General features: G+C 63.6%; 55 protein-coding genes (1 of these 55 cut by a window edge). 34 read left to right on the top strand and 21 right to left on the bottom strand.

Annotation, left to right across the window (positions count from 1 at the left end):
• The 4 genes from AWB75_RS28885 to AWB75_RS28870 form a co-directional block, all read right to left on the bottom strand.
• Window positions 1-719, bottom strand: the 5' portion of a protein-coding gene (locus AWB75_RS28885) for an ABC transporter substrate-binding protein (protein WP_061127432.1). 298 nt of this gene lie to the left of the window's left edge; only the first 719 of its 1,017 coding nucleotides appear in the window; its start codon is at window positions 717-719; its stop codon lies beyond the left edge, outside the window.
• A 150-nt stretch (window positions 720-869) separates the two neighbouring features.
• Entirely contained in the window at window positions 870-3,053 is a 2,184-nt protein-coding gene (locus AWB75_RS28880) for a TonB-dependent siderophore receptor (protein ID WP_061127431.1), read from the bottom strand.
• A 218-nt stretch (window positions 3,054-3,271) separates the two neighbouring features.
• Window positions 3,272-3,640, bottom strand: a complete 369-nt coding sequence (locus AWB75_RS28875; RefSeq protein ID WP_061127430.1) for a DUF1801 domain-containing protein — start codon at window positions 3,638-3,640, stop codon at window positions 3,272-3,274.
• A 43-nt stretch (window positions 3,641-3,683) separates the two neighbouring features.
• Window positions 3,684-4,217, bottom strand: coding sequence for a DUF4142 domain-containing protein (locus AWB75_RS28870; RefSeq protein ID WP_061127429.1), 534 nt, complete (start codon window positions 4,215-4,217; stop codon window positions 3,684-3,686).
• Window positions 4,218-4,443: 226 nt separating this feature from the next.
• Between AWB75_RS28870 and AWB75_RS28865 the strand changes: the two genes are divergently transcribed.
• Entirely contained in the window at window positions 4,444-6,573 is a 2,130-nt protein-coding gene (locus AWB75_RS28865; RefSeq protein ID WP_061127428.1) for an ATP-binding protein, read from the top strand.
• Window positions 6,574-6,576: 3 nt separating this feature from the next.
• Here AWB75_RS28865 and AWB75_RS28860 read toward each other — a convergent pair whose 3' ends face one another.
• On the bottom strand, window positions 6,577-7,485 hold the full coding sequence (locus tag AWB75_RS28860) for a LysR family transcriptional regulator (protein ID WP_061127447.1): 909 nt from the start codon (window positions 7,483-7,485) through the stop codon (window positions 6,577-6,579).
• A 113-nt stretch (window positions 7,486-7,598) separates the two neighbouring features.
• Here AWB75_RS28860 and metE point away from each other — a divergent pair, with 113 nt between their 5' ends.
• The 4 genes from metE (at window position 7,599) to AWB75_RS28840 (ending at window position 10,893) form a co-directional block, all read left to right on the top strand.
• Window positions 7,599-9,908, top strand: coding sequence for a 5-methyltetrahydropteroyltriglutamate--homocysteine S-methyltransferase (metE, locus tag AWB75_RS28855; RefSeq protein WP_061127427.1), 2,310 nt, complete (start codon window positions 7,599-7,601; stop codon window positions 9,906-9,908).
• 264 nt (window positions 9,909-10,172) lie between these two features.
• Window positions 10,173-10,379, top strand: coding sequence for a hypothetical protein (locus tag AWB75_RS28850; protein ID WP_061127426.1), 207 nt, complete (start codon window positions 10,173-10,175; stop codon window positions 10,377-10,379).
• Window positions 10,376-10,654 carry a hypothetical protein gene (locus tag AWB75_RS28845; RefSeq protein WP_061127425.1) on the top strand — a complete coding sequence of 93 codons (279 nt, stop codon included), beginning with the start codon at window positions 10,376-10,378 and terminating at the stop codon, window positions 10,652-10,654. The genes AWB75_RS28850 and AWB75_RS28845 overlap by 4 nt, the downstream gene beginning before the upstream one ends.
• Before the next feature lie 20 nt (window positions 10,655-10,674).
• A complete protein-coding gene (locus tag AWB75_RS28840) occupies window positions 10,675-10,893 on the top strand; it encodes a hypothetical protein (RefSeq protein ID WP_061127424.1) in 219 nt (72 codons plus the stop codon).
• A gap of 11 nt (window positions 10,894-10,904) precedes the next feature.
• Here the strand turns inward: AWB75_RS28840 and AWB75_RS38240 are convergent, their stop codons facing one another.
• From AWB75_RS38240 to AWB75_RS28825, 3 genes are all read right to left on the bottom strand, one after another.
• On the bottom strand, window positions 10,905-11,063 hold the full coding sequence (locus AWB75_RS38240) for a hypothetical protein (protein WP_200823049.1): 159 nt from the start codon (window positions 11,061-11,063) through the stop codon (window positions 10,905-10,907).
• A 60-nt stretch (window positions 11,064-11,123) separates the two neighbouring features.
• Window positions 11,124-12,395, bottom strand: coding sequence for an MFS transporter (locus AWB75_RS28835; protein WP_061127446.1), 1,272 nt, complete (start codon window positions 12,393-12,395; stop codon window positions 11,124-11,126).
• A 714-nt stretch (window positions 12,396-13,109) separates the two neighbouring features.
• Window positions 13,110-13,814 (bottom strand): MgtC/SapB family protein, encoded by a 705-nt coding sequence (locus tag AWB75_RS28825; protein WP_061127422.1) that lies wholly within the window; start codon window positions 13,812-13,814, stop codon window positions 13,110-13,112.
• Window positions 13,815-14,002: 188 nt separating this feature from the next.
• Between AWB75_RS28825 and AWB75_RS28820 the strand changes: the two genes are divergently transcribed.
• Entirely contained in the window at window positions 14,003-15,799 is a 1,797-nt protein-coding gene (locus AWB75_RS28820) for a thiamine pyrophosphate-requiring protein (RefSeq protein WP_061127421.1), read from the top strand.
• Window positions 15,800-15,822: 23 nt separating this feature from the next.
• On the opposite strand, the gene AWB75_RS28815 is transcribed toward AWB75_RS28820, so the two are convergent.
• A complete protein-coding gene (locus tag AWB75_RS28815) occupies window positions 15,823-17,586 on the bottom strand; it encodes a SulP family inorganic anion transporter (RefSeq protein ID WP_061127420.1) in 1,764 nt (587 codons plus the stop codon).
• A gap of 97 nt (window positions 17,587-17,683) precedes the next feature.
• On the opposite strand from AWB75_RS28815, the gene AWB75_RS28810 reads away from it, so the two are divergent.
• On the top strand, window positions 17,684-18,268 hold the full coding sequence (locus AWB75_RS28810) for a ParB-like protein (protein ID WP_061127419.1): 585 nt from the start codon (window positions 17,684-17,686) through the stop codon (window positions 18,266-18,268).
• 5 nt (window positions 18,269-18,273) lie between these two features.
• Here the strand turns inward: AWB75_RS28810 and AWB75_RS28805 are convergent, their stop codons facing one another.
• Window positions 18,274-19,173, bottom strand: coding sequence for a lipopolysaccharide biosynthesis protein (locus AWB75_RS28805; protein WP_235012285.1), 900 nt, complete (start codon window positions 19,171-19,173; stop codon window positions 18,274-18,276).
• Between the two features lie 10 nt (window positions 19,174-19,183).
• On the opposite strand from AWB75_RS28805, the gene AWB75_RS28800 reads away from it, so the two are divergent.
• The 17 genes from AWB75_RS28800 to AWB75_RS28720 all read left to right on the top strand — a co-directional run bounded on the left by AWB75_RS28800 (window position 19,184) and on the right by AWB75_RS28720 (window position 37,395).
• Window positions 19,184-19,528, top strand: a complete 345-nt coding sequence (locus tag AWB75_RS28800; protein ID WP_061127418.1) for a hypothetical protein — start codon at window positions 19,184-19,186, stop codon at window positions 19,526-19,528.
• 515 nt (window positions 19,529-20,043) lie between these two features.
• A complete protein-coding gene (coxB, locus tag AWB75_RS28795; RefSeq protein WP_407642178.1) occupies window positions 20,044-21,081 on the top strand; it encodes a cytochrome c oxidase subunit II in 1,038 nt (345 codons plus the stop codon).
• A complete protein-coding gene (ctaD, locus tag AWB75_RS28790) occupies window positions 21,078-23,063 on the top strand; it encodes a cytochrome c oxidase subunit I (RefSeq protein WP_061127416.1) in 1,986 nt (661 codons plus the stop codon). Before coxB ends, ctaD begins: the two co-directional genes overlap by 4 nt.
• Entirely contained in the window at window positions 23,060-23,674 is a 615-nt protein-coding gene (locus AWB75_RS28785; RefSeq protein WP_061127415.1) for a cytochrome c oxidase subunit 3, read from the top strand. Before ctaD ends, AWB75_RS28785 begins: the two co-directional genes overlap by 4 nt.
• Window positions 23,671-24,093, top strand: a complete 423-nt coding sequence (locus AWB75_RS28780) for a hypothetical protein (RefSeq protein ID WP_061127414.1) — start codon at window positions 23,671-23,673, stop codon at window positions 24,091-24,093. Before AWB75_RS28785 ends, AWB75_RS28780 begins: the two co-directional genes overlap by 4 nt.
• A 56-nt stretch (window positions 24,094-24,149) precedes the next feature.
• On the top strand, window positions 24,150-25,391 hold the full coding sequence (locus AWB75_RS28775; protein WP_235012284.1) for a c-type cytochrome: 1,242 nt from the start codon (window positions 24,150-24,152) through the stop codon (window positions 25,389-25,391).
• A 103-nt stretch (window positions 25,392-25,494) separates the two neighbouring features.
• Window positions 25,495-26,664 carry a zinc-dependent alcohol dehydrogenase gene (locus AWB75_RS28770; protein WP_061127444.1) on the top strand — a complete coding sequence of 390 codons (1,170 nt, stop codon included), beginning with the start codon at window positions 25,495-25,497 and terminating at the stop codon, window positions 26,662-26,664.
• 43 nt (window positions 26,665-26,707) lie between these two features.
• Window positions 26,708-27,436, top strand: coding sequence for a PIG-L deacetylase family protein (locus AWB75_RS28765; protein ID WP_235012283.1), 729 nt, complete (start codon window positions 26,708-26,710; stop codon window positions 27,434-27,436).
• Complete coding sequence (locus AWB75_RS28760) at window positions 27,426-28,376, top strand: glycosyltransferase family 2 protein (protein WP_061127412.1); 951 nt, start codon at window positions 27,426-27,428, stop codon at window positions 28,374-28,376. The genes AWB75_RS28765 and AWB75_RS28760 overlap by 11 nt, the downstream gene beginning before the upstream one ends.
• 185 nt (window positions 28,377-28,561) lie before the next feature.
• Window positions 28,562-29,833, top strand: a complete 1,272-nt coding sequence (locus AWB75_RS28755) for a glycosyltransferase family 4 protein (protein ID WP_061127411.1) — start codon at window positions 28,562-28,564, stop codon at window positions 29,831-29,833.
• Window positions 29,830-30,417, top strand: a complete 588-nt coding sequence (locus tag AWB75_RS28750) for a D-glycero-alpha-D-manno-heptose-1,7-bisphosphate 7-phosphatase (protein ID WP_061127410.1) — start codon at window positions 29,830-29,832, stop codon at window positions 30,415-30,417. Before AWB75_RS28755 ends, AWB75_RS28750 begins: the two co-directional genes overlap by 4 nt.
• Window positions 30,414-31,586, top strand: coding sequence for a glycosyltransferase family 9 protein (locus AWB75_RS28745; RefSeq protein ID WP_087086966.1), 1,173 nt, complete (start codon window positions 30,414-30,416; stop codon window positions 31,584-31,586). The genes AWB75_RS28750 and AWB75_RS28745 overlap by 4 nt, the downstream gene beginning before the upstream one ends.
• 2 nt (window positions 31,587-31,588) lie before the next feature.
• Window positions 31,589-33,334 carry a carbamoyltransferase family protein gene (locus AWB75_RS28740; RefSeq protein WP_061127409.1) on the top strand — a complete coding sequence of 582 codons (1,746 nt, stop codon included), beginning with the start codon at window positions 31,589-31,591 and terminating at the stop codon, window positions 33,332-33,334.
• 32 nt (window positions 33,335-33,366) lie between these two features.
• Window positions 33,367-34,383 carry a glycosyltransferase gene (locus AWB75_RS28735; RefSeq protein WP_235012286.1) on the top strand — a complete coding sequence of 339 codons (1,017 nt, stop codon included), beginning with the start codon at window positions 33,367-33,369 and terminating at the stop codon, window positions 34,381-34,383.
• Window positions 34,380-35,441, top strand: a complete 1,062-nt coding sequence (locus tag AWB75_RS28730) for a glycosyltransferase family 9 protein (RefSeq protein ID WP_061127407.1) — start codon at window positions 34,380-34,382, stop codon at window positions 35,439-35,441. Before AWB75_RS28735 ends, AWB75_RS28730 begins: the two co-directional genes overlap by 4 nt.
• The gene (locus tag AWB75_RS28725; RefSeq protein WP_061127406.1) at window positions 35,428-36,387 is read left to right on the top strand and encodes a glycosyltransferase family 4 protein; all 960 of its coding nucleotides are present in this window, start codon (window positions 35,428-35,430) and stop codon (window positions 36,385-36,387) included. The genes AWB75_RS28730 and AWB75_RS28725 overlap by 14 nt, the downstream gene beginning before the upstream one ends.
• Window positions 36,388-36,414: 27 nt before the next feature.
• Window positions 36,415-37,395 (top strand): UDP-glucuronic acid decarboxylase family protein, encoded by a 981-nt coding sequence (locus AWB75_RS28720; protein ID WP_061127405.1) that lies wholly within the window; start codon window positions 36,415-36,417, stop codon window positions 37,393-37,395.
• Here the strand turns inward: AWB75_RS28720 and AWB75_RS28715 are convergent.
• The gene (locus AWB75_RS28715; protein WP_061127441.1) at window positions 37,392-39,992 is read right to left on the bottom strand and encodes an ATP-binding cassette domain-containing protein; all 2,601 of its coding nucleotides are present in this window, start codon (window positions 39,990-39,992) and stop codon (window positions 37,392-37,394) included. The two genes, AWB75_RS28720 and AWB75_RS28715, sit on opposite strands and share 4 nt — an antisense overlap.
• 274 nt (window positions 39,993-40,266) lie before the next feature.
• On the opposite strand from AWB75_RS28715, the gene AWB75_RS28710 reads away from it, so the two are divergent.
• The 3 genes from AWB75_RS28710 (at window position 40,267) to AWB75_RS28700 (ending at window position 41,859) form a co-directional block, all read left to right on the top strand.
• Window positions 40,267-40,512 carry a hypothetical protein gene (locus AWB75_RS28710; protein WP_061127404.1) on the top strand — a complete coding sequence of 82 codons (246 nt, stop codon included), beginning with the start codon at window positions 40,267-40,269 and terminating at the stop codon, window positions 40,510-40,512.
• A gap of 76 nt (window positions 40,513-40,588) precedes the next feature.
• A complete protein-coding gene (locus tag AWB75_RS28705; RefSeq protein ID WP_061127440.1) occupies window positions 40,589-40,846 on the top strand; it encodes a hypothetical protein in 258 nt (85 codons plus the stop codon).
• A gap of 143 nt (window positions 40,847-40,989) precedes the next feature.
• Entirely contained in the window at window positions 40,990-41,859 is an 870-nt protein-coding gene (locus AWB75_RS28700) for a glucose 1-dehydrogenase (RefSeq protein WP_061127403.1), read from the top strand.
• A gap of 105 nt (window positions 41,860-41,964) precedes the next feature.
• Here AWB75_RS28700 and AWB75_RS28695 read toward each other — a convergent pair whose 3' ends face one another.
• From AWB75_RS28695 to AWB75_RS28670, 6 genes are all read right to left on the bottom strand, one after another.
• The gene (locus AWB75_RS28695; protein WP_061127402.1) at window positions 41,965-42,207 is read right to left on the bottom strand and encodes a hypothetical protein; all 243 of its coding nucleotides are present in this window, start codon (window positions 42,205-42,207) and stop codon (window positions 41,965-41,967) included.
• A 26-nt stretch (window positions 42,208-42,233) separates the two neighbouring features.
• Window positions 42,234-43,238, bottom strand: a complete 1,005-nt coding sequence (locus AWB75_RS28690; protein WP_061127401.1) for a chemotaxis protein CheB — start codon at window positions 43,236-43,238, stop codon at window positions 42,234-42,236.
• 50 nt (window positions 43,239-43,288) lie between these two features.
• Entirely contained in the window at window positions 43,289-47,458 is a 4,170-nt protein-coding gene (locus tag AWB75_RS28685) for a CheR family methyltransferase (RefSeq protein WP_061127400.1), read from the bottom strand.
• A 304-nt stretch (window positions 47,459-47,762) separates the two neighbouring features.
• Window positions 47,763-48,413 carry a recombinase family protein gene (locus tag AWB75_RS28680; RefSeq protein WP_061127399.1) on the bottom strand — a complete coding sequence of 217 codons (651 nt, stop codon included), beginning with the start codon at window positions 48,411-48,413 and terminating at the stop codon, window positions 47,763-47,765.
• Between the two features lie 148 nt (window positions 48,414-48,561).
• Window positions 48,562-48,789, bottom strand: a complete 228-nt coding sequence (locus tag AWB75_RS28675; protein ID WP_061127398.1) for a hypothetical protein — start codon at window positions 48,787-48,789, stop codon at window positions 48,562-48,564.
• Window positions 48,790-48,944: 155 nt separating this feature from the next.
• Window positions 48,945-49,241 carry a DUF6723 family protein gene (locus AWB75_RS28670; protein ID WP_235012282.1) on the bottom strand — a complete coding sequence of 99 codons (297 nt, stop codon included), beginning with the start codon at window positions 49,239-49,241 and terminating at the stop codon, window positions 48,945-48,947.
• Window positions 49,242-49,558: 317 nt separating this feature from the next.
• On the opposite strand from AWB75_RS28670, the gene AWB75_RS37795 reads away from it, so the two are divergent.
• Window positions 49,559-49,720: a hypothetical protein gene (locus AWB75_RS37795; RefSeq protein WP_159462817.1), complete on the top strand. Its 162-nt coding sequence runs from the start codon at window positions 49,559-49,561 to the stop codon at window positions 49,718-49,720.
• Window positions 49,721-49,723: 3 nt separating this feature from the next.
• Here the strand turns inward: AWB75_RS37795 and AWB75_RS28665 are convergent, their stop codons facing one another.
• From AWB75_RS28665 to AWB75_RS28655, 3 genes are all read right to left on the bottom strand, one after another.
• Complete coding sequence (locus AWB75_RS28665) at window positions 49,724-50,356, bottom strand: LysE family translocator (protein WP_061127397.1); 633 nt, start codon at window positions 50,354-50,356, stop codon at window positions 49,724-49,726.
• 91 nt (window positions 50,357-50,447) lie between these two features.
• A complete protein-coding gene (locus tag AWB75_RS28660; protein WP_061127396.1) occupies window positions 50,448-51,143 on the bottom strand; it encodes a nitroreductase in 696 nt (231 codons plus the stop codon).
• Between the two features lie 124 nt (window positions 51,144-51,267).
• Window positions 51,268-52,014 carry a glucose 1-dehydrogenase gene (locus tag AWB75_RS28655; protein WP_061127395.1) on the bottom strand — a complete coding sequence of 249 codons (747 nt, stop codon included), beginning with the start codon at window positions 52,012-52,014 and terminating at the stop codon, window positions 51,268-51,270.
• Between the two features lie 137 nt (window positions 52,015-52,151).
• Between AWB75_RS28655 and AWB75_RS38830 the strand changes: the two genes are divergently transcribed.
• Both AWB75_RS38830 and AWB75_RS28650 read left to right on the top strand, forming a co-directional pair.
• Complete coding sequence (locus tag AWB75_RS38830) at window positions 52,152-52,337, top strand: hypothetical protein (RefSeq protein WP_235012281.1); 186 nt, start codon at window positions 52,152-52,154, stop codon at window positions 52,335-52,337.
• 51 nt (window positions 52,338-52,388) lie between these two features.
• Window positions 52,389-53,288: an IclR family transcriptional regulator gene (locus AWB75_RS28650; RefSeq protein ID WP_061127394.1), complete on the top strand. Its 900-nt coding sequence runs from the start codon at window positions 52,389-52,391 to the stop codon at window positions 53,286-53,288.
• Window positions 53,289-53,531: 243 nt separating this feature from the next.
• Here the strand turns inward: AWB75_RS28650 and AWB75_RS37350 are convergent, their stop codons facing one another.
• Complete coding sequence (locus AWB75_RS37350) at window positions 53,532-53,756, bottom strand: hypothetical protein (protein WP_143746523.1); 225 nt, start codon at window positions 53,754-53,756, stop codon at window positions 53,532-53,534.
• A gap of 463 nt (window positions 53,757-54,219) precedes the next feature.
• On the opposite strand from AWB75_RS37350, the gene AWB75_RS28645 reads away from it, so the two are divergent.
• The 4 genes from AWB75_RS28645 to AWB75_RS28630 form a co-directional block, all read left to right on the top strand.
• Window positions 54,220-54,585: a PAAR domain-containing protein gene (locus AWB75_RS28645; protein WP_087086964.1), complete on the top strand. Its 366-nt coding sequence runs from the start codon at window positions 54,220-54,222 to the stop codon at window positions 54,583-54,585.
• Window positions 54,578-55,096: a PAAR domain-containing protein gene (locus tag AWB75_RS28640; RefSeq protein WP_087086962.1), complete on the top strand. Its 519-nt coding sequence runs from the start codon at window positions 54,578-54,580 to the stop codon at window positions 55,094-55,096. The genes AWB75_RS28645 and AWB75_RS28640 overlap by 8 nt, the downstream gene beginning before the upstream one ends.
• A gap of 4 nt (window positions 55,097-55,100) precedes the next feature.
• The gene (locus AWB75_RS28635) at window positions 55,101-55,781 is read left to right on the top strand and encodes a M35 family metallo-endopeptidase (RefSeq protein WP_087086961.1); all 681 of its coding nucleotides are present in this window, start codon (window positions 55,101-55,103) and stop codon (window positions 55,779-55,781) included.
• A 9-nt stretch (window positions 55,782-55,790) separates the two neighbouring features.
• Window positions 55,791-56,530: IS30 family transposase (locus AWB75_RS28630; protein WP_061127437.1), on the top strand; the 740-nt coding region annotated here is incomplete at its 3' end.

The following is a 56,530-nucleotide window of genomic DNA, read 5'->3' as shown; positions in this document are numbered from 1 at the left end:
CATTTGTCCGAAGTCACGACGACGCTGCCCGTCGACGGCCCGCCGAGAATCTCGGTCGAACTCGTCACCTTGCGGATCTTCGGGTTCTCGAGTTCCTGATACTGATAAGGCGCATTCGAGAAGTGCAGATTGATGACCGAGTTGCCGGACAGCATCGCAGTGGTCGCATCCGCGTGCGGCATGTTGACTTCGAAGCGGTCGAGACGCGCATAGTCGGCATCGCCGTAAGCTTGCGCGGAAGCCATCTGCAACAGCCGCCCCTGCTGCGACACGGCCACCGACACTACCGCGATGCGATCCTTTTCGCCGATATCCTTCACGCTGCGAATGCGCGGATCGTTCGTCACGAGATACACGGGCACCGCGCTTTGCGCCGCGATCGCGCGAAAGTCCTGATGCCCGCGCGTGCGGTCCCAGATCGTCATCAACGGCCCGATGCCGATGGTCGCGATATCCGCCGCGCCCGACAGCAACGACTCGTTCACGGCCGCGCCGCCCGAGAGCGTATTCCATTGCACGTCGATATCGAGGCCCGCGCGCTCGCCCGCTTTCTCGATGAGCTTCTGGTCCTTCGCCACCTTGAGCAGCAGCGAGCCGATGCCGTATTGATCGACGACCTTCACCTTGCCTTCGGCGTGCGCGGTCTGCAAAGGCCAGGCGAATGCCGCGATCGAAGCGAGCACGGCGAAGAAGCGCTGCAATGGAAAGGTCGGCGTCATGCGGGGATATCGTGGGAAGCGGCAGGCAATCAATGTACTTGCCGCTTCCTCACGCGCGAACGAAGAAATCCCGATACGGATAGCTTCGTTCGCGATAAAGCGCCGGAAAGAATGCGCTGCGCCATGAAGACGCAGTGCAATGAAACGTGCTTACCAGTGATAGTTCATGCCGGCGAAGACCTGGCGTCCATACCCGAACGCACACCAGCTGCCGTAGTAGCACGACGCAACGTATTCCTTGTTTAAGAGGTTCTGCGCGTTCACGTAAAGCTCCGCGCCCTTCAACTGCGCCGCCGCACGGCCGAGGTCGTAGCGCAGCACGGCATCCACGAGGAAGAAGCTCGACACCTTGAAGCTGTTGTCGCTGCTGTACGTCGTGCCGGTGTAGCGTCCGCCCGCGCCCATCGAGAGACCGGCGAGCGGCCCGCGATTGACGGTGTAATACGCCCACAACGAAGCCTGATTCTGCGGAATCGCGAGCAGGAACTTGCCTTCGAGACCGCTGTTGTCCTTCGTGTACTTCGTGTTCAGATACGTATAGCTCGCGGTGACGTTCAGCGAATCCGTGAGGCTCGCCTTCGCTTCGAGCTCGACGCCGAGCGATCGCGCTTCGCCGGCCGCCGTCTGGAAGGCCGGGTTGTCCGCATTGACGGTCAGCAGGTTCTTGCGCGTCAGATCGAACAGTGCGGCCGAGAAGAATGCGTTGTAGCCCTTCGGTGCGAACTTCACGCCGAGTTCATACTGACGCCCGCGCTCCGGCGAGAACTGCTGGCCGCTGATGTCAGTGCCCGCCTGCGGCGTGAACGATTCGGTATAGCTAAAGTACGGCGCGATGCCGCTGTCGAACACGTACGACAAACCGGCGCGCCACGTGAACGCGCGATCGAACTGATGCGAGACGATGTTGTACGTCGTGTTGTTCGAATCGCTGCTCGCCCAGTCTTCGCGTCCGCCGAGCGTGAGGATCACGTTGCCCCAGCGGAGCTGATCCTGCGCATAGACGCCGTACTGCGTGCCGCTCAACACCTGGTGATAGCGGTCCGGCGGCGTGATCGCCTGGTTGTAGTCCGGCGCGAACATGTCGAGCGTCGGCGCGGCGCCGAAGCCTGCATCGAAGTTGCTCGCGTAATGCTGATAATCGAAGCCGAACAGCACCGCGTGCTCGATCGAGCCCGTCGAGAAATTGCCTTCGAGCTGATTGTCGAAGCTGATCGTGTTGAGATTGTCCTTCGACGCCGCCGTGCCGCGGTCGAGCGTGCGCAGATCGTCTTCGAGCCCGCTCGCATAGACGCTCTTGTAGTCCTGCGCGAGATGGATCAGGCGGCCGGTCGAGCGGAACGTCCACGCGTTGTTGAGCTTGCGGTCGAACTTGTAGCCGATCGCTTCCTGCACGCGATTGAAGCTCTCGAAGTTGTGATCGCCGTCGTAGAAATCGCTCGACAGCTTGCCGTTCGGGTTGAACAGCACCGTGCCTTGCGGCGGCACGCTGCCATACGACGTGCTGCGCGGATCGTGCTGATACAGGCCGTACAGCGTGAGCGAGGTCTTGTTGTCGGGGCGCCATGTGAACGACGGCGCAATGGCGATGCGCTTGTTCATCGTCGATTCGACCTGTCCGTCTTCCGAACGCACGAGACCGGTGATGCGATACAGATAGCGCTGATCGCCCGCAATCGGGCCGGAGAAATCGAACGTGGCCTGCTTGTGCGCGTAGTTGCCGAACTCGACGCCCACTTCGTGCAGCGGCACGACGGTCGGCAGCCTGCTTTCCTGATCGAGCAGGCCGCCCGCCGCCGCCTGCCCGTAGAGCACCGACACCGGGCCCTTGAGCACTTCGATGCGCTCCATCATGAACGGATCGAGTTGCGGCACCGCGTACCACGCGTTGTCGAGCAGCTTGAGACCGTTCCAGTACTTGTCGGCGTCGAAGCCGCGCACCTTCAGCAGGTCATAGCGCGTCGCGATGCCGCCACGCGTTTCGGGCGTCACACCCGACACATAGCGCACGGCGGCGTTGAGCGTCTGCGCGTTCTGCTGATCCATCTGCTCGCGCGTGACGACCGACACGGACTGCGGCGTTTCGAGCAGCGACGCGCTGTTCTTCAGCGCAGTCGATTCCTTCGCGACATAGCCTTTGGTCGGACCATAAGGTTGATCCTCGTTCTGCGCGGTCACCTTGACGGCGGGCAGCGTGCTGTCCGCGTCCACGGGTTGCGACGCCCCCAACGGCGCGTCCGCCGGCTGCGCGCAAGCGAGCGGCGCGACGGCGAACAGCACCAGCGCAGCCAGCTTCATAGGCCGCAGGGCGACCGGATTCATATCACCTGATTTCATGCTTATTTCTCTTGTTGCATGGCGCGCGTAAATGCGAATCGTTATTATTTCGTTGGGGATTGTGACCGGACGTTTCGTATTTGTAAAGAAATGATTCAGGCGTTTTGGTCCGAAAACGGCAGGACCGTCGCTACCTGGAGCGGGACGGCTGGAGGGGCTCGCGGAAGGCAAACGTTTGCTCGCGATTGCGCGCCGGACAGCGCGCAATCGCGAGCGGTCTACTTCGACTTGGACCGATTGAACTCGATGGCCGCGCGCACGAGATTCTTCAGTGCCCGCGCATCGATCTTGTCGCCTTCGAAGAAATCGATCGCGCGCCGCGCGTTGCCTTCGAGGCCTGCATTGAAGAGCTTTGCGGGATCGGCAAGACGCGCGCCGTGAGCGAAGGTGAGCTTCACCTTTCCCTTGTGTGCGTTGGCCACGGCGATCATGCCGTCGCGATACCACACCGGGCTGCCCATGTACTTCCACTCCTCGACGATCCCGTCATCCGCCGCGAGGATGATCTTGCGCACCTGGGCGAAGGTCTCGCCGCGCCAGTCGGTGATGCCTGCAATCAACTCGTCGATGCGTTGCGATGCGTCCATATGATCTCCGTAGATAAGCGACGACGATCATATCGCAGCGGCATCAGCGCCTGAGGCCCGGACTGCCTATCGTCAGTTGCAGCCGGTGCGCCTGATCCAGATGAAAAATGAAGGACGGGCGCGAGCGGATCAGCAAGGTCCGCACGTCCGCGTTGCGCGCGGTGCGGATATAGCCATCGACCGTAATGACGAGCTTTTGCAGGAAGAGCACCTCGCGGTCGAGATACGCTTCGTCGAAGTCATACGTGCTCGCGTCGTCGAGATCGGCGAGGTCGGCGGCGCTTTGCTTCGTCAGCGCGTCGCTCGTCGCGCTGCGCTGCGGCTGCGTCCCGACTCTTTGCGTCAGTGTCGCGATCTCCTGATTGACCTGCGCATGCTCCGACACGATGCGTCGCGCGAAGACCTGCAGGCTATATGAGCGCGTCTTGCGCAACGCGAGATTGCCGGCCGCCATTTCCGCCTGATTGGCGACGAAGACGACGCCCAACATTTGTTCATCGCTGAGGCGCTCCTGTGCTTGCGCAAGACGCGTCAATGCAAGGAACAACAGCACCGCAACGATGCATGCGTTTTTCATCCGCGTTCTCCGTTCAAAGGCAAGCCGCCTCTATTTTCACGTGATGACGCACTGCGTGCGTATGGCAAGCCTTGCGTCCTTTCAGCACCGCCGAAGCCGCGTCGCGTATAGAGTTCCGGGTCTTGCTTGAACTAAGATGTAGCCTTCAGTCCAAAGATATGGCGCCAGCCTGTGCGTCGATTGCTGAAACCATCTTACGCGGCGCAATCAATCACACTTCATCGTTATGAAACCCGAAACGGTCTGGCTGGACGAATCCTTCCATTGCGAAGGCTGGCGCGGCGAAATGGCCTCGCGCATCGCCCGCTTCGACTGGTCGGAGACGGCAATGGGACCGATCGACCGATGGTCCAGGAGCCTGCGGGCCGCCGTTCAGCTCATGCTTGCTTCACCCGTGCCGCTCGTGATGCTTTGGGGCCGGCCCGGCACGATGATCTACAACGACGCCTATGCGGGCTTCGCCGGCGGGCGTCATCCGTTTCTGCTCGGCAAGCCCGTCGAGGAAGGATGGCCGGAGATCGCGGCCTTCAATCGCAATGTCGTCGACACGTGCGTGTCGGGTGCGACGCTCTCCTACGCCGACAAGCGCCTCACGCTGCATCGCAACGGCCAGCCCGAAGACGTGTGGATGGACCTGCATTACAGCCCCGTCGCCGAAGACGACGGGCACCCGGCCGGCGTGATCGCCATCGTGCTCGAAACCACCGGCAAGGTGCTCGCCGAACGCCATCGCGATACGGCCGAGCGCGCGTTTCGCGAGGCGAACGAGCGCCTGAACCTCGCGCTCAGTTCGGGCATCGTGCTCGGCACCTGGGTGTGGGACCCGGCGAGCGGGCGCATCAGCGGCGACGAACGATTCGTAAAGGCGCTCGGGTTGCAAGGCCGAACCGACGAGTCCTGGCTCTTCGAAACGCTCGCGGACAGTCTCCATCCGGAAGATGCCGAACGCGTGCGGGCATCGATGAACCGCGCGCTCGACGACGTTGACGGACGCCACGAAATCGAATTTCGCGTGCGCGCGCCGGAAGGCCACTATCGCTGGGCGCTGTCGAGCGGACGCTGCGAATTCGACGGCCTGAACAAGCCGGTTCGCCTGCCCGGCGTGCTGGTCGACATACACGAGCGCAAGATCGCCGAGGATAAGCTGCTCAAGCTCACGCAGACGCTCGAGGAGCGCGTCGCCGAAGCGGTCACGGCGCGCGTCGAAGCCGAGGAGCGGCTGCGTCAGGTGCAGAAGCTCGAAGCCATCGGCAATCTCACGGGCGGCGTCGCGCACGACTTCAACAACGTGTTGCAGATCATTTCCGCGAACCTGCAACTCATCGGCCTCGCCACGCGCGACAAGCCGGATCTCACGCGCAGGCTGCACGTCATGAGTGAAGCCGTCGCGCGCGGCGGCAAGCTCGCGTCGCAGATGCTCGCGTTCGCGCGGCGTCAGCCGCTCAATCCGGCCGTCGTCAATCCGGCGAAGCTCGTCGCGGATATCTGCGAGTTCCTGCAGCGCGCCCTGCCGGAATCGATCAAGCTCACGACCTCGGTATCGGGCGAGGCGTGGAACCTCTTCGTCGATCGCCATCAACTGGAAAACGCGCTGCTCAATCTCGTCATCAATTCGCGCGATGCGATTCACGAAGGCGGCAACATCTGGCTCGAAGTCGCGAATGTGTCCAACGACGATGGGCACGCGACCGGCCTCGCGTTGCCCGCGGGCGATTACGTGCGCCTCGCCGTGACCGATGACGGCGCGGGAATGCCGGACAGCGTGAAGGCCCGCATGTTCGAGCCGTTCTATTCGACGAAAGCCGAAGGCCAGGGCACGGGACTCGGCCTGAGCATGGTGTTCGGCTTCGTGTCGCAAAGCTCGGGCTGCGTCGACGTGCAGACGCAAGTCGGCAAAGGCACGACCGTCGCGCTGTATTTTCCGCGCTGCTGGCAAGCAGAAGCGGCGAGCGCGGACGGCGCGCGGCCGCGGGCGTCGCGTGGCGGCGAAGTCGTGCTCGTGGTCGAGGACGACGCCGACGTGCGCCTCTCCACCATCGACATGCTCGCGCAGCTCGGCTACAAGGTGCTGTCCGCGCAGGACGCGGATTCGGCGCTCGCGGTATTGCAGACGAACCGCGACATCGATCTGCTGTTCAGCGATGTCGTGATGCCCGGCACCATCCGCGCGAACGATCTGGCGAAGATCGCGAGCGCGCCGCCGTACAACGCGACCGTGGTCTTTGCATCGGGCTATACGCGCGACATCATCTTTCACGAAGGGCGGCTCAATGAAGGCGTCGTGCTGCTGAAGAAGCCGTTCACGTTCGACGACCTCGCGCGCACGATCCGCCATGCGCTCGACGCGCGACGTTAGCCGTTAGCGGGACATGCGCGCCTTCGTGGCATCGGCTTTCTTCGCCAGCGTGATGAACGCCGCGAGATAGTCGATCGCCGCATCCGCCTCGCGCGTGCCTAAAAAGATCTGCTTCGCGATGCCCTTCTTGCCGAGCTTGAGCACGTCGAGCGGCATGCGGTCCGCGTAGTCCTCGGCAAGCCAGCGCGGCAGCGCCGCGACGCCGCGCCCGCTCGCCACCATCTGCATCATGATGTCCGTCGTCTCGATCACCTTGTGGCGTCTCGGCACGACGTTCGCGGGCGTGAGGAACTTCGTGTAGATGTCGAGGCGATCCGTTTCGACCGGATACGTGATGAGCACTTCCTGCGCGACCTGCTCCGGCGTGACGTGCGCCGCATTCGCGAGCGCATGCGCTTCCGGCACGACGAGCACTTGTTCGTAGTCGAACACCGGCGTGAAGCGCAAGCCCGGCTTCTTGAGCGGATCGGGCGTCACGAGCACGTCGATATCATGGCCGAACAGCGCCCCGATGCCGCCGAACTGAAAGCGCTGCTTCACGTCGACATCGACATCGGGCCAGCGCGCGAGATACGGCGACACGACCTTGAGCAGCCACTGATAGCACGGATGACACTCCATGCCGATACGCAAGGTGCCGCGTTCGCCTTGCGCGTACTGCTTCATGCGCGCTTCGGCCAGTTCGAACTGCGGCAGCAGCCGGTTCGCGAGGCCGAGCAGATACATACCTGCCTGCGTGAGCCGCATGCTGCGCCCTTCGCGCGTCCAGACCGGCGTGCCCAGTTGCTGCTCCAGCTTCTTGACGGTATGGCTCAATGCGGACTGCGTGAGATTCAGCACCTCGGCGGCGGCGGTCAGCGAGCCTTGCCGTTCCACTTCCCGCACCACCATCAGATGCGCGCGTTCCAGCATCGGAATCTCCATGAATAAAATTGATCGAAGCATGAAATCAAACCATTTTTATTCATGCATCGAAAATTCTATCATCGCGTTCATATCTCCAACTTCGACAGAGACGGCACACGATGGTCACGACACACAACCTGGGTTTTCCGCGCATCGGCGCGCAACGCGAACTGAAGTTCGCCCTCGAAAGCTACTGGAAAAACCAGTCTTCACGCGATGAACTGAAGGACGTCGGCGCGCAGTTGCGCGCGCGGCACTGGAAGGATCAGGCGCGCCTCGATCTCGTGCCCGTCGGAGACTTCGCGTTCTACGATCAGGTGCTCGACATGAGCTTCACGCTCGGCAATCTGCCCGGGCGCGTGCGCGGCTTTCATGGCGATGCGCTCGACAACGCCTTCCGCGTCGCGCGCGGACGTTCGGCGCAAGACGCCGAAGCGCACGCCGCGTGCTGCGGCGGCGTGGCGGCAGGCGAAATGACGAAGTGGTTCGACACCAACTACCACTACATCGTCCCCGAGTTCGATGCGGCGACGCAGTTCAGCCTCGATACGTCGCGTCTCGTCGGGCAACTCGGCGAAGCTCGCGCGCTCGGTGTGAACGCGAAGCCCGTCATCATCGGACCGGTGACGTATCTGTGGCTCGGCAAGGCGAAGGACGATTCCGACAAGCTCGCGCTGCTGCCGCGCCTCTTGCCCGTCTACGCCGCGCTGCTCGATCATTTCGCCGCGCTCGGCGTGGAGTGGGTGCAGATCGATGAACCCGCGCTCGTCACCGAACTCGATGCGCCGTGGCGCGACGCCTTCGTCACCGCCTACGATGCGCTTTCGGCGCGCCGCGTGCGCCTCTTGCTCGCGACTTACTTCGGCCCGTTGCAGGAGAACCTCGAACTCGTGTGCAAGCTGCCGGTGGATGGCCTGCATATCGATGCGATCAACGCGCGCGACGAAGTGGCCGCGGCGGCTTCGTTGCTGCCGGATGCATCGGTGCTGTCCGTCGGCGCGATCAACGGCCGCAATGTCTGGAAGACGGATCTGAACGCAGCGCTCGACTGGCTCGAACCGCTGCGCGCGTCGCTCGGCAACCGCTTGTGGATCGCGCCGTCGTGCTCGCTGCTGCATGCGCCCGTCGATCTGTCGAGCGAGACGAAGCTCGACGCCGATATCCAATCGTGGCTCGCCTTCGCGCTGCAAAAGCTCGATGAACTGCATGTGCTCGCGCGCGCGTTGAACGAAGGCCGCGCATCGGTGGCCGATGCGCTCGCGCACAACGCAGCGGCGATCGAAAGCCGCCGCACGCCATCGCGTGTGCATGATCCGGCGGTGAAGGCGGCGCTCGCGAAGATCGACGCCGCGCTCGGCGAACGCGCGAGCGCCTATCCGCAACGCGCCACGAAGCAGGCCGCGATGCTCGACCTGCCCGCGTATCCGACGACGACCATCGGCTCGTTCCCGCAAACCAGCGAGATCCGTCATGCGCGCAGCCAGTTCAGAAAGGGCGAACTCGATGCCGCGAGCTACAGGACCGCGATGCAAGGCGAAATCACGCGCGCCGTGAAAGAGCAGGAAGCGCTCGGCCTCGATGTGCTCGTGCACGGCGAAGCCGAACGCAACGACATGGTCGAATACTTCGGCGAACAGCTCGAAGGCTATGCGTTCAGCGAGTTCGGCTGGGTGCAGTCGTACGGCTCGCGCTGCGTGAAGCCGCCGATTCTCTTCGGCGATATCAGCCGTCCGAAGGCGATGACCGTCGAATGGATTCGCTACGCGCAATCGCAAACGAAGAAGCCGATGAAGGGCATGCTCACCGGCCCCGTCACGATCCTGAACTGGTCGTTCGTGCGCGACGATCAACCGCGCTCGGTGTCGTGCCAGCAACTCGCGCTCGCGATCCGCGAGGAAGTGCTCGATCTGGAAAAGGCCGGCGTGCGCGTCATTCAAATCGATGAAGCCGCCTTGCGCGAAGGCCTGCCGTTGCGCCGCTCGCAATGGAGCGCGTATCTGCGCTGGGCGGTGGAAGCGTTCCGTATCGCGGCGAACGGCGTGCGCGACGAAACGCAGATTCACACGCACATGTGCTATTCGGAGTTCAACGACATCATCGCGTCGATCGCGGACATGGATGCCGACGTCATCACGATCGAGACATCGCGCTCGGACATGGAGCTGCTCGACGCCTTCGACGACTTCCGCTATCCGAATCAGATCGGGCCGGGCGTGTACGACATCCACTCGCCCAATATCCCGAGCGAAGCGCATATCGTCGATCTGATGACGAAAGCGGCGGAGCGCATTCCCGGCCAACGCCTGTGGGTCAATCCCGACTGCGGGCTCAAGACGCGTCAATGGGATGAAGTGATTCCCGCGCTGCGCAACATGGTCGCGGCGGCGCGCACGCTGCGTCAGTCACTCGGTTCATCACTGACGCAGTGAGCTTGTTGCGCCCCCGCCACCTTCGCACGATAAAGCGCGACGTCGGCGCGTTGCAGCGCGTCGTGAAAGCCGGTTTCATTCGCGCCGATCTGCGATATGCCGAGTAGTGCTCGCGTTCGCCGCGCTTGCGGCCGGGTCGCGGCGGATGCCTCGCGCGGGCTGACGGCGCTGCGCGCATCAGGCGTCGACCGGGACCGGCGCTTGCTCCGCACGACATGCAGGCGTGCGTCTCGCGCGCCGCTTCACGCATTTCCGGAGGCCATCATGCAGCAGGACAAGCCCGTGCCGCACGCCACCGCCGACGACATGGACGAACCCGTGGGCCGCGACGAATCCGCGCCGCCGCCCTCGCAGGACACGAAGCAAGCCGAACTCGACGCGCGCACCAGGCGCGGCCACGAGGCATCGGAAAACGCGTTGCCGTCGTCGCAGGAAAAGAACCCCGTGCCGCCCGGATCGAACAAACCGTGATTCCGTGGCAGGCCATCGTCGCGGCGGCGCTGATGGGCGCGATCGTCTGCTACGCGCACTACGAAATTCCCAGCTTCACGCGCGGCACGGGCAAGCGCCGCACCGCGCACTTCGTGCTGATCGTGGTGGCGCTCGCGTTCGGCGCAATGGGTGCATCCACGCTCGACTTGCCGATACCCGCATGGCTCGTGTTCGTGCTGGGCTTCGGCGCCGTGCACGTGCCCGCCGCAGCAATTCTCGCCGTCAAGCGCCTGCGCGGCGCGGGCATGTCGTGAACCACACCGAGAGGCACATCATGGCAACCGAGACTTACGTTCGCAACGGGCACAACGTCGAGATCACCATCGATCACGATCCGACCGGTCGATGCACCTGGGCCTATACGATCGACGCCGACGGCTTCACCGAAATGCGCGACCGCCCGGTCGAGAGCTTCGACATGGCGATGGAAGCCGCGAAGACCCACGCGAACGCGAAGGCCGACGCGCTGCCCCCCGGCGACTCGCCGCAGTGAATGCGCGATGCTCAGACGTACTCTGGAGGCGCGCGGTCGGGCGGATCGCCGATAGGACGCGGCGTGCCGTCCGGCGGAACGGAATCGGGATCGCCATCGGGCGGCGGCGCCGGATCGGGGTCGACGTCGGGGATCGGTCTTTGCATGCGCTGGCAGGCGTCGGGAATCATCCTCTTCTCCGGTATGTGTCGGGCACTGTGAAGCCCGCATTCCGCGTGCCGCCATCGCAGTCAGGGCAATAACGTCGAGGAACCCACGTCGGCCAGCTTGCCGAGCTCGTCGCGCCGCGTGTCGAGCGCCTCCCGCACGCGCTGTCCATAACCGACCCAGATCGCGAGCGACACGACCGACAGGCTTCCGAGCGCCACGAACGCGGCCGGAAAGCCGTAGCGATGCGCGATCCAGCCGCCGAGCATGGGGCTCAGGCACGCGCCCGCCGCCTCGACGCCCAGCACCGCGCCCTGCCCCAGATTCACGCGGCCGCTTCCGTGCAGCAGATGCACGACGAGCGCGGGCACCGCGACGCTCTGAAATCCCGCGCCGATGCCGTCGAACACCTGCACCGGCACGATGCCCCACGCCGGCGGGACGAACGCCGCCGTGACGGCGCGCAACGGCAACGTCGCTAGCGTGGCGAGGATGATCCACCAGAAACCGAAGCGGCGGATCGCGCGGCTCGCATAGGCCGCCGCGACCAGCATGACGATCTGCGAAATGACGATATTGGCGGCCGTCACGTGACTCGGATCGGCGGCGTGCGTCGATGCAACCGCGAGACTGTAGAGCGGCAGCATCGCCGAATTGCCGAGATTGAATGCCGCGAGCGCCGCCGACAGCACGAGCAGCGAACGATTGCGCAACAGCACGCGCAGGGCGTCGGCGCGGATATCGGAGGCGTCGTCGGCATCGTCTTTCGCGATGCCGCGCGCGTAATGCCGATGCACCGAGCCTGGCGGAATCCACAGCGCCGTGAGGATGCAGCCCGCGCCGAAGGCCGCGCTCAACGCGAAGATATATGGCATGCCGAGCCACGCGCCGAGCCAGCCCGAGAGCGCCGCCGCCGCGATGTTGCCCGCATGATTCGCCACCTGATTGCGCCCGTATTGGCGGTCGAAATTCTGCCGTCCGACGATGCCGAGCGTGAGACCGGCGAGCGCCGGGCCCATCGTCGCGCCCGCGATGGCCGTGGCGATCTGCGAGAGCGTGACGGACCAGAAGCCGTGGAACAGCCAGATGATGATCGCCGAGACGATCGACAGCGCGCTCGCTGCCGCGACGACGGTGCGCCGGCGCGAGGTCGCATCGACGAGCGCGCCCGCGGGCGTCGTAACCAGCATGCCGACGATGCCCCCAATGGTCAGCACGGTGCCGATGCGGTCCGTCGTCCAGCCGTGAGATTGCAGGTAGATGCCGAGAAACGGGCCGACGCCCGCTTGCACATCCGCCGCGAAGAAGCTTACGGCGAGCAGCGGACGGGTCGCCTTTACATTGTGTATTTGCATAAGTGCGAGTTGAGGCGCGACCTGCACGCCGGGTTTCACGTCGAATTTGCTTCGACATCCATAGTATTTTGCGCTCTATGCCGATCGGAACGACATCGTCGCGTAGGCCTAGCAAGACGTGTTCCGCGCTGACCTTTCCGTTCGCCGTAGGAGCCGCACCCGCCGCGCGTAATCAACGGAAAGCGTTGCTTACACATGCTCACGCCCTTTTCCGCGTTCACGTTCGCGTGGTCGGGCGGGCGCGGTCCGTTGCGCTCGCGGAAATAAAAAGCCCGCCGGTCAGGGCGGGCAATCATGCGCTTCGAGAGGGGAAAGCAAGCGCACATTCAAAGCAGGAAACCAGCGGAAAGAAGCATGCGTTTCAATCACGCCATCGCGGACAACTCTAAGGTTTCCTGCGAATCGATTCGGCGGCGTCGCGCCGTTCCGGGGGCCAAGCCGATTGCTCCGGCACGTTCACCGCCTGATCGAAGATAAAACCCATCGCGATATGCACTGTCTCCGTGGAACCGCATGCCGGGCAAGTGTCGTCCTCGAGTGCATCATCGGAATAAATCAGCTTGTTGCACGCCACACACCTAATCAGCATTTGCACTCCTGATGTCACCCATCAACGATGGTACTTGATTTATACGTCAAAGCGCGTGCCGATCCAATAGTCCTTTGCACGAGCCTTTCGAACATGTATGAATCGCGCCGATAAAAACGCGTCGTTCATCGCACGATGCTCCACTCGGATTCCAGAGCGCCCGCTGCCATCGCCGACTCGTTGAACGGGGGCACGTGCTGCGCGTCGGGCGGGCTATGCCAGCGCACTTCGAAGCGCTCTTCCAAGTGGTCCGTTCCTTTCGCCGATCCCGCCACGCTGGTGAGCCGGCATCCGGATGCGCGCATCGAATCCGTGAGCGTCGCTCGCGAGAATGTGCTTCGTTCATAAGTCACGCGTAGTTCTGCGTGCATCTCGCAGGACATACGGCTTTCGACGGCCTTCATCAACCACAGCACGGCGATGCCCAGCACGAGTCCCGCGATGCCGAGGCCGAGCTGGCCCGCGCCAAAGCACAGGCCGACGACCGTCACGAACCACAGCGTGGCCGCTGTCGTCAGTCCTTTGACGAGGCCGTCCTTGCGAAGGATCGCACCCGCGCCAATGAAGCCCACGCCCGACAGTATCCCGAGCGGCAGACGCATCACATCCAGTTGAATGAATGAATCCGATGTCTTGCCCGCCTGCCCCAACAGCGCGTTCGTCAGCAGCATCGCGAGGCACGCGGCAAGACAGACGAGCAAGGTCGTGCGCAATCCGGCGTCCTTGCCCGCTTCGCCCCGGTTGTAACCGATCAGGATGCCGGCCAGCACCGCCAGCGAAATTCGAATGCAGACATCCGGCCATTCGAGCGTGAGAGGCATTTGCGCCATCGTTAGGGTCCTGCGTTCATCCTGCGTTCATCCCTTTGCACGAGCGTCTAGCAAGTGTCGATCCTGCCTGTCTCGCGGCACGCGGCACATGCGTTGCGCAGATCCTGTGCATGGCGCGCCGCTTCGCTTGTCCCATAAGGCTCCGCGGGCGCTCATTTCTTTCGAAACGAATTCCGGAGACTTTCATCATGGCTAACACCGTCGGCGATTTTCTGGTCGACCGTCTGCACGCGTGGGGCGTGCGCCGCATCTACGGTTATCCCGGCGACGGCATCAACGGCGTGTTCGGCGCGCTCAGCCGCGCGAAGGGCAAGATCGAATTCATTCAGGCGCGCCACGAAGAGATGGCCGCCTTCATGGCCTCCGCGCATGCGAAGTTCACGGGCGGGCTGGGCGTGTGCATCGCGACGTCGGGCCCCGGCGCGGCGCATCTCATCACCGGTCTTTACGATGCGCGCCTCGATCACATGCCCGTGCTCGCGATCACCGGCCAGCAGGCGCGTGCGGCGCTCGGCGGCCACTATCAGCAGGAAGTCGATCTCCCCGCGATGTTCAAGGACGTCGCCGGCGCGTTCGTGCAGCAGGCGAGCGTCCCCGCGCAGATCCCTCACCTCGTCGATCGCGCGGTGCGTATCGCGCTGTCGGAACGCAAGGTCACGGCGGTCGTGTTGCCCAACGATCTCCAGGACCTCGAATACGAGCCGCCGGGCCGCAAGCACGGCACGCTGCATTCGGGCGTGGGTTATCGCGCGCCGAAGACCGTGCCTTATGCCGACGACCTGCAGCAAGCCGCCGACGTGCTCAACGCGGGCAAGAAGGTCGCGATCCTGGTCGGCGCGGGCGCGCTGCAGGCGACCGATGAAGTCATCGCCGTCGCGGAGAAGCTGGGCGCGGGCGTCGCGAAAGCGCTGCTCGGCAAGGGCGCGTTGCCCGACGATCTGCCCTTCGTCACCGGCTCGATCGGCCTGCTCGGCACCGAGCCGAGCTACAAGCTGATGACCGGATGCGACACGCTGCTGATGATCGGCTCGGGCTTTCCCTACTCGGAGTTCCTGCCGAAGGAAGGCGCGGCGCGCGGCGTGCAGATCGACATCAAGGCGGACATGCTGTCGATCCGCTATCCGATGGAAGTGAATCTCGTCGGCGACAGCGCCGAAACCTTGCGCGCGCTGCTGCCGTTGCTGCAACAGAAAGCCGATCGCGCATGGCGCGAGGACATCGAAGGCTGGCTCGCGGACTGGTGGAAGAAGCTCGAAAAACGCGCGATCGAGCCCGCGAAGGCCGGCGTGAATCCGCAGCGCACCGTGTGGGAGCTGTCGCCGCGCGTGCCCGCGAATGCGATCGTCACGAGCGATTCGGGCTCGGTCGCGAACTGGTACGCGCGCGATCTCAAGGTCAAACGCGGCATGCTGTGCTCGCTCTCGGGCGGGCTTGCATCGATGGGCGCGGCCGTGCCCTATGCGATCGCGGCGAAGTTCGCCTATCCCGAGCGGCCGGTGATCGCGCTCGTCGGCGATGGCGCGATGCAGATGAACAACATGGCCGAGCTCATCACGGTCGCGAAATACTGGAAGCAGTGGTCCGATCCGCGCTGGATCTGCATGGTGCTGAACAACGAGGATCTGAATCAGGTCACGTGGGAGCAGCGCGTGATGGAAGGCGATCCGAAGTTCGAGGCATCGCAGGATATTCCGTCGGTGCCGTATCACAAGTTCGCGGAGCTGATCGGCCTGAAGGGTTTTTATGTCGATGACGCCGAGCGCATGGCCGCCGTGTGGGACGAAGCACTCGCAGCGGATCGTCCTGTCGTGATCGAAGTGAAGGCCGACCCGAACGTGCCGCCGCTGCCGCCGCACATCACGCTACAGCAGGCGAAGGCGTTCGCGGCCACGCTCATGAAGGGCGATCCGAATCAGGGCAATGTGATCGTCGATACGGCGAAGCAGGTGCTCGGCGCGGTGTTGCCGGGGCACAAGGACACGTAGGATGCCTCTCTCGCGCCTCCGCTTCACTGATCTTCCCAATCGCGCCATTGCACATCGTCATGTGCCGCGAGATAGCCATTGACCGCCTCGCCGATGGTGGGAAACAAACGCCCTTCGCCGATCGTCTGCAACACGCCGTAGCGCTTCAGGTTGTCTTTCACCGGCCCTTTCAATTCAGCGAAGCACAGCGCAATGTCGCGCTCGGCGAGTTCCTTGTGCAATCGCTCCAGCACTTCGACGGCAGTGAGATCAATGTCCGTCACAGGCTCTGCCGCGATCACGGCCCAGCGCGCGGTGTCGTCGGCATCGTCGATTGCGCGCAGCACGTGCTCGCGAAAAATCTCCGCGTTCGCGAAGAACAGCGGCGCGTCCCAGCGAAACAACACGAGACCGGGCACGCGCCGCGCCTCGGGATGACGCGATACATCGTGATAACCCTTGCGCCCGTCGATGCGTCCGAGCACCGCGTCATACGGCCGCCACGCGCGCCATAGGAACGACAGCACGGCCAGCAGCAGCGCGAGCGCAATGCCGTTGACGACGCCCAGCACCGCGACGCCGGCGAAGCACACGAGCGCCTGCACGAACTCGCTCTTGCGCAGCCGGTACAGCCGCATCACGCCGCCCACTTCGAGCATCGAGAGACATGCGGCGATGACGACCGCGGCCAGCGCCGCTTGTGGCGTGCTGGCGAGCGCATGCGGCGCGACGACGAGCAACCCGGCGACGACGAGCGCGGCGAACACGCCCGTCAATTGCGTCTTCGCGCCCGCCGCTTCGGCCACGGGCGTGCGCGAGCCGCTCGCGCTCACGGCGAAGCCCTGAAACAGTCCCGCCGCGATGTTCGACAATCCGAGCGCGACGCACTCCTGATTGCGGTCGACGGTTTCCTTCGTGCGCATCTCGTAGGTGCGGGACAGCACGACGACATCCGTGAACGAGACGAGCGCGATCGCCGCCGCGGCGCCCGCGAGCTGCCACCATTGGTCGAGCGGCATCAGCGGAAATTCGAAAGAAGGAAGCCCGCGCGGCACGTTGCCCACGGTCGCGACGTCCGCGCGCTTGCCGAGATCCATCGCCTTCACGAGCGCCGTCGCCACGCCGACCGCGATCAGCACGCCAGGCACTTTCGGCCAGAAGCGTTTGATGAGCAGGATCGACACGAGCGCGCCGATGCCGATGGCGAACGCCGTCATGTTCACTTTCGATGCGGCGAGTCCATCGACGAGATCGTTCACCTGCGCGATGAACGATTCGCCCTTGCCCTTGAAGCCGAGCAGCTTCGGCATCTGTCCGACGATGATCGTCAGGATGATGCCGTTCAGGAAGCCGTACCGGATGGGCAGTGACAGCAATTCGCTGACGAAGCCGAGCTTCAGCAAGCCGACGACGAGGCAGATTGCGCCCGCCAGCACCGCGAGCGCATTGGCCGTAAGGAGCGCGCGATGCGGGTCGCCCTGACTCAGCGACACGATGCTCGCGGCGATGAGCGCGACGAGCGCCGAATCCGGGCCGACGACGAGCAGGCGGCTCGGGCCGAAGACCGCATAGGCGAGCATCGCGGCGAAAGACGCATATAAGCCGTTCACTGCGGGAAGTCCCGCCGCTTCGGCGTAGGCCATCCCTGCCGGGACCAGCACCGCGCTCACGGAAAGTCCCGCGACGAAATCGTGGAAGAGCCAGCGTGGCTCGTATGCGCGCAACGCGGCGATCCCGGCGAACCAGCGAAGCGGATTCATCGCACTTCTTTGTGCTTCGTGCCCGCGATGCCCGGCTTTCGTGTTCATCGTTGCGCCTCTCTTCTCTGCTCGAAGCAAGCGCGGTTCCAGACCGGGAACACGGTTTGCCTGCGCGCTCGATGCATCGCTTCTCAGGGGGCGCGTCATGAATACGCTGCGCATCGATCGACTGCACCCGACGCAGATGACGCACGGCGAACGTCAGATCCGCCAAAAGGCCGACACTTATCGCACGCTGAGCGCGCATGACCTGGACATGGCTATTGCGCAGAAACCCATCGCCGTGGTGTTCGGGCCGGGCGGCGAGCCGTACGTGATCGATCATCATCATGTCACGTGCGCGCTCGAGCGCATCGGCGTGAAGGATGTGCCGTTTGTCCTGGTCAGGGATTTGACTTCGCTGTCGCAGCCCGAGTTCTGGCTGACGCTGGAAAACAACGCGTGGGTTTATCCCTACGATGCGGACCGACGCCGCATCGCGTTCAAGGACATGCCAGTGCGCATGGGGGATGCAGTGAACGATGAATTCCGCAGTCTCGCGGCCTTCGTGCGCGCCGCTGGCGGTTATGAAAAGACCGACGTGCCGCTAGCGGATTTCCGCTGGGCCGACTTCTTTCGCGCGCATTTTCCGCGACCGAACGACGATGCGCAATTCGACGCACTCATCGAGCGCGCGAAGGAACTGGCCCGCAGCGATGCGGCCGCGGGCCTGCCTGGTTTCATCGGCTGAAACCTTCAGTGCGGATGCGTCGCAATGAAGTTCTTCACCGACGTATAGACCGGCTTCGGCGTCGCGCCGTCGTTCAGCATGATGCCGTACGGACCCTCGCCAGTGGGCGGATCGTCATAGAGCTGATAGACCTGGAGCGACTGGATGTTGTATTGCGGCGCGATCGCGAGCAGCGCGCCCATCATGTTGTTCGCCATGAATGTGCCCGCTTCGCCGGCCGTGCCGGGGAAACTCGGACGCATGCCCACTTCGTTGATCCAGATCGGCTTGCCGAACGATTGCAGCGTGCCGATCACGTTGTAGCACCCCGTTCCGCCGCACGCGTTGCGGATATCGCCCTGCTCCGAATACCAGTGCCACGCGGTGATATCCCATGTCACGACGGGATGCCCGCTCGTGCCGTCCGGCTGCGTGCCGTTCGCGAGCATCACGTCGAAGCCGTAGTGCATCCACGTATTGCCGCCGATGATGATCTTGCCATCGGGATCGACCGACTTGATGCCCGCAATCATCCCGCGAATGACGCCGCGCGCAATCTGGAAGCAGTCGTTCTTGAAGTCGGTGCTGCGCACGCCGTCGACCCATCCGTTGAGGCATGTGGGCGCGAGCTCGTTGGTGACTTCGTACCACGCATAGCGCTGCACGTTGACGATCTGCTGCGCGAGCGTGTAACTAGCCTGATAAGCCGCGTTCTCGTCGGCGAAATTGAGCGTCTGAAGAAGCACGGGATAAACCGTCACGCCGGATTGAGCAAACTTCTGCGCAACAGAGGCAAGTTTCTTCGCACCGTCCACATTGCTCACGTCGTTGCGATACAGCGTGACGTTGAGGTCCTTCAGTTGCGCGAGCTGCTGATCGAGGCTCGTGGTCGTATAGGGGCCGGTCAGATTGACATGACCGTTCATGCCATAAAAGATGCTGCCCGAAGGCGCGATCACCGTCGTCGCGGCGCTGCTCGTGCTCGTCGATCCACTGGCCGGCGCGGGGCTCGATGCCGCCAGAGGCGCAGAGGCGCCGCTGTCTGGCGGCGTCGTCGTGCTACCCGTGCTACCCGAGTCCGATGGACTCGCCGAACTCGACTGCGAGACGCCCGCCGTGCTGGGGCCATCGCTGCCACCGCCGCATGCCGCGAGCACGAATGCCGCTGCGAGCGCGGGCAATACCGCTATCCATCGTGCCGAAAACAAACGGCGAATCTTTGAAGGGCAGACATTTGAAAAGCGGCGATTGTTTTCGGTCATGGCACGATCGGAAGATTGAATTCGATAACATGCTTTCGATAAATTGTGGAAAGAGAAACGCCGACTATTGCAACGACACGCCATTGCGAATGAGCATTTAGCGCAGCCGAATACAACGCGTGCAGCGCCGTTCGGTACGAGAGATAAAGGCGGCAAACTGACTGGCCGACGCGCTAGATACGCGATGGGGCCCAGCCACGGCGCTCAGGACGAAAGGCCGCAGCGCAACGTTCGATTGACGCGCGAAAAAAGAAGGCACAGAGGAATACCTTGCCTCTGCGAAACAGTGCGCGGACCACGAATACGTTAGTACATCATAGCTTCGACGTGCGCTTATGCAAGGCTTTCGGCCATCTTAACAAAAGAAGCCGTCGATTTATACCCATTCATTGGACAGACAAAAGTGATTGCAACTCGATGGCAAACTGCCGTAAGGCGTTCGTTGGGAGCGCAGATTGCTAAGCCTTAACCGGTCGTGCGCATCAAGACGATCGTCCAAGTCCACTATCCACTAATCACCGGAGATGTATGCGGATGCTGGCTACGCACAGAGCGATCCATTGTGCCAGGCAAAGCACCCGCGCCGTGATCGCCGCACTCATCGCGCTAAGGTGGCAGACGAGCGCCCGCGCCGATGCGCCGCTGAACTATTTCCTTCACGCCGATGGCCCCGCCGCCACGCCGACCATGTGGCTCGGCTGGGCGCTCGCGGCGCTCGTCGTCGCCGTCGCGCTGATCGTGAGCGGGCTGCTCGTGGGTGCGATGGTCCGCAAGCGCCCTCCGCCCACCGAACGCGATGCCGCGCATGTGCAGGGCGAAGGCGGCGGCATGCACTGGATCTGGATCGGCACGGGCATCTCTTCAGTGGCGCTCTTCGCGGCGCTGGCTTATATGCTCGTCACGCTGGAATCCGTCGCATCGCCGCACAAGGAGCCGGGCCTGACCATCGCGGTCACGGCTTACGACTGGTGGTGGAAGATCGAGTACGCCGGAAGTCCCGCCATCACGACGGCCAACGAGATTCATATTCCCGTCGGCGAGCCGGTGAAGATCGAGCTGCGCAGCGCCGACGTCATCCATGCCTTCTGGGTGCCGCGTCTCGCGGGCAAGACGCAGACGATACCGGGCGTCGTCAACGAGCAATGGATTCAGGCGGACCGCGCGGGCGTTTATCGCGGGCAATGCTCGCAGTTCTGCGGCGCGCAGCACGCGCATATGGCGTTCGAAGTGATCGCCGAACCGCGCGCGCAGTTCGACGCATGGTATGCGGCGCAGGCGAAGCCGCACGCAGCGGATGCGCGCGTGAGCGACGGACAAGATCTCTTTCTCGATCGATGCGCCGGCTGCCACACCGTGCGCGGCAGCGATGCGAACGGCGCACAGGCGCCCGACCTCACGCACCTGAACTCGCGCAGGCTCATTGCGGCGGGCGCGCTGCCGAACACGGCGTCGAACCAGCTCGACTGGATTCAACATGCGCAGCGCATCAAGCCCGATTCGATGATGCCTTCGATCACGCTCTCCGCCGACGACGCCGCCGCGCTTGCCGCCTATCTCCGGACACTGCAATGACCGAACACGCCGCCTCGCCGCCGCCGCTGCGGCGCACGCTCACGACAGGCCGCATCGAACCCGGCAGCGAACAGGAGCGCAAGCTGCGCGCGCTTTGGGAAACGCCGCCCGGCTGGCGCGGCTGGCTTTCGACCGTCGATCACAAGAGCATCGGCTTGCGCTATCTCGTGACCGCGTTCGCGTTCCTGATCGCGGGCGGCATCGAAGCGCTCATCATGCGCGTGCAGCTCGCGCGCCCTAACGCGACCCTCGTCACGCCGGAGCAATACAACCAGCTCTTCACGATGCACGGCGTGACGATGATCTTCCTCTACGCGCTGCCCGTGCTCTCCGGCTTCTCGAACTATCTATGGCCGCTGATACTCGGCGCGCGCGACATGGCCTTTCCGCGGCTGAACGCGCTGTCGTACTGGATCTTTCTCTTCGCGGGACTCTTCCTGTACGCGAGCTTTCCGTTCGGCGAAGCGCCCAACGCGGGCTGGTTCAACTATGCGCCGCTCGCGGGCCTCACCTACAACACGGGACCGAACATCGATGTCTATGCGCTCGGCATGGTGCTGCTCGGCATCTCGACGACGGTCGGCTCGATGAACTTCGTCGTTACGTTCCTGCGCATGCGCGCGCCGGGCATGTCGCTCGATCGCGTGCCGGTGCTCGTGTGGGGCACGCTCACGGCGTCGGGCGGCAACCTCCTCGCGGTGCCGTCGGTGAGTCTCGCGTTCTTTCTTCTATGGCTCGACAGACGCATCGGCACGCATTTCTTCGATGTGGTCAACGGCGGCCGCGCGCTGCTCTGGCAGCATCTCTTCTGGATCTTCGCGCATCCGTGGGTGTATGCGGTCGTGCTGCCCGCAATGGGCATCGTCTCCGATGCGCTGCCGGTCTTCTGCCGCAGGCCGCTCGTCGGCTATCTGCCGGTTGCGCTGTCGACGGTCGCGACGATGGTCGTCGGCTTCGTCGTCTGGATACATCACATGTTCGCGACCGGCATACCCGCGCTCGCGTTGTCGTTCTTCGGCGCGGCGAGCATGGTCATCGCGATACCGAGCGCGGTCGCGACCTTCGCGTGGATCGCGACCATCTGGACCGGCAGGCCCGTGTTCCGCGTGCCGTTCTTCTACTTCGCGGGCTTCGTGTTCCTGTTCGTGATCGGCGGATTATCCGGCGTGCTCACCGCCGCGGTGCCGCTCGACTGGCAGCTCACGGACACCTACTTCGTCGTCGCGCATCTGCATTACGTGCTGCTCGGCATCAACGTGTTTCCGGTGATCGGCGGCATCTACTTCTGGTTTCCGAAGTTCACCGGACGCATGATGAGCGAGAAGATCGGGCGCATCGGTTTCTGGATTCTTTTCGCGGGCTTCAATATCGCCTTCTTTCCAATGCATATCGCGGGCTTGCTCGGCATGCCGCGGCGCATCTACACGTATGCGCCCGACATGGGCTGGAACACGGTGAACATGATCACGTCGATCGGCGCATTCATGTTCGCGGCGGGCGTGCTCGTGTTTCTTTGCGATTTGTTCCATAGCCTGCGGCGCGGTCCCGTTGCGGGCGATAACCCCTGGGATGCGCCCACGCTCGAATGGTCGACGTCATCGCCGCCGCCGCCGTATAACTTCGCGATCGCGCCGCGCATCGCGAGCCGTCATCCGCTGTGGGAGGAGCGCATCGCCGGCACGATGCGATCGCAGCTCGAATACGGCTACGTGCTCGACGAAGGACGCGAGGCGCTCGGCACCACCGCGCTCGACGGCGATCCCGACGTCATCCTCAAGATGCCCGAAGACTCGTATGCGCCGTTCTGGCTCGGCGTCGCGTCGCTGCTGTTCTTCGTCGGCCTCGCACTGACTTCGTGGCGGCTGACGGCGTTCGGACTCGTTGCGTGCGGCGCGGCCATCGTCGTTTGGCTGTGGCCTCGCCGTGAACTCGGCCAGCGCGATGACGTCTCTCATACACAGCGCTCCGGAGCGCCATCATGAGCGAGCTCGCGGATGTGTTGCCCGAGCGCGAGCGCTTGCCCATCGGCAGTCCGGGCGAACGCTCGGGCGGCTGGTGGGGATGCCTCACGCTCGTCGCCACCGAAGCCGCGCTCTTCGGCTATCTGATCTTTTCGTATCTGTATCTCGCATCGCAGACGACCGAGCACTGGCCGCCCGAAGGCTTGCCCAAGCTCGGGCTCGGCATCGCCAACACCTGCATTCTTCTCTCCAGCAGCGTGTTCGTATGGGCGAGCGAGCGCTTCGTGCGGCGCGGCAGGCGCGGCATGGGCGTGCTGATGCTCGCGATCGCAATAGCGCTCGGCATGATCTTCGCCGGCATACAACTCAAGGAATGGGCCAATCATCCCTACGGCCTGACGACGCATCTCTACGGCTCGCTGTATTTCACGATCACCGGCTTTCACATGATGCATGTGCTCGTCGGTCTCGTCGTGCTCGCGTTCCTGCTGCTCTGGACGGCGCTCGGCTACTTCGACCGGGCGCGCTCGGCGGCGCTGACCATCGGCGGGCTGTACTGGCATTTCGTCGATGTCGTGTGGCTCTTCATCTTCGCGACGCTGTATCTGTCGCCCTATGTGCTGCCGCGATGAAGAACCGCTCATCTCATCCCGCGCGCCCTGGCGCTATCGCGCTCGCAATCGGCCTCCTGCTCGCGCCCGCCGCGTGGATGGTGCAGACGAATCTCGTGCAGACCATCGCCGCGTGGGGATGCTTCCCGCACGAACGTCCGGTGCATGCGCCCGCGTTGTCGTGGCTCGAACCGGGCATCGTCACCGTCGCGGTGCTGGCGTTGCTTATGGGCATCGCCGGCGGCATCGTTGCGTGGCGCAACTGGCGCCGAACCGGCGCGATCGGAACGCTGCCGAAAGCGCATGAAGCGGTCGACAGACATGCGGCGCGCGATGCGTTCATCGCGCGCGCGGGGGCGCTGGCCAGCGCGCTTTTCGTATTCGCGCTGATCTCGACCGATCTCGCGTGGCTGCTCGTGTCGCCATGCGGGGGACGGTGATCGTCATGATGCCCGGACGCCGCGTCTTCCTTCTTGTTTTCGCTGCGATCGCATCGATGCAGTGCGTCCGCGCGCAGACGCCCGATCTCGTCACACGCGGCGCGTACCTCGCCAAAGCCGCCGATTGCGCCGGCTGCCACACGGCCGCGCCCGTGCCCGGCAAGCCGCCGCCGCATCCGTTCGCGGGCGGCCTGCCGATGGGCTCGCCCTTCGGCACGATGTGGACGAGCAATATCACGCCTGACCCGCAGCATGGCATCGGCCGCTATAGCTACGAGGACTTCGCGCGCGCGCTGCGTGAAGGCGTTACGCCGGGCGGCAAGCATCTGTATCCGGCGATGCCGTATCCATCGTTCTCGAAGATCGACGACGACGACATGCGCGCGCTCTATGCGTATTTCATGCATGGCGTCGAGCCGGTCGCACAGACGCCGCCCGAGACGAAGCTGCCGTTTCCGTTCGATCAGCGCTGGGCGCTCGCGTTCTGGAACTTCGCGTTCGCGCCGGACAAGCCCTTCACGCCCGATCCGAAACGCGATGCGCAATGGAATCGCGGCGCGTATATCGTGCAATCGCTCGGGCATTGCGGCGCGTGTCATACGCCGCGCGGTCCCGCGTACAACGAACGCGGTTATACGCAGTCGTCGCGCGCGTATTTGACGGGCGGCACCAACGACCACTGGTACGCGCCCAATCTGACCGGCGCATCGGGCGCGGGACTCGGCCGCATTTCCGCCGACGATATCGCCGCGTTTCTCAAGACCGGTCACGGCGCGGGGCTCGTAACCTTCGGCAGCATGGTGCAGGTTGTCGAGGACAGCACGCAATATCTCGACGATCAGGACCTGCGCGCCATCGCGTCGTATCTGAAGAGCCTGCCCGCGAACGGCAGTGGCGGCGCTTACGATGCGCGCTCGCGTCTCGCACGGCAAAGCGTGGCGGCGCTGCGCATCGGCGCCGACGAACGTCCCGGCGCAGGTCTCTACCAAAGCACCTGCGCGCGCTGTCACAAGAGCGATGGCACCGGCGAGCCGTTCAAATATCCGCGGCTTGCGGGCAATCCGGCCGTGCTCTCGCAGAAGCCCGATTCGCTCATGCGGCTCGTGCTGCAAGGCGGCCGCGCACCGTCGACGGAACATGGGCCCGAGCCCAAGAAGATGCCCGCGTTCGCCGACGAACTCACCGATACCGAAATCGCCCGCGTGCTGACGTTCGTTCGCTCGGCATGGGGCAACGATGCGCCGCCCGTCACAACCCGCGATGTGCGCATCATGCGCGAGGCGCTGGCCAGGCATTGATGCGAGGGACGCTTTCCGTACGTCGATGATGTCGATGACTGCGGACGCATCGGTACGCACATTGCTGAATCCACGCACCACCCCGTTCAAAAGGATGCAAGTCATGAAAGCACTCGTATGGCAAGGCAAGAAGGACATTCGCTACGAAACGGTGCCGGACCCGGTGATCGAGCATCCGCGCGACGCGATCATCAAGGTCTCGACCTGCGCGATCTGCGGCTCCGACCTGCATCTGTTCGATGGCTTCATGCCCGGCATGAAGTCCGGCGACATCATGGGCCACGAGTTCATGGGCGAAGTGGTCGAAGTGGGCAGCGAGAACCCGGCGCTCAGGATCGGTGAACGCGTCGTGATTCCGTTCACGATCTTCTGCGGCGAATGCGATCAGTGCAGGCGCGGCAACTTCTCCGTCTGCGAGCGCAGCAATCGCAACAAGGACGCCGCCGACAAGGTGTTCGGCCACGCGACCGCGGGCCTCTTCGGCTATACGCATCTGACGGGCGGCTATCCTGGCGGGCAGGCCGAGTATGTGCGTGTGCCGTTTGCGGACAAGACGCACGTCAAGATTCCCGATGGCCTCACCGACGAGCAGGTGCTCTTTCTCGGCGATATCTTTCCGACCGGCTGGCAGGCGGCCGTGCAATGCGAGATCGAGCCGACCGACACCGTCGCGATCTGGGGCGCGGGCCCCGTCGGACAGATGACGCTGCGCAGCGCGATCCTGCTCGGCGCGAAGCAGGTCGTCGTGATCGACCGCGTGCCCGAGCGCCTCGCGATGGCGCGCGCCGCGGGCGCGGTCACCATCGACTTCTCGGAAGAGAGCGTGCTCGACCGCCTCAAGGATCTGACGCAAGGCAAAGGCCCCGAGAAGTGCATTGATGCCGTCGGCATGGAGTCGCACGCGACGCGCTCCTTCGACGCGCTGTACGACCGTGCGAAGCAGGCCGTGATGCTGGAAACCGACCGTCCGCACGTGCTGCGCGAGATGATCTACGTATGCCGCCCGGCGGGCACGCTTTCCGTGCCGGGCGTCTATGGCGGCTTGATCGACAAGATTCCGTTCGGCGCGGCGATGAACAAAGGGCTGACCTGGCGAATGGGCCAGACGCACGTGAACCGCTGGTCGGATGAGCTCTTACGGCGCATTCAGGAAGGCCAGATAGATCCTTCCTTTGTCATCACGCACCGCGTCTCGCTCGCGGACGGCCCCGATATGTACAAGACATTCCGCGACAAGGAAGACGGCTGCATCAAGGTCGTGCTCAAGCCATGAAAGCGGCGACGTCGCGCGGCACATGCTTTGCGCAGTGCCGCGCATGCCGACCACGAACGCGAAGCCCATGCCGCACGCCGATGAACCCTTGCTCGTCATCTCGCCCCATCTCGACGACGCCGTCTTCAGTTGCGGCGCCGCCGTCGCTGCCGCGCCCGATTCGATCGTATGCACGGTTTTCGCGGGCGTGCCACGCGATGCGCTCGTCACCGGCTGGGACGCGCAATGCGGCTTCGCGAACGCGCATCAGGCCATGCGCGCGCGCCACGCCGAAGACGCCGCCGCGCTGGATGCGCTCGGCGCGCACCCCGTCCATCTCGGCTTTCTCGATTCGCAATATGCAGGCGATAGCCGCGCCACGCCCGATGACCTAGCCACGGCCCTGCTCGACGTGATCCGCGCGACGGCCTGCCGTGCGCTCGTCGTTCCGCTGGGTCTCTTTCATTCGGATCACGATGTCGTGCATCGCGCGTGCCGCACGGCGTGGCTCGCCGATCCAGCGCTCGTCTGCATCGCGTATGAGGACGCCCTGTATCGGCGCATGGACGGACTCGTGCAGACGCGCCTCGCCGATCTCCGCGCGTGCGGCGTCATCGCGACGCCCGTATCCGAACGTATCGACACGGCCCTGCTCGCACGTCATCACGAAGCGAAGCAGCGCGCCGTGAGCCGCTATGTCAGTCAGCTGAAGGCGTTCGGCCCGACCGGTTACGACGATGTCTTCGCGCCCGAGCGCTTCTGGACCTTGCAGCCCGCACACCATGACCGATGAACGCGTCGTTCTTCCCGACGCGGACCGCGCGCGGCTGTCCGTCGTCGTGCTGACTTACAACCGTGCCGATCAGGTTATCGACACGCTTGCAAGACTTGCCGCGCTGCCCGATCGCATCGAGATCGTCGCGGTCGATAATGCCTCGACCGACGGCACCGCCGAGCGCATCGCGGCAAACTTTCCGTTCGTGAGGCTCGTCCGCGCGCCGCGCAATCTGGGCGCGGCGGGCCGTAATCTCGGCGTCGCGCGCGTCGAAACCGAATACGTCGCCTTCTGCGACGACGATACGTGGTGGAGTCCCGGCTCGCTGTCTCGCGCCGTCGACGTGCTCGATGCCGCGCCGCGCGTCGGCGTGCTGAATGCGCGCGTGGTCGTCGGCGAACACGGCGCGGTCGACGAAACCTGCGAACGCATGCGCGATAGTCCGCTCGCGCGCGACGGGCTGCCGGGCCCGGCGCTCATCGGCTTCATGGCGGGCGCGTGCGTGTTTCGCACGGACGTCTTCCGGCAAACGGGCGGCTACGAACCGAGGCTTTTCATCGGCGGCGAAGAGACGCTCGTCTCGCTCGATGTGCTTCGCGCAGGCCACGAGATCGTCTATATGGATGAGCTCGTTCTTCATCATCATCCTTCTGCGCTGCGCGACGGCGCGCAACGACGCAGGCTGCTCGCGCGCAATGCCGCGTGGGTCGCGTGGATGCGTCTGCCGCTGGCCGAAGCGCTGCGCGCCACGCGCGATGCGATCGGCGTCTTACGCGCGGAACGTTCGCCGCTTCACGATCTGAAGGAACTGATCGCGGGCATCGTGTGGGCGCTCGGCAGACGGCGTGTGATCGACGATCGCGTGCAACTCATGCGGCGTCTCGTCCACCAGGACGACACACGCCGCGAAGCGCAGACGCGCCGCGAACGCGCTGTCGGTTCTACACACGCCACGTAAAAGCGCGCGAGCCGCGCAACGGACCAAACGATATTTGGTTCGATGCGCGACGAACCGCAAATCGTTTCGCACTTCTGTCCACACTCACAACGAGTGGCACGGCAAATGCTGAATCCGGATGACTGATCCACGCGACTGCGCGCCGCGCGACACGCCGAAGGGGATCGCATAACAGAGAGGCACTCGTGAAGATCGCTTTGATCAGTGAACATGCATCGCCGCTGGCGATCGCGGGCGGCGTCGACAGTGGCGGCCAGAACATCTACGTGGCCAATGTGGCGCGCCAGCTCGTACGTATCGGCCACGAAGTCGATGTCTTCACGCGCTGCGATCGTTCGCTGCTGCCGCTCGTCTCGCGCTTCGAAAGCATTCGCGTGATCAACGTGCCGGCCGGGCCACCCGTGCAGTTGCCGAAGGAACAGCTTCTGCCGCACATGGATGCGTTCGCGAGTTTCATGATCGACTTCATGGAGCAGGAAGCGCAGTCGTATGACATCGTGCACGCGAACTTCTTCATGTCGGGTCTCGTCGGCTTGCGCGTCAAGGACGCGCTCGGCGTGCCGCTCGTTACGACGTTTCATGCGCTCGGTCGCGTGCGGCGGCTGCATCAGGGCGAATCGGACGGCTTTCCCGATGCGCGCTTCGATATCGAAGACGAGCTCGTGAAACGCTCCGACTCGGTGATTGCGGAATGTCCGCAGGACGAGAACGACCTGATCCATCTCTACAATGCCGATCCCGCGCGCATCAATCTCGTGCCATGCGGCTTCGACCGCACGGAGTTTCATCCGCTCGACAAGCGCCAGGCGCGCGAGCAGCTCGGCTGGCCGCAGGATCGCTTTATCGTGCTGCAACTGGGGCGCATGGTGCCGCGCAAGGGCATCGACAATGTCGTGCGCGCGCTTGGCGTGTGCCATGCGGAGCATGACGAAAGCGTCGAGCTTTACGTGGTCGGCGGCAATTCCGACGAAGCCAACGAGATCGCGACGCCCGAGATCGGCAGGCTGCGCGGCATCGCGCGGGAATGCGGCGTCGAAGAGCACGTGCATTTCGCCGGACGTCATGGACGAAGCGATCTGAAGCACTTCTATAACGCCGCCGATGTTTTCGTGACGACGCCGTGGTATGAGCCCTTCGGCATCACGCCGCTCGAAGCGATGGCGTGCGGCACGCCCGTGATCGGCGCCGATGTGGGCGGCATCCGCTATTCGGTCGCGCATGGCGAGACGGGCCTGCTCGTGCCGCCGAAGCATCCGGCCGCGCTCGCGCAGGCGATCGCCACGCTCAAGCGCGATGCGGCACTCGCGCGACGCATGGGCGAAGCGGGCCTCGCGCGCGCCAACGCGATGTTCACGTGGTCGAGCGTCGCGCAGGCGCTCGCCGAGGTCTATGCACGCGTGAGCGGCGCCGAATCGCAGGACGCGGCCCGCGTCGCGATGGGCGGAGGATCGCGATGACGCAAGCGCCACGGCCGCCGCGCGCCGCCGTTTTAATCGACAAGGACGGCACCCTGCTCGACGATGTGCCCTGGAACGTCGATCCGCATCACATGCGCCTTGCGCCCGGTGCGCTCGATGCGTTGCGCCTGTTCGCGGCGCATGGCGCGCCGCTGTTCGTCATCAGCAATCAGAGCGGCGTCGCGCTCGGCAAATTCGAGCGGCATGCGCTCGATCAGGTCGAAGCGCGCCTGCAAGCGCTCGCTGCGCAAGCGGGCACAGCCTTCACGCATATCTACTGGTGCCCGCATCATCCGCGCGGCATCGTGCCGGAGTACACGCAATCATGCGATTGCCGCAAGCCCGCGCCTGGCATGCTGCTGCGCGCGGCGCGCGAGCATCACATCGATCTCTCGCGAAGCTGGTTCATCGGCGACATACTCGATGATGTCGAGGCGGGCCATCGTGCGGGATGCCGCTGCGTGCTCATCGAAAACGGCAACGAGACCGAATGGCTGCGCGGCGAAGGTCGCGAGCCGGACATCGTCGTGAAGGACATGTATGAAGCCGCGATGGCGATCGTCGCCGCGGAGTGTCCTGCATGAAACGTGATCCGGTGAATCCATCGACGCTGCCGCCGGTCGTCGAGGCGCATGCGCGCAAGAGCGCGGCAACCGAAGCGCGCGACTGGGGCGCGGACGTGAAGCGCATCCTGTGCATTCGCCTCGACAATCTCGGCGACGTGCTGATGACCACGCCCGCGCTGCATGCGTTGCGCAGCGCGCAGCCGGGGCGGCATTTGACACTGCTCGCGTCGCGCTCGGGCAAGGCGGCGGCGCCTTTCATCGACGCGATCGACGACGTGATCGAATACGACGCGCCGTGGGTCAAGCAGGATGCGCCGATCGACGCGCTCGCCGATCTCGCGATGCGCGCGCGCCTCGCGGCATCGCAGTTCGATGCGGCCGTGATCTTCAGCGTCTACAGCCAGAACCCGCTGCCCGCCGCAATGCTGTGTCATCTCGCCGGCATTCCGCTGCGGCTCGCGCATTGTCGCGAGAATCCATACGGCCTTCTAACCGATTGGGTGCAGGAAACCGAACCGCAGCACGGCACGCGGCATGAAGTGGAGCGGCAGCTCGCGCTCGTCGCGAGCGTCGGCGCTCGCCCGATGGATACGCGAATGCGCTTCAAAGTGCGTCCCGACGATGCCGCGTCACTCGCACAAAAGCTCGGCGAACGCGGCGTCGATCCGCATGCGCCGTTCATCGTCGTGCATCCGGGCGCGACCGCCGCATCGCGCCGATATCCGACCGTGCGCTTTGCGCAAGTCATCGAACGTCTCGGCAAGCAATTGCAATGGCCGATGCTCGTAACCGGCTCGCCAGGCGAAAGCTCGCTATGCCGCGAAGCATGCGGAGACAGCGCGCATGCGACCGATCTCTCGGGTGCGCTCGAACTCGGCGAACTCGCGGCGCTCATCGAGCATGCGCGCGTGCTGCTGTCGAACAACAGCGGGCCGGTGCATCTCGCATCGGCGCTCGGCACGCCCGTCGTCGATCTCTATGCGCTCACGAATCCGCAGCACATGCCGTGGCAAACGCCGCATCGCGTGCTCTATCACGATGTGCCGTGCCGATGGTGTTATCGCAGCGTGTGTCCCGAAGGTCATCACGCGTGCCTCGTTCAGGTCGGCGTGGACGAGGTCGTGTCCGCCGTGCTTGAACTGTCCGAACACGCAGCGCTCATCAACTCGACAACACAGGCCAGTTAGTCATGTACACATTGGGAATCAATGCGGTCTATCACGACAGCGCCGCGGCGCTCGTCAAGGATGGCGTCGTCATCGCGGCTGCCGAAGACGAGCGCTTCACGCATGTGAAGCATGCGAAGCGCCCCGTGCCATTCTCGACATGGCAGCTTCCTTTCGATGCCATCGACTATTGCCTCAAGGAAGCGGGCATCGAACTCGCCGATGTCGATCACATCGCGTATTCATACGATCCGCATCTTTTCTCGGGCATGCCGAAGGACGCGAAGGCCAGCATCGCCTTGCCGATGATGCCGTCGGCACAGGCGTTGAGCAATCCGTCCGAATCGCCGTGGGACCCGCTGTTTCTGAGCTATATCGTCAACGCGAAAGACCAGTTGCTCGACGGCGCGCCGCATCATCTGAAGCGGCGGTTCGCAAGCGGCGGACGCGCGCCGCGCTTCGCCTGGCATAACGTCGATCACCATCTGTGTCATGAAGCGAGTGCGTTTCTCGCAGCGCCTTTCGACGACACCGCCGTGCTCACGATGGACGGACGCGGCGAAGGCGTGACGACGAGCCTCGGGCAATTCGTCGACGGCGAATACAAGCGCCTCAGGCAAGTGGAACTGCCGCATTCGCTCGGCTTGCTGTATGAAGCCGTGACGGGTTATCTCGGCTTCCTGCATTCGTCGGATGAGTACAAGGTGATGGCGCTGGCGTCGTTCGGCAAGCCAGCGTATGTCGATCAATTCCGTGAAATCGTGAAGTATCGGCAGGATGGAAGTTATACGGTCGATGCGCCGCGCCTCGTCGAACGTTTCGGTCCTGCGCGCGAACGCGGCGGGCCGCTGACGCAGCATCACTTCGATATCGCGCATTCGCTGCAGGCCGTGCTCGAAGAAACCGCCCTCGAACTCGCGAAGTGGCTGCATGAAAAAACGGGGCTGCCCAATCTCGCGATGGCGGGCGGCGTCGCGCTCAACTGCGTGATGAACGCGCGCCTTCGCGATCGCGGTCCGTTCGACGAAGTGTGGGTCCAGCCCGCGGCAGGCGACGCCGGCACCGCGCTCGGCGCCGCGCTGTGGATCGACTATCGGGAACGCGCGAACGCGGGCGACCGTGGCCGCAAGTGGCGCATGGATCACGCGTATCTCGGCCCCGCGTTCGGCGACGAGGAAATCGAAGCGTTCCTGAAATGGGCGCGCGCGCCCTATCGCAAGCTCACGAACATCGCCGAAGAAACGGCGGAGATTCTCGCGCAGAACCGAGTGATCGGCTGGTATCAGGGCCGCACGGAGTTCGGCCCGCGAGCGCTCGGCGCGCGCTCGATTCTCGCATCGCCGATTCACGCGGACATGCAGGCGCGTCTGAACGAGATCAAGGATCGCGAAGACTTCCGCCCCGTCGCGCCGGTCGTGATGGAAGAGCACGCCGCCGACTGGTTCGTCGATGCGCGCGTCGCGCCATTCATGCTGTTCGTCTTCGATGTACGCGACGAGATGAGAGCGCGCATTCCGGCCGTCACGCATATCGACGGCACCGCGCGCGTGCAGACCGTCAATCGCGCGCAGCATCCGCTTTACTACGATCTGCTCGCGGCGTTCAGGCAACGTACCGGCGTGCCGGTGCTCGTCAACACGTCGTTCAACACGCGCGGCGAACCGATGGTGAATACGCCGCGCGATGCGCTCGAATCGTTCTGGACGTCGCCGCTCGATGCGCTCGTGATCGGCTCGTTCCTCATCGAAAAACCGGGCGCGCAAGCATGAGCACGTATTCGGGTCTTGTCGAGAACGGCGAGATGAGCGCGACGGATTCGCACGCACTGCCACGCGACGATTTCATTCCGGATGTGTCCGTGGTCGTCCCGACATATCGCCGTCCCGCGATGCTAGAACGCTGCGTGCGCGCCCTCGCTGAACAGGCGTACGACCCGGCCCGTTACGAGATCATCGTGTGCGACGACGGCCCCGACGAAGCGACGAAAGCATGCGTGCAGCGTCTCGCCGCATCGTATGCGCAGAACGGCCCGAAGATCCGCTATGTGCCGGTGACGGGAAGCCAGGGCCCGGCAGGTGCGCGCAATGCAGGCTGGCGCGCATCGCTTGCACGACGCATCGCCTTCACCGACGACGACACCATCCCCGATCCGCAATGGCTCGTCAATGGCGTGCATGCACTCGATCATGGCGCGGACGCGGTATCGGGCCGCATCGTCGTGCCGCTGCCTGACCGTCCGACCGACTACGAGCTCGACGCCGCCGGACTCGCGAGCGCGGAGTTCGCCACCGCGAACGCATTCGCGACACGCGCCGCGCTCGAAAGAACGGGCGGCTTCGATGCGCGTTTCACATCGGCATGGCGCGAGGACTCCGATCTGCAATTCGCGTTGATGCGCGCGGGACTGAAGATCGCTCGCGCGGAAGATGCAATGGTGCTGCATCCGGTACGCCCCGCGCGCTGGGGCGTATGCATTTCGCAGCAGAAGAAAAGCCAGTTCGACGCGCTGCTCTACAAGAAGCATCCCGCGCTCTTTCGCGAGCGCATCCGGCGCGGTCCGCCGCTTCTCTACTATGCGATGCTCGCGGCGCTCGTCGTCATGGTCGTGTCGTTGATCGCGGGCGCGCCGCGCATCGCCACCATAGCTGCGATTGCATGGATCGCGATGACGTTATGGTTCGCCGTGCGGCGATTGAAAACGACGTCGCGCACGCCCGCGCATATCGCCGAAATGTTATGGACGTCGGCGATCATTCCGTATCTGTCGATCTACTGGCGCATTCGCGGCGCGTTCAAGTTCAAGGTGTTCTTTCCATGATCGAACGCATCGTGATCTTTCGCGCGCTGCAACTCGGCGACATGCTCTGCGCCGTGCCCGCATTGCGCGCATTGCGGCGCGTTCATCCGCATGCGCATATCGCGCTCGTCGGCTTGCCCTGGGCGAAAGGCTTCATCGAACGATACGCGCATCTGCTCGATGAACTGATCGTGTTTCCGGGCGCGATCGGCTTTCCCGAACAGGAAGAAACCGACGCGCATCTACCCGCATTTCTGAGCGCGCTGAGCGAACGCCGCTTCGATCTCGCAATCCAGTTGCATGGCAGCGGCGGCGTGGCGAACGATATCGTCGAAGGCATGGGCGCGCGGTTGAACGCGGGCTTTCTCAAGCCCGGTGAACGCGTGCGCGAAGGCGCGTTCATGCCGTGGCCCGACGAGCTGCCCGAGCCCGCGCGCTATACCGCGTTGATGCAACGTCTCGGCATCGACGCGGACGCGCTCGATCTCGAGATTCCCCTGACCGATGACGACACGCGCGAATGCGATGCGCTCATCGACACATGCGCGATCGAATGCGACAGGCTCGTGCTCGTTCATCCCGGCGCGCAATTGCCTTCACGCCGATGGCCCGTCGAGCGCTTCGGCGAAGTGGCGCGCGCGTTGTCGGAAGCAGGATGGCAGATCGCGGTCACTGGCGGCGCAGGCGAAGCGTCGCTGACGGGTCGCGTCGCGCACGATGCCGGCGCGCATGCGATGGATCTCGCCGGACGCACGTCGCTGGGCGCGCTTGCCGCGCTCGTCGCGAGGGCGCGGCTCATCGTCTGCAACGACACGGGGCTTTCGCATGTCGCCGCGGCGATGCGCACGCCGAGTGTCGTCATCGCATCCGGAAGCGATACGCGCCGCTGGGCGCCGCTCGATCATGCGCGTCATCGCGTGCTGGCGGACTGGCCCGCGTGCCGGCCCTGCGCGTTTCGCGATTGTCCCTACGGCCATGAATGCGCGCTCAACGTGAGCGCGCGCTCCGTGATCGATGCCGCGCTTGCACAGCTTGCCCACACCCTTCGAGAGGAGACGCTTCTTCATGCCCAAGACTAGTCCCCGACGCTTGCGTGTGCTCACGTGGCATATCCACGGCAACTACCTGTATTACCTTAGCCAGGCGCCGCACGATTTCTATCTGGTCACGCGCCCCGGCTTTCCGCCGGGATATGCGGGCACGGCCGGCGCGTTGCCGTTTGGTGCGAACGTGCATGAGATGCCTGCAAGCGAAGTGCCGTCGCAATCCTTCGATGTCGTGCTGTTTCAGCACAAGCGTCAATGGGACGACGATCGCCTCAACCTGCTCACCGATGCGCAACGGCGCTTGCCGCGCGTCTATATCGAGCATGATCCGCCGCAGGAAAACGCGTTCGAACAGAAGCATTGGGTGCAGGAACGCGACACGCTGCTCGTGCATGTGACCCACTTCAACCGGCTGATGTGGGATAGCGGCGATACACCGACGCGCGTCATCGAGCATGGCGTGATCGTGCCCGACGACGTGCGCTATAGCGGCGAACTGGAGCGCGGCATCGCGGTGATCAATCATCTGCGTCAGCGCGGCAGGCGGCTCGGCAACGATGTCTATGCGCAAGCCGCCGCGCGTGTGCCGCTCGATCTCGTCGGCATGGACGCGCAGTCGGCGGGCGGCATCGGCGAAATCGGCAATCTGGAGTTGGCCGCTTTCACCGCGCGCTATCGCTTCTTCTTCAACCCGATTCGCTGGACGAGCCTCGGGCTTGCCATCGTCGAGGCCATGACGATAGGCATGCCGATCGTCGGACTCGCGACGACCGAGCTATCCACCGTGATCCGCAACGGCGAAAGCGGCTTCATCCATACGGATACGCAGGCGCTCATCGACGCGATGCAGCACCTGCTGCGCGATCCCGCCGAAGCGCGGCGTCTTGGCGAAGGCGCGCGGCGAACGGCGCTCGAACGCTTTCATATCGACCGCTTCGCCCGCGACTGGGACGAGGCTTTGCGCTACGTATGCAGCTAGTGGATCAGACAGACAGGACATGACGACATGAGAGAAGCGTACAGAAAGCGAATTCTGGTGACGGGCGGCGCGGGCTTTCTCGGCTCGCATCTGTGCGAGCGGCTGCTGGCGCTGGGCCATGACGTGCTGTGCGTCGATAACTTCTACACCGGTACGAAGGACAACATCGCGCATCTTCTCGATAGCCCGAACTTCGAATTGATGCGTCACGACGTGACATTTCCGCTCTATGTGGAAGTCGACGAAATCTATAACCTTGCGTGCCCTGCTTCGCCGATTCATTACCAGCACGATCCCGTGCAGACGACGAAGACGAGCGTGCACGGCGCGATCAACATGCTCGGGCTTGCGAAGCGCGTTCACGCGCGAATCTTCCAGGCATCGACGAGCGAAGTGTATGGCGATGCGCACGTGCATCCGCAGCAGGAAGCGTATTGGGGCAACGTGAATCCTATCGGCCCGCGATCGTGTTACGACGAAGGCAAGCGCTGCGCGGAAACGCTCTTCATGGACTATCGGCGGCAGCACGGACTTTCGATCAAGATCGCGCGCATCTTCAACACGTATGGGCCGCGCATGCATCCGTCGGATGGGCGCGTGGTGTCCAACTTCATGATGCAGGCGCTTTCCGGCGAGCCAATCACCGTGTATGGCGAAGGCACGCAGACGCGCTCGTTCTGCTATGTCGACGACATGATTGATGCGTTCATCCGCCTCATGAACACGCCCGAGGAAATTACCGGGCCGGTGAATCTGGGGAACCCGCATGAGCTGTCGATGCTCGATATCGCGCGGCGCATCATCGAGCTGACGGGGTCGTCGTCGAAGATCGTGTTCAAGCCTCTGCCGATGGATGATCCGTGGCATCGTCAGCCGGATATTTCGATGGCGCGTGAGGTGCTGGGGTGGATGCCTGTGACCACGCTCGATGATGGGCTCACGCGCACGGTGCAGCATTTCCGGCGGGTGATCGAACCGGCGGGTGCGCGGGCGGTGCAGAGGGTTTAAGACGTCCTCGCCGTCACCCCTCCAATTGTCGCGATCAACTTCGGCGCGGGCACGGGCTTCGTCAAATGCGCCTGAAATCCCGCCGCCCGCGCGCGCGCTCGCGCATCGGCCTGCGTGTGTCCCGTCAACGCAATCGCGGGCATACGCTCGGCAAGCGACGCGCCGCGGCTTGCCTCTTCCTCGCGTATCCGCCGCAAGACTTCATAACCGTCCTGCTCGCCGCCAAGCACGATATCGCACAGGAAAACATCCGGCCATCGCGCCGGCGGCACGCCGCGCAATCGCGTGATCGCTTCGTCGCCCGATGCGCACAGCACCACATGCGCGCCCACCGATTCGAGCACGGCCTCCAGCGCGTCGCGCGCTTCCTCCTGATCGTCCAGCACCATCACGGTCACGCCGTTCAACGCGTCGTCGTGCGCCGCTGCGTGCGCGCTCGTATCGTCGAGCACCGGGCGCAAAGGCATCGTCGCGACATAGGCGACATGCTTGTCGATATAACGCGGCGCAAAACTGCCGCCCGTCTCCGTCAACGCCTTTTCGAGGCGCCGCACCTGTTGCGGCGTGAGGTCCGCGGGATTCGGGCGCTGCCCCATCACCGTGAGACTCGCCTGATTTTCCTCGCGGAACACTCGCAATTCGATGCGCTCGCCGCGCGCCGCAGCGCTCATCTGCGCGCGGCACAACTCGGCGACGATCTGCTGCAGCACGCTCGGATCGCCGGACACGCGCAAGCCCGGCTCGGTGATGACCGTGTACAGGTTGACGCCACGCTCCGCGATCTCTTCGTGCAGCGCATCGACCACGCCGGCGACGAGCGTATCGAGTCCGACCGCTTGCGCCGACACCTTCCGCTGCGCGTGCTCCAGCTCGCCCTGCTGCCATTGCAGCGACCACATGCGCGCATACACGCCATCGCGCGCGAGCAGTTCGTCGTGCTGTCCCTGCTCGACGATGCGTCCATGTTCCATCACGAGGATCCAGTCCGCATCGACGACCGTGGACAGCCGATGCGCGATCACGATCGACGTGCGCCCCTTGGCGAGACGATCGAGCTCGTTTTGAATTGCGCGCTCCGAACGCGTATCGAGCGCGGAGGTCGCTTCGTCGAACACGATGATGCGCGGGTTCTTCAAAATGGCGCGCGCAATCGCGATGCGCTGCCGCTCGCCACCCGACAGCCGCACGCCGCGCTCGCCGACGCGTGTGTCGTAATGATCCGGCAGACGCTCGACGAAGCCGTCCAGTTGCGCCGCGCGCGCGGCCAGCACGATATCGGCGCGCGTCGCATCGGGACGGCCATAGCCGATGTTGTAGGCGATCGTGTCGTTGAAGAGCACCGTGTCCTGCGGTACGATGCCGACCATCGCGCGCAGGCTGTCCTGCGTGACCTGCGCGATGTCCTGCCCGTCGATGCGGATGGCGCCGGCCGTCGGCTCATACAGCCTGAAAAGCAGCTTCACGAGCGTGGATTTGCCCGAGCCGCTGCCGCCGACGACCGCGAGCTTCTTGCCCGGATGCGCGCGAAAATCGACATCGCGCAGAATCTGCCGCGCCGGGTCGTAGCCGAACTCGACATGATCGAACTCGATCTCGCCCGCCGTCACCACGAGCGGCTGCGCCTCTTTCTCGTCGACGTCCTCGCGCACGCGGCCGCGCGAAAGCAGAATCGTGAACATGCGCTCCACGTTCACGATCGCATCATTCGTTTCGCGAAACACGAAGCCGAGCGTGTTGAGCGGATTGCAGACCTGCACGATATACGCGTTGACGAGCACGAGATCGCCGACGCTCATCGTGCCCGCGACGACATGTTGCGCCGCGCGCAGCATCACCGCCGCGATGCCGGCCGCGATGATCGTGCTTTGCCCGACATGCAGCAGCGTGAGCGCGCGCTGATTGGCGACGCGTGCATGAACCCACTCTTCGAGCACGCTGGAAAGCCGGTTGGTTTCGATGCGCTCGCTCGCGAAAAACTTCACGGTCTCGTAGTTGAGCAGGCTGTCGACGAGACGGCTGTCGGACTGCGCCTCCAGCTTGTTGACCGCGCGCTGGAAGCGCATGCGATAGCGCGTGAAGATCAGCGTCCACACGGAATACAGCACGAAGGTCACGGCAATGATCACCATGAACTCCAGCGCGTAACTGCTCACCATGATGGCGACGACCGTGCCGATTTCGATCATCACCGGCACGACGGTGAAGAACGCAGTGCCGAGTAAAAAGCCGATGCCGTCCGCGCCCTTTTGCACGTCGCGCACGACGGCGCCCGTCTCGCGCTGCGCATGAAAGCGCGCGCCCAGCGCATGAAGATGCGCGAACGTTCGCTCGGTGAACGACGCCACCGTGCGTTGCGTGACGATGCTGAACACGATGTCGCGCGCCTCGTTCAGCACATCGCCGAGATAGCGCAGCAGCACGTAGGCGAGCACCAGAAAAACGGGAAAAACGACGCTCGTCGCGGGATGGCTGAACTCGTCGATGACGCGTTTCAACATCAGCGGCACCGACACGACCGCGAGACGCGCTCCGACCATCAGCACGATCGCGGCGGCGGTCTGGTAGCGCCATGCCCAGACCGCGCGCCACAGATCCATGAAGATGCGGCGGCGCACGCGCGTGCGCTGCGCATCGGACGCACTGGATGCAGCGTGAGGCGTCACTCCTTCCAGTCCTTGCGTTTCGCCGCGCCCGACATGCACGCGCAAGCGAGCGCGAGCGTCATGGTTGACCGATAGAATCGATTCATTGGGTTTCCTCCCGCTGACGACCCGTGCTTTGCCAGCAACCCGTGCGCCCGCCCGCGCGTCGAAGCCTTGGCACGAACAATGCTCGACACCAATAGGCCGCCGCTTGCGACTCGGAGCGTTCATGGAAGCACGGGATTATCTTTTCAAGCTGGCGGCTCTTCAGCACAACGCGCCGGGCGGCTCGCGCCTGGAAAACGCGGTGATCATCGAAGTCAGCAGTATGGTCGATCAGATCACGCTCTCGCTCGATCTTCAATCTACCGACCGCTACGCGCTGATGATGGCGCGCGCAACCGCGCTCGCCGGCAATCCGGATCTCGCGATCGCGAAGGTCGAGGCGGTCTTGCGGCGCATTGCAGAACGCTGACCGCGATATGTCCATCCGGCCGACGTGGAGCGTTCTATGCTGGACAAAAGGTACATGCGCTCCCGCGGAGGCGTTCATGTATTCAATGGGTATATATTTCCTCGAGGTATTCCCGGAGCCGGTTCCAGGGGACGGCTGGACGGGCGATGCGCGTTTTTCCCGCCGCAACGATTACAGGCGGCACGCCGATGTCACGAAGGTGACCTTTCATAGCCACATCGTCAGGCCGACGATGACAGCCGCGGAGACGGCAATCGCGGAGTGGGCGCGCGACTTCATCGACAAAAGCGGCGACGTCCTCGAAGCCTCACTACGGCTCGCGGAAGAGGCGTGATTCACTGTGTTCGTCATGGGCCTAAGCACGTCCTGATTTCATTGCATTCCTAAATATTCGCCAATGTGTGTGCACGCTGGAACGCCCAATGCTCAACCGATGGCATGGCCGCGCGAGCGGTCGTCTTTTTGAGGCCCATCATCATGACCGATACCAGCCAATACCCGCGCCCGCCCCTGCCGTCGCAGCAACAGGACAACCGCCCAGGACTCACCGCCCCGATGAACCCGCAGCCCGATCACGGCGAATCGAGCTACAAGGGCAGCAGCAAGCTCGAAGGCAAAGTCGCGCTCATCACGGGCGCGGACAGCGGCATCGGGCGCGCGGTGGCGATCGCCTATGCGCGTGAAGGCGCGGATGTCGCCATCGCCTATCTCAACGAGCACGCCGACGCGGAGGAAACCGCGCGCTGGGTCGAGAAGGCGGGACGCCGCGCGCTGCTGTTGCCCGGCGACATCACCGACCGCGCGCATTGCAAGGAGCTCGTCGCGAAGACCGCGCAAGCGTTCGGGCGCATCGACGTGCTCGTCAACAACGCGGCTTATCAGGCGACCTACGACAAGCTCGAAGACATCAGCGACGACGAATGGGACAAGACCTATTCGACCAACATCGGCGCGATGTTCCGCATCACGAAGGCCGCGCTCGCGCACATGAAGGCGGGCGGTGCGATCGTCAACACGACGTCCGTCAACGCCGATGCGCCGAACCCCGGACTCATCGCCTATGCGAGCACGAAGGGCGCGATCCAGAACTTCACCGGCGGCCTCGCGCAACTGCTCGCCGAGCGCGGCATTCGCGTGAACTGCGTCGCGCCGGGTCCGATCTGGACACCGCTGATTCCGTCGACGATGCCGCCGTCGAGCGTCGAAAACTTCGGCAATCAGACGCCGATGAAACGCCCCGGCCAGCCCGCCGAACTCGCTGCCGCGTATGTGATGCTCGCATCGGACGAGGCGAGTTACACGTCGGGCGCGACCATCGCGGTGACGGGCGGCAAGCCCATCATCTAGTGCTCGTCGGCACAGCGAATGCTGAACAGGAGGTAAGCAAGGACTCCGCGCGCACGGGCGCGGAGCCGGTGAAACGAGAGGCCGGCGAAGGGCGCTGCCCGCCTGCTAACACGACTTCGTTCGTTCACGCTGCAAATGCGCAACGTGTTCTTCGATGAGCACGCGATGCGCCTGCATCGCTTCGAGCGCGCCTTCCAGGCTCTTCAGCAACGCGACTGCGCTTTCGATATCGTGGCCCGCGCAAACGAAACGCCTCACTATCGCTTTCTGGCGTTCGATGCGCGCCCGTCCCGCCTCGATGTCCCGATCGGCCTTTCGTAGCAACTCGCTCTCCGCCTCGAGATCCAATTGAACCTCCTGCGCTCAGGCTTCGCTCAGTCCGCCGACGCCGCCGTGGCCTGCATCGCTTCGCGCAGCAGATCCGCGACACGCTCGCCTTCTTCGATACGCGCCTGCTCGATATCGATCTGTTCCTGATTACCCGCCCGCTCCGCCCAGCGCTGACGTTCCCTTGCAAAGATGACGCGCTCGTGCACCGCGCGAATGGCGGACCATACGGCCTCCTCCGTGCGCGACTCGATGCCGTCCTCCAGCGAAAGACCCGTGAACGCGTGCCCGGTGTGACAGCGATAACGCATCGGACGATCGTCCTTGATGCGCCACAGCGCGCCGCCGCAATCGGGACAGGTCAGCGCCGAACGCACGCCGACCTCGTCGAGCGTCTCGGGATCGGCTATGCCGCTCGCCGCGATGCGAGCCTCCTGTTCGAATACGCGCTTGCTCATCTCCGCTTCCTTCCATACGGATTCCGCCTTCGTGCCTTTCACCGCGGCCTGAATGCATCGCGAGAGTTCGTGCTCGGAGCAGAGCAGGTCCGCGCCGCAGGACTCGAGCGCGGCGCGCGGCATGCCGGGCGATTCGCAATCGGCGGGATTCTGGACGATGGCGAAACCCTGCTGCGCGCGGATGTTCGCTAGACCGGCCGCGCCGTCGTCGAGATCGCCGCTCATCACGACGCCGACCACGCGTGCGCCGTATTCCATCGCCGCGCTGCGAAAGAGCGGATCGGCGGCGGGACGTGCGAAGTTTTCCTTGGCGCCGTCGTTGAGCCAGACGCGTCCTTCCGACAGCACCAGATGCCGGTCCGGCGGCGCGACGCGAATCGTGCCGCGCTGGACCGCTTCACCGTGCGTGGCATAACGCGCGGTCAATGGGCCCCAGCCAGTCAGCAGATCGGGAAGCACGCTCGCATGCCGGCCGATATGCAATACGATGAAAACCGCCGCGGGCAGGTCGGCCGGAAGCTGGCTGACGAGCACCTTGAGACCCTGAAAACCGCCCCGCGAGGCGCCGATGACCACGATGTCCCGTTCCGCCATACACCCTCCTGATCGTAGAGAGGAAGCAATCCGCGGGCCGGGTGCAACCGTCAAGCCTTGCTTTCTGCGCGACGAACCGGATCCAGTAACAAATCGAGCGTATGTAGCAGTTCCGGAAAATCCACCGGTTTGTTCAGATGCGCGTCGAAGCCCGCGTGCCGTGCCGCGCGCTTGTCCTCTTCGCGGCCGAAAGCGGTCACCGCGATCGCCTTCATGCCGGCGAGCAGGGGCGTGGCGCGCACGCGCCTGAGAAGCTCGTATCCGTCGATGCCGGGCAACTGGATGTCCGAGATCAACGCATCGACAGGAGTTTTCGAGAGCACGTCGAGCGCCTGTTCCGCGCTCGACGCCACCTGCACCGCCGCCTGCTCCAGCCCGAGCAGCGCGGCAAACGAAGCGGTCGACTCGCTGTCGTTGTCGACGAGCAGGATGCGCGCGCCCGCCACCGGCCGCGCCCGGCCTCCTTCACGCAGCGCCGGGGCGGTTCCCTGCGTGGCCGCCGCCGGCAGCCACACCGACAGCGTCGAGCCGTGCCCGAGTCCGTCGGAACGCGCCTCGATGCGTCCGCCGTGCATCTCCACGAGCTGCTTCGCGAGCGCGAGCCCGATGCCCAGCCCCGCCGCGGTCGGATTGCGCGTGCCTTGCCGGTACATGTCGAAGATATGCGGCAGCGCGGACGCTTCGATGCCCTGCCCCGTATCGGCGACATCGATGCGCACCATGCCGCCGTCGCGCGCGATCGTCAAATCGACCGCGCCGCCGTGATCCGTGAACTTGAGCGCGTTCGACACGAGATTCCAGAGAATCTGCTCGCAGCGCACCGTGTCGGCGAAAGCGTAGATCGGCTCGCCCGGATGGGTCGTGCGCAGGCGGATTTCGCGCTGCGCCGCTTCGGTCTCGCTCACGTCGACGATGCGCGCGAGCACCGCGGCGACATCCACGGGAACGATGCTGAGCGCGAGCTTGCCGGTGCGCACGCGCGAGAGATCGAGCAGATCGTCGATGATCTGCGCCTGGCCACGCACCGCGCGGCGGATCGAATCCGCGGTCTCCTGCACCGCTTCGATGCCGCGCGTTTCCGGCAGGCGCGGCAGGATTTCCGCCTTCATGCCGATCAGATTCAGCGGATGCTTGAGCTCGTGCGACAGCATCGCGATGAAGTCGTCCTTGAGCTGATTCGAGAGCGTTTCCTTCTCGCGCTCGGCGTGCTCGTGCGCGAGCGCGTCGCGGTTCGCGTCCTCGCGCAGCTTGCGCTCGGTCAGATCACGCGCGATCTTCGCGAAGCCCGTGAACGACGGGTCCGAGATCGGCGTCACCACGCCGCTGCAATAGACGCGGCGCTCGTCGCGCGTGACGTGCCAGCGTTCGTCGTCGGCGCGTCCTTCGCTCGCGGCGATATCGCGTTCATGTGCGGGCACGCGCGCCGCGCGGTCGTCCTGCGAGTAGATCAGCGCGATGTTCTTGCCGACCACTTCCTTCTCCGCGAAGCCGAAGATGCGCTCGGCGCCCGCGTTCCACGTGACGATCACGCCGTTCGGGTCCTGCACGATGATCGCGTAGTCGTTGGTCGATTGAGCGACGAGCCGCAGACGCTGCTCGCCGATGCGCGCCGATTCCTCGGCCAGATGCCGCGCCGTGATGTCGATGAGCGTGAGCACCGCGCCGTCGATGCGGTCATCGGCCGTGCGATACGGCAGAAGCCGCATCAGATACCACTTGCCGTCCGAGCTTTCGACTTCGCGCTCGATCAGCTTGAGGGTTTCGAACGCCTGCTTCACGTCGTCCGCGAGCGACGAATAGCGCAGCGAATGCGTGATGTCGAAGAGCGAGCGGCCGATATCGACATCGATCAGCTTGAACACGCGCGTCGCGCTCGCGGTGAAGCGCTTGACGCGAATCTGCTTGTCGACGAACACGGTGGCGATTTCCGTCGACGCGATGATGTTCTGCAGGTCGTCGTTCGCCTTCGCGGTGTCTTCGACGCGCGCCTGCAACTCGGCGTTGACCGTGGTCAGCTCCTCGTTCACCGATTGCAGCTCTTCCTTGCTGCTTTCGAGCTCTTCGGTCGCGGAGCGCAGTTCTTCGTTGATCGCCTGCAGTTCTTCGTTGGACGCCTTCAGCTCCTCGACCGTCGTCTCGTGCTGCTCGATGGTCGTCGCGAGTTGCTCGCGCGTGTGATGCAGCTCGCGTTCGAGCTGCATCAGGAGCGGGTCCTGTCCCTTGTCTTCGGGCAGTCCTTCGTCTGCCATATGCTCCTGCACTTCGTCGAACAGCACGAGGAAAAAGTCCGCGTTCACGCCTGCATCGTGGAACGGGCGCACCGTCATGTTGACCCACACCGTGCGGCCGTCCTGAATCAGCTTGACGCGCCGCGCCTCGACACTGCTGCCCGTCTGATGCGCCCGAAACAGCGTCGTGCGCAGATCGAGCCTGAGCTCCGGCAGCACCAGCGCCATGATGCTCGAAGAGAGCTCGCCGCCGCCGTGCCGCAGGAAACGGCCCGCCGTGGCGGAGAGATGAACGATGTTCGAATCGCGGTCGACGACGACGCTCGGCGGCGCGTATTCCTCAAGCACGCGCTGATGCAGCGCCGCGAACGAGAAATTGCGGCGCTCCGGCGCCTCCGGCCCGCTCGAGATACTCGCCTGCACCGTCGACGGAGAAATGTCCTCGCGCGGCCCGATGTTCGACGGTCCGAGCGACGGAAACGCGACCGGCGGCTTCACGCGGTTCAGCACCGTGCGCGCGCGGTAGATGCGGCTCTTTTTATCGACGATGGAGAAGAGGTCGTCGGCGGTATCGGCGGATTCGGCCGTGCCGAGAAAGAGATAGCCGCCCGCGCGCAACGCGAAATGGAACAGTTCGAGCACTTGCCGCTGCACCGCGCGATCGAGATAGATCAGCACGTTGCGGCACGAGATCAGGTCGAGATGGGAGAACGGCGGATCGCGCAGCAGGCTGTGCGCGGCGAACAGAATGCGCTCGCGCACGGATTTCACGATCTGATAGCGCCCGCCTTCCTGCTTGAAATAGCGGCGCAGGAGATCGGCGGGCACGTCGCTCGAAATCGAGCCGAGATACGAACCGGCCCGCGCCTGCGCAATGGCGGGCTCGTCGATATCGGTGGCGAAGACCTGATAGGTCGTCTCGAAGCCGGCGGATTCGCGCGCCTGCGCGAGCATGATCGCGAGCGAATAGGCTTCCTCGCCCGTCGAGCAGCCGGGCACCCAGACGCGCAGTTGCATTTCGCCCTTGGTCGCGTCCAGCAATGTGGGGACGACATCGCGCCGCAGCGCATCGAACGCATCGCGGTCGCGGAAGAACTGCGTCACGCCGATCAGCATGTCGGCGAGCAGCGACGTGGTTTCGTCGGGATTGGCGCGCAGGAAGTCGCGGTACGCACCGATGTCGCGCAGCCCGTTCACCTGCATGCGCCGCTCGATGCGCCGCAGAATGGTCGCGCGCTTGTAATGGCGGAAGTCGTGGCCCGTGCGCACGCGCAGTTGCATGAGCACGTCGGAGAGCGCGCGCTCCGCGCTGCCGGCCGCGGGCGTCTGATCCTTTTCCGCCGATTCGCCGCTGTCCGTAATCGGCAGATGGATTTTCTTCGCGTTGTTCCAGAGGTCGAGCAGCTTCTCCGGCATTTCCGCCGCGGGCAGGATGAAATCCACCTGGCGCGTGGTGATCGCGTGCTGCGGCATTTCGGCGAAATGCGCGTCTTCGGGCTTCTGCGCGACCGTGATGCCGCCCATTTCCTTGATGCGCGAAAGACCCGCGGCGCCATCGGAGCCCGAGCCCGACATCACGATGCCGATCGAGCGCGTGCCGTGCGCGGTGGCGAGCGTGGCGAAGAAGTGATCGATCGTCGTGGGCGAGCTTTGCGCGCCCGCGCGGTCCAGCGCCTCCAGGCGTCCTTCCGACATCTCCAGATGCTTGCCCGGCGCATTGATATAGATGTGGTTCTTCTCGATCGCGGTGGTGCTCGCGACCTGTTTGACGGGCATGTCCGTCACGCGCTGCAGGACTTCGTCGGCGCGGCTCATATGATTCGCCGGCAAATGGACGATCACGACGAACGCCATGTCCATGTCGGACGGCGCATTCTCGAAGAAATTGAGCAACGCCTCGATGCCGCCCGCGGACGCGCCCATGCCCACCACGGCGAACGGCAAGGGCTGGAAATTTTCGGAAGGCGCCGCCTTCGAACGGCTGCTGGTCATAGATCCGAATCCTCCGGGGTCATCCCATCTTCTTTGTGATCGACACGCATGTTCTTCGAGTTCGTTCGTGAGCAGTTGCCGGGCCGCCGCGGCCGCGCGTCTTCTCGCGCGATGTCCGCTTCGGGACGCACGGCGGCGCTCGGCCGCATTCGCGTTGTATCGGTCACGATTGTAGTGTACGCAACACGGCCGTTCGGCGGTGGATGGCGGTCAAAGGCGCATGCCGCACGCACCATTGGCGCCGCGCTCGCGCACGAGCCAGAAACTTGCGATGAACGGATCGAGGAGAATGCGCGCGGCGACGCTACTTCGAATCGTTGGCGGCGAGCGGCGCCGGCTGGATGCCGGCTTGAGCGGCCGTATCCATGCCCTCGGGATGCGCGCGAGCGTTGCGCAAGCGCATGATGGTCTGCCGCGAGGTGTTGAGGGAACGCGCGATCTCGGTCACCGAAAGGCCCGCATCGAGCGCGAGCATCGCCTGGCGCTGTTGCGCTGAAGTCAGCGAGCTCGGGCGCCCCTGCACGATGCCGCGTTCCTTCGCGGCGCTCGCGGCTTCGCGGGCGCGGCTGCGGCGTGTGACGCGCTCCAGATCTTCCGCGAGCCGTAGCGCCTGCACGAAGTTGCGCCCCGCCTCCGAGCAGAGATCGTCCTTGCCGTACGCGAGACACACCGCGCCGATGCCGCGCTTTTCCAGTCCGTCGATGGTCGCGACGACGTCCGCGACGCTGTTTCCGAGGCTCGAGAGCCGCGTCGTGATCAGCGTGTCGCCCGACTGGAGGCGGCGCAAGACACGCTGGAAAGCAATGCGCGACGACACGGGCGTGGTGCAACTGCACCGCTCGACGAAGACCGCGCTCATATCGACGAAATAGCCCGCCGCGTCGATCTCGAACAGATCGTGTTCGTGGGTCGGAACACCCCGGCTTTCCTCGAAAACGTACACGACAAGTGACATCGGCCTGACCCTTCCTCTTCCGGAAATGCACGCGCGGATCGCTCCGGGACGCCCGCTTAGAGTATGGCAGCGGGACCGTCACAGTTAAAGTACGCAACGCATCCGATGCGGACCTAATGCCATGCGGACGTGTGCGGACGGAAACGATTCACGCCGCAGCGGACGAGTGCCACACGTGTCGATCGATCTCGTCCTTCGCGCTAATCAGCGCGAAGGCGCGGGCTTCTTCGGCGGAGGCGAAATGCCCGAGAATGCCGCTCGCGCGCTGGAGTCCGTTACCGTCGCAGATAATCGCCATGGCGGCGTAGAGGCCGCCGTCGAACGCGGCCATCGGCGTGATGATGAAGCCGTGATAGTTGACCTGAACCTCGTTCATGCCGCCCTCTCTCCTTGCTGATGACCCGCTGTTCTTGCGCTTCCCGCCAGGCAGGCACCGCCGGGAGCTCTGCGCAAATTTTCCATCGGAACAAAAAGCTGACGATTGGGGAAAACCCAGAAAGCGCGATGTCCGGAATCCGTCCTTTTGCGTCGTCAGAGTTCCGGCCGCGCTATATCCGCCTTGACCACCGCATCGCCGTTTTCGAGCGCGGCGGCGACGGCCGCGGCTTTCGTCGGGAAAGGACCGATGCTCGCCGCGCCATCGAACGGAAAGAGCAACTTTCCATCCGTCTTGCGCACGACTTTCAAAGTGCCAAAAAAGCCGCTCGCCGTGCTGCCTCTGTACGAGGCATAGATCTGGAAATCGTCCTCGTTTATTCCCGGCGTGGGCGCGACGGTACGCGTTGGAAAAAGGACGAGTTTCGGGCGCTTGCCGCTGGACTGATTCACTGGGATCACCGCTCGTTCGTTTGATGCTTCATTGTGGTTCAGTCAAAGGACGATGGCGGCGTACGGAAACCACGCATTGCCGGACCGCAATCGGACGGCACACTCGTTGCTGGAGGCAAATACATCTTCTTTCTGCACGGGGAGCGAGCCGGCGACGGCGAATCGGGCGAATTGTCTTTACCAGCGATCAACAACAAGAAACCATGAAGGAAACGTCGATGCGGGCAACCATTCTTTCCCATGAAAAACCGTCCGATGAATCATCCGCGGAGATACATCGATTCAGGTTCAAGATAGACGACGAGCAATCCGGAACGATGTTCGAATCCATCTCGCTGCGCACGGCCCGCGTGCTCGTCGAGCATTTCGAGGACGGCAACGCGTTCATCCGCATGTTGAGGGCGATCGTGGCCGCGCATTGCGACGAGTACGACGAGCTGATCGGGCGCGTCTATACCGACCATCGCGAGCCGGCTTGAGAATCAGCGGCGCGCTTCGGTCGCCATTTTCATCGCGAGGCCGGCGAGCACGGTGCCCATCAGCCAGCGTTGAATCAGGAGCCACGCAGGTTTGCGCGCGAGAAAGACCGCGATCGAGCCGGCCGTCAGCGCGACGGTCGAGTTGACGGTGATGCTGAGCACGATCTGCACGACCCCGAAGGCGAGCGACTGGCCGAGCACGCTGCCATGCGCCGGATCGATGAACTGCGGCAGCAGCGACAGATACAGCACCGCGATCTTCGGATTCAGCAGGTTCGTCACGAAGCCCATCGTGAAGAGCGTGCGCGGGCTGTCGATGGGCAAATCACGCACCTGAAACGGCGAACGTCCGCCCGGTTTCACGGCTTGCCAGGCGAGATACAGCAGATAGAGCGCGCCGCCGAAGCGCAGCGCGTCGTAGGCGAATGGAATCGCGATCAGCAGCGCGGTGATGCCGAACGCGGCGCACAACATGTAGAACACGAGGCCGAGCGCGACGCCGCCGAGCGAAATGAGACCCGCCGAGCGGCCCTGACAGATCGAGCGCGAAATCAGATAGACCATGTTCGGCCCCGGCGTGAGCGCCATGCCGAGCGCGACGAGGGCGAATGCGAGCAATTGCGGGGTCTGAGGCATCGGGCGGCTCCGGAGGGAAACGGTCGAGCGATTCTCCCGCGCGAACCCGCATGCACGCCAGATACAGAACCGGCGCGGTGCGTCGATACACTTAATCGAAGCCGAGGAACGTCGAGAAATTGCGCACCGGCTCGCGCGCCATGTCGATGCGGTTGACGGGCGCTTCTTCATCCGGGAAGCCAAGACTCATGCCGCACACGACCTCATGGCCCGGCGGGAAGTGCAGATGATCCGCGATGACATTCTGAAAGCGCGCGAACGACACCTGCGCGCAAGTCGCGAGACCGACCGCGCGTGCGGCGAGCATCACGGTCTGGATGAAGATGCCGTAATCGAGCCAGCTATATTTCGTGAGCGTGGAATCGATCGAAAAGATCATTCCGACCGGCGCGCCGAAGAAATCGAAATTCCGCGCGGTGACGTTCGCGCGCTCTCGCACGTCCGACTTCGCTACGCCGAGCGCGCCGTAATAGCGCATGCCGAACCCTTCCTGCCGCGACCGCATGGCGTCGGGTAAGGGATCGGGCATATGTCGCAGAGGTGGATGCGCGTCGTCGTCGTGGGCTTGCCGCAATGCATCGCTCAACGCCGTCTTGCGCTGGCCCGTCAGCACATGGACGCGCCACGGCTGCGTGTTCGAATTGCTGGGCGCATTGCGCGCGACATCGAGTAAGTCTTCGATCACGCGGCGCGCAACCGCCTCTTTGGTGAAGAAGCGGATCGCGCGGCGCGAACGGATGATTGCATCGACGACGGATGCATCGGGGTGAGCGTGACGATCGATCATGAGGCAGTGGCGTGTGAGCGAAGTTGCCTCATGATGACACGGCGAAAAGCGGCGCTGCGGCGAAATACATGCAAGACGATCTTGAACGAAACGCCATGCGGCGCCCTTTCGCCGGGCGTGCCGATCAGCGCATGCCGCCGCTCGCGATGAGGCTTTCGCCCGTCATCCAGCGCGCATCGTCGGATGCGAGGAACACCGCGATCGATGCGATATCGTCCGGCTGGCCGAGACGTCCGAGCGGCGTTTGCGCGAGCGCGGCCGCATCGAAATCGGAACCGATGATGCCCGCGCTATGCGTGCCTTCGGTCACGACCATGCCGGGATTGATCGAGTTCACGCGGATCTTTCGTGCGCCGAGCTCGCGCGCCAGCACGCCGGTGATCGCATCGACCGCGCCTTTGGTGCCGCTATACACCGCGCTCGCCGGCGGAGTGATGCGGGTCACGACCGAACTCACGTTGATGATGCTTCCACCTTCGCCGAGATGCTTCGCGGCGGCCTGCGTCGTCAACAGCGTGCCGAGCACGTTGACATTGAACTGCTTATGGAAGTGCTCTTCGGTGATTTCTTCGAGCGGCGCGAACTCGTAGACGCCCGAGTTGTTGACGAGAATATCGAGGCGTCCATACGTTTCGATCGCGGCGCTGACGATGCCTTGCGCATCCACAGCCTTCGAAACATCGCCGCCGACTGCGATCGCCCGCCCGTTTTTCGCGGTGATGTCCGCGACGACCGCATCCGCGCCCGCCTTGCTGCTCGCATAGTTGACGACGACTGCCGCGCCTTCCGCCGCGAGCGCTTTTGCAATGCCCGCGCCGATACCTTTCGATGCGCCCGTGACGACCGCCACCTTGCCTGCGAGTTTGCTCATGATGTGTTCCTTGAAAAGTCTGTCTGAAGCCGGGAATGACCGGATGGGTGCAATGTAGACATCTGATCGGGCGCGATAAAGCGGCGCAAAGTGAAAAGACTTGCAGCCTCGGACGAATAATCGACTGGAAACCCCGCATGAATCCCGACACGCTTCGCACCGACACAACCTTCGCGGGCCGGATTCCCGAGCTATACGACCGGCTTCTCGTGCCGATGCTCTTCGATGCTATTTCTCCCGAGGAAACCGTCGAATGCTTTGGCGGCGCAAACGCGCGATCGGTCAGAATAACGCGTCGAGCGCTGTGTGCGCGCGTTCGGTGAATCGTCTCGCGCTATGATTTGCCCATCGCACGATGACAACGACAGCCGATCATGGCCCGACAAAGCAAACAGGAAGACACCCAGCCGGACAACCTCGACACCGCCGACGAAGACGCGTCGTCCGGCGGCGGCTCAAGCTATCTCGTGCCGGGCCTCGAACGCGGCCTGCGCATCCTCGCCGAATTCTCGGCGCGCGAGCCGGTGCTGGGCGCGCCGGAGTTGTCGCGGCGCATCGGCATTCCGCGCACGACGACGTTTCGGCTTCTGCAAACGCTCGAAGCGCTCGGCTTTCTGGAGCGCGTGAACGGCGACCGCAATTTCAGGCTGGGCGTCGCGGTGTTGCGGCTCGGCTTCGAATACGTGAACTCGCTGGAACTGACCGATTTCGGCACGCCGGTTTTGGAACGTCTGCGCGATGCGACCGGGCTTTCCACGCATCTGCTGATCCGCGATCAGCGCGATGTCGTGTTCGTCGCGAAGGCGCAGAGTCATGAGCCGTTGTTCAGTTCGGTGAAGGTGCATGTCGGCACGCGCCTGCCCGCGCATGCAACCGTGCACGGACATGTGCTGATGGGCGATCTGTCGCTCGACGCGCTCAAGGCGCTTTATCCCGAGGCGCAACTGGAGAAGTACACGGAGCGCACGCCCGCGAGCGTCGACGAGCTTTATGAGCGGGTGAAGGAATGTGCGGCGCTCGGCTATGGCTTGAGCGAAGCGTCGTTCGAGCGCGGGATATCCGTTATCACCGCGCCCGTGCGCGATCATTCCGGCGCGATCGTCGCGGCAGTGGCGGCGACCGTGCCGCGGTCGGACATCGGTGCCGATGAAGAGAAGTCGCGGCTCGTGGAGACGATTTGTGCTGCTGCTGTGGAGCTTTCGATGCGGCTCAATTATCGGCCTTTGGCTGGGGATCGTACTGCTGCGCTTGGTGGACGTAGGGCGCTTGCTTGATTGGCTGGTTTTTTCGGTGGCGGGTCCCGTTTTCATGTGGGTTTATTGGCGTTGCCCCTATGCGGGGCAGCAGTCACTTTCTTTGCTGCTGCAAAGACCAATCGGGTCTGCGTGTATGTCCTTGCTGACGCGTCCGTCTCAACGCATGTGCCTTTCGTTGGGTTCTCTGGCGTACCCGGCCGCAAGAATGCCCTGGCCGGCCTTCCGCCTCTTCCGTTTTGGCACAGCTCGCCCTCTCATCAATTAAAAAGCGTGCAGGTGATCCGGCGCGCGGATGACTTCAAGGACATGAAAGGAATAGGAACCGTCAGCGTGCTTAGCGCATGATGCGTCTCCCCTTGCCTGGAGGATGCGGCGCGCATGCTCCGCCGTTTCACTCGCGATGACGACACGATCGCAAATCACGGAAGGCTTGAGAAAACGGACAGACTTGTGGCGATACTCGCAACGAATGAGGAAATTAGGCATGGCCACGTTCACTCCGTGATGCGGCTATGAATTTCATTGGGGGCCGTTTTGCTCGCTGTCGCGCGACCCACGTACGCGATGGTGGGGGCCCTTCCGAGATTTGTATAACTATGCTTCCTGTATGAAGACCGGAGCCGCACCCTTCGAACGAAGGGGCGGGCGGCATCAGTGACAAGGTCGGGGGACCGGACCGGTACAAACCCGCAGCCATGATTTTACCGCCCCGTGAAAAGCTTATTGACGGAACAGCTTCTCCGTCGATGTCCGATAGCGGTATCGCTGAGACAACAGTTCGCTGCCAAGAAGCAATAGATTTAAGTCGCAACTCTAATTCTCGCATCGCGTTCGCATGGGTAAGCGTCAACCTCGTCTGATGTCATCGACACAAAATGACGTCGCCTAATTCCAATCACATCTCGATTCCGATACGTTCGTTATCCCTAACAACAGTTCGGATATCAGCATGAAAGAACGAGAAATCATTTACTGGGTAGCGACTGTCGGATCAACGACCGAACGCGGCGGGCGAATCTCGAAGGTATCGCGTGGCGCGGAATTCGACGGGTTCAAAGCCGCGCTCGTCGGCGATACCGTCACTTGTGACGATGGAACCGAAGCCATCATTCTCGACGGTTCGGGATTCGCCGCAATGTGGGCGGATAAACCCTTCGCGCTGGTAGGCTCGCGCCTGAGCAACGGCGACCGGATTGCAACCACTCCGCAAACGGCGTTCGGCATCCCGGTAAAAGAAGGTGTGACGATTCCGGGACTGTTCGAGCCAGGCTACGTTGCACCCCGCGCTTCCGACGCCGGATCGGACCATGTATAAGGCCGCGATCCGCCACGGCGATCCGACGACAACCGGCGGTTTCGTTATCGCGTACTCGTCGACCATTCACGATGACGGAAGGCAGGTCGCGCTTAGCGGCGACGAAGCAACGTGTGGAAACTGCAAGGGTGCCCACAAAATATTCGGTACCGGCGACGGTATGACCGAAAAGACGCGCAGCGTTGTCATTGAGGGCGACAGGGTGCTCTGCCCTTGCGGAGAAAACCGAGTCATCGTCGGAAGCAATCCGGGAATATTTCTCGAGGTTGACAGCGGCAGGCCGCAAAGCACAGGCGCGGCGCCGTTCGCCAGTTCAGCCGCTCCCGCTTCTGTCTTCGATCAGCAAGTGATTCTTCGATCCCGCTCTACGGGAAAACCGCTTGCAGGTGTACGTTTCAGGGCGCGTAGCGCGTCCGGGCGCATCTTCGAAGGCGTGACCGATTCATCGGGCCGGACCGAACGAATCAAAACGAACGCTGCGGAAAGTCTTCATTTCGAAATTGAGCATTAAGCATATGGCACAGCAGGATTTCTTCTATCTGGGAACGATCGTTACTAATACGATTGAAGGTTCAACGCACGAGTTCTTCGTGGACGTAGACCCGATTTGCGAGAACATGTCGAATGCCGCATTCAGGAAGAAGGTTCTCAGGTTGCGCGATGATGCTGCCGTCATCGTTGATCAGCGCATTCGCGAATTAGCAGCATGGAGCCAGTCGGCCCAAGCGAGAATGAAACTTTGGATCGGCAACACTGACGATCTGACTCGTGCCGACTTGATTCAGAAATTGCGTGCACTTTTGATCGTAATGGAGGGCCTCGAGCCGAAGAACTTTATTCGCCCCGATCCGGAAAATGAGCGCGTTCTCGGATGCGTGCCGAGCTCAGACACACGCGGAGAAGTGGCCCATGTTTGCGGGCCTGATACGGCGACGCATACTATTGCGATCACTCGAAACTTCTGCGACCTACCAGAGACGACTGCGGGCACGTTGTCTTCTATGCAACTCACCATTGTGCACGAATGCACTCACTTCTATGACACTTTTGCAGCACTCGATTACAAGAATACCTACGGGCCACGTCTCAGTTTGCAACTCGCAGAAAGGGAGCCGGACATGGCTATCAAGAATGCGGACAACATTGCTTTTTACATGGCGGCCTCAAAAGCGAGGTGCAACACCTATCTCGTATAAGGTGTTGCAATGCCCGACAAAACTACTTCATACCAGCACCTTCAACCTGAAGAACGCCTCGCCATCGCAAGCCTACGACTGCAGGATGTGAGCATTCGGGCCATGGCCCGAATGCTCGGGCGCTCGCCGTCCACCGTGAGCCGTGAACTGACACGGAACAGTTCTCCTGCTGGCTACGCATCAGTGCCTGCTCAAGCGCTGTGCGCCTCCCGCCGTAGCGCTGGTCGCCGCCCCGCCAAGCTTTGCCCGCAAAGCGTTTGCTGGCGAGTCGTGCTCACCCTGCTCGAGTGGAAGTGGTCGCCCCAGCAGATATCGGGCACACTTAGGCGCATGTATCCGACCGATCCGACCCAGCACGTATCGCATGAAACCATCTACACGGCTATCTACGCTCAGCCGCGCGGCGAATTGCGCCGCCAGTTGATTGCCTGCCTGCGCCACGGCCACAGCACCCGTATGTCCCGCACGCGCGGTACAGACCGACGCGGGCAGATTCCCGACATGGTCAGTATCCACGTGCGCCCGCCCGAAATCGAAGACCGCCTGCTGCCCGGTCATTGGGAAGGCGACTTTATCAAGGGCGCCGGAAATCAATCCTCTGTTGGCGTGCTCGTCGAGCGCACCAGCCGCCTGGTGCTGCTTGCCAAGATGCAGGACGCAACCGCCGCCTCTGCTCTGGCGGGCTTCTCGGCCAAACTCAATTCGATTCCCGAACCCCTGCGCCAGAGCTTTACGTACGACCAGGGCAA

This window comes from Caballeronia catudaia (assembly GCF_001544755.2).
Taxonomy (GTDB): Bacteria; Pseudomonadota; Gammaproteobacteria; order Burkholderiales; family Burkholderiaceae; genus Caballeronia; species Caballeronia catudaia.
The sequence above is the reverse complement of the archived record's forward strand: the minus strand, read 5'-3'. Positions and strand labels throughout refer to the sequence as shown.

What these genes read in the sequence shown, in the direction of transcription:
- AWB75_RS28880 (WP_061127431.1), bottom strand. Translation starts at nt 3,053, where the DNA reads ATGAAATCAGGTGATATGAATCCGGTCGCCCTGCGGCCTATGAAGCTG.
- AWB75_RS28875 (WP_061127430.1), bottom strand. Translation starts at nt 3,640, where the DNA reads ATGGACGCATCGCAACGCATCGACGAGTTGATTGCAGGCATCACCGAC.
- AWB75_RS28870 (WP_061127429.1), bottom strand. Translation starts at nt 4,217, where the DNA reads ATGAAAAACGCATGCATCGTTGCGGTGCTGTTGTTCCTTGCATTGACG.
- AWB75_RS28865 (WP_061127428.1), top strand. Translation starts at nt 4,444, where the DNA reads ATGAAACCCGAAACGGTCTGGCTGGACGAATCCTTCCATTGCGAAGGC.
- AWB75_RS28860 (WP_061127447.1), bottom strand. Translation starts at nt 7,485, where the DNA reads ATGCTGGAACGCGCGCATCTGATGGTGGTGCGGGAAGTGGAACGGCAA.
- metE (WP_061127427.1), top strand. Translation starts at nt 7,599, where the DNA reads ATGGTCACGACACACAACCTGGGTTTTCCGCGCATCGGCGCGCAACGC.
- AWB75_RS28850 (WP_061127426.1), top strand. Translation starts at nt 10,173, where the DNA reads ATGCAGCAGGACAAGCCCGTGCCGCACGCCACCGCCGACGACATGGAC.
- AWB75_RS28840 (WP_061127424.1), top strand. Translation starts at nt 10,675, where the DNA reads ATGGCAACCGAGACTTACGTTCGCAACGGGCACAACGTCGAGATCACC.
- AWB75_RS38240 (WP_200823049.1), bottom strand. Translation starts at nt 11,063, where the DNA reads ATGATTCCCGACGCCTGCCAGCGCATGCAAAGACCGATCCCCGACGTC.
- AWB75_RS28835 (WP_061127446.1), bottom strand. Translation starts at nt 12,395, where the DNA reads ATGCAAATACACAATGTAAAGGCGACCCGTCCGCTGCTCGCCGTAAGC.
- AWB75_RS28825 (WP_061127422.1), bottom strand. Translation starts at nt 13,814, where the DNA reads ATGGCGCAAATGCCTCTCACGCTCGAATGGCCGGATGTCTGCATTCGA.
- AWB75_RS28820 (WP_061127421.1), top strand. Translation starts at nt 14,003, where the DNA reads ATGGCTAACACCGTCGGCGATTTTCTGGTCGACCGTCTGCACGCGTGG.
- AWB75_RS28815 (WP_061127420.1), bottom strand. Translation starts at nt 17,586, where the DNA reads ATGAACACGAAAGCCGGGCATCGCGGGCACGAAGCACAAAGAAGTGCG.
- AWB75_RS28810 (WP_061127419.1), top strand. Translation starts at nt 17,684, where the DNA reads ATGAATACGCTGCGCATCGATCGACTGCACCCGACGCAGATGACGCAC.
- AWB75_RS28805 (WP_235012285.1), bottom strand. Translation starts at nt 19,173, where the DNA reads ATGAACGGTCATGTCAATCTGACCGGCCCCTATACGACCACGAGCCTC.
- AWB75_RS28800 (WP_061127418.1), top strand. Translation starts at nt 19,184, where the DNA reads ATGCTGCCCGAAGGCGCGATCACCGTCGTCGCGGCGCTGCTCGTGCTC.
- coxB (WP_407642178.1), top strand. Translation starts at nt 20,044, where the DNA reads ATGCTGGCTACGCACAGAGCGATCCATTGTGCCAGGCAAAGCACCCGC.
- ctaD (WP_061127416.1), top strand. Translation starts at nt 21,078, where the DNA reads ATGACCGAACACGCCGCCTCGCCGCCGCCGCTGCGGCGCACGCTCACG.
- AWB75_RS28785 (WP_061127415.1), top strand. Translation starts at nt 23,060, where the DNA reads ATGAGCGAGCTCGCGGATGTGTTGCCCGAGCGCGAGCGCTTGCCCATC.
- AWB75_RS28780 (WP_061127414.1), top strand. Translation starts at nt 23,671, where the DNA reads ATGAAGAACCGCTCATCTCATCCCGCGCGCCCTGGCGCTATCGCGCTC.
- AWB75_RS28775 (WP_235012284.1), top strand. Translation starts at nt 24,150, where the DNA reads ATGCAGTGCGTCCGCGCGCAGACGCCCGATCTCGTCACACGCGGCGCG.
- AWB75_RS28770 (WP_061127444.1), top strand. Translation starts at nt 25,495, where the DNA reads ATGAAAGCACTCGTATGGCAAGGCAAGAAGGACATTCGCTACGAAACG.
- AWB75_RS28765 (WP_235012283.1), top strand. Translation starts at nt 26,708, where the DNA reads ATGCCGACCACGAACGCGAAGCCCATGCCGCACGCCGATGAACCCTTG.
- AWB75_RS28760 (WP_061127412.1), top strand. Translation starts at nt 27,426, where the DNA reads ATGACCGATGAACGCGTCGTTCTTCCCGACGCGGACCGCGCGCGGCTG.
- AWB75_RS28750 (WP_061127410.1), top strand. Translation starts at nt 29,830, where the DNA reads ATGACGCAAGCGCCACGGCCGCCGCGCGCCGCCGTTTTAATCGACAAG.
- AWB75_RS28745 (WP_087086966.1), top strand. Translation starts at nt 30,414, where the DNA reads ATGAAACGTGATCCGGTGAATCCATCGACGCTGCCGCCGGTCGTCGAG.
- AWB75_RS28740 (WP_061127409.1), top strand. Translation starts at nt 31,589, where the DNA reads ATGTACACATTGGGAATCAATGCGGTCTATCACGACAGCGCCGCGGCG.
- AWB75_RS28735 (WP_235012286.1), top strand. Translation starts at nt 33,367, where the DNA reads ATGAGCGCGACGGATTCGCACGCACTGCCACGCGACGATTTCATTCCG.
- AWB75_RS28730 (WP_061127407.1), top strand. Translation starts at nt 34,380, where the DNA reads ATGATCGAACGCATCGTGATCTTTCGCGCGCTGCAACTCGGCGACATG.
- AWB75_RS28725 (WP_061127406.1), top strand. Translation starts at nt 35,428, where the DNA reads ATGCCCAAGACTAGTCCCCGACGCTTGCGTGTGCTCACGTGGCATATC.
- AWB75_RS28720 (WP_061127405.1), top strand. Translation starts at nt 36,415, where the DNA reads ATGAGAGAAGCGTACAGAAAGCGAATTCTGGTGACGGGCGGCGCGGGC.
- AWB75_RS28715 (WP_061127441.1), bottom strand. Translation starts at nt 39,992, where the DNA reads ATGGATCTGTGGCGCGCGGTCTGGGCATGGCGCTACCAGACCGCCGCC.
- AWB75_RS28710 (WP_061127404.1), top strand. Translation starts at nt 40,267, where the DNA reads ATGGAAGCACGGGATTATCTTTTCAAGCTGGCGGCTCTTCAGCACAAC.
- AWB75_RS28705 (WP_061127440.1), top strand. Translation starts at nt 40,589, where the DNA reads ATGTATTCAATGGGTATATATTTCCTCGAGGTATTCCCGGAGCCGGTT.
- AWB75_RS28700 (WP_061127403.1), top strand. Translation starts at nt 40,990, where the DNA reads ATGACCGATACCAGCCAATACCCGCGCCCGCCCCTGCCGTCGCAGCAA.
- AWB75_RS28690 (WP_061127401.1), bottom strand. Translation starts at nt 43,238, where the DNA reads ATGGCGGAACGGGACATCGTGGTCATCGGCGCCTCGCGGGGCGGTTTT.
- AWB75_RS28685 (WP_061127400.1), bottom strand. Translation starts at nt 47,458, where the DNA reads ATGACCAGCAGCCGTTCGAAGGCGGCGCCTTCCGAAAATTTCCAGCCC.
- AWB75_RS28680 (WP_061127399.1), bottom strand. Translation starts at nt 48,413, where the DNA reads ATGTCACTTGTCGTGTACGTTTTCGAGGAAAGCCGGGGTGTTCCGACC.
- AWB75_RS28675 (WP_061127398.1), bottom strand. Translation starts at nt 48,789, where the DNA reads ATGAACGAGGTTCAGGTCAACTATCACGGCTTCATCATCACGCCGATG.
- AWB75_RS37795 (WP_159462817.1), top strand. Translation starts at nt 49,559, where the DNA reads ATGTTCGAATCCATCTCGCTGCGCACGGCCCGCGTGCTCGTCGAGCAT.
- AWB75_RS28665 (WP_061127397.1), bottom strand. Translation starts at nt 50,356, where the DNA reads ATGCCTCAGACCCCGCAATTGCTCGCATTCGCCCTCGTCGCGCTCGGC.
- AWB75_RS28660 (WP_061127396.1), bottom strand. Translation starts at nt 51,143, where the DNA reads ATGATCGATCGTCACGCTCACCCCGATGCATCCGTCGTCGATGCAATC.
- AWB75_RS28655 (WP_061127395.1), bottom strand. Translation starts at nt 52,014, where the DNA reads ATGAGCAAACTCGCAGGCAAGGTGGCGGTCGTCACGGGCGCATCGAAA.
- AWB75_RS38830 (WP_235012281.1), top strand. Translation starts at nt 52,152, where the DNA reads ATGAATCCCGACACGCTTCGCACCGACACAACCTTCGCGGGCCGGATT.
- AWB75_RS28650 (WP_061127394.1), top strand. Translation starts at nt 52,389, where the DNA reads ATGGCCCGACAAAGCAAACAGGAAGACACCCAGCCGGACAACCTCGAC.
- AWB75_RS37350 (WP_143746523.1), bottom strand. Translation starts at nt 53,756, where the DNA reads ATGCCTAATTTCCTCATTCGTTGCGAGTATCGCCACAAGTCTGTCCGT.
- AWB75_RS28645 (WP_087086964.1), top strand. Translation starts at nt 54,220, where the DNA reads ATGAAAGAACGAGAAATCATTTACTGGGTAGCGACTGTCGGATCAACG.
- AWB75_RS28640 (WP_087086962.1), top strand. Translation starts at nt 54,578, where the DNA reads ATGTATAAGGCCGCGATCCGCCACGGCGATCCGACGACAACCGGCGGT.
- AWB75_RS28635 (WP_087086961.1), top strand. Translation starts at nt 55,101, where the DNA reads ATGGCACAGCAGGATTTCTTCTATCTGGGAACGATCGTTACTAATACG.